Origin of the sequence: Vibrio sp. B183 (assembly GCF_000740665.1) — a bacterium.
In the GTDB taxonomy this organism is placed as follows: domain Bacteria; phylum Pseudomonadota; class Gammaproteobacteria; order Enterobacterales; family Vibrionaceae; genus Vibrio; species Vibrio coralliilyticus.
Window position 1 is genome coordinate 1 of record NZ_JPQB01000022.1, and the last position, 57671, is coordinate 57671.

Consider the following 57671-nt stretch of genomic DNA (forward strand, 5'->3'; position numbering starts at 1 on the left):
TTGAAACCTAATTTGATACCGAAGTATCTAATTGGATTATCATCAACGAGTGCCCACACAGATTGATAGGTTTATATTGTTAAAGAGCATTCGTTTTAAGCCTTGCTCAAAACGGACGGCCATTTTAGCGAGATAAAGCTTAGTGTCAACCACTTTTTTCAAACTTATTTTCAAGTGTTTCCACTTGGCTAATCGACCTTGCTAACTGAGTTTTATTGTTTCGAAACAGAAGCTTCGAAGCGTTCCCGTGTCAGCGAGGGGGCATTATAGAGATCGAAATAATCTTGGCAACCCCTTTTATGCATTTTTTTACGTTTTTTTGCCTTTCGGTTAATCTTTAAGCCCAAACGGCCAAATTCCAACCTTATTTTCACAAATTGCTAAACTTTTGGGCAAATAAGGCGACTTTTTTCCAGTTGGTATATTCAACTTCTTTACTGGTGTCGGTCTCGCCGCCAGTCATACTCATGATGAATTTAATCATCATTTTATCGAACCAGTTATAGCGAGGGTAATAAAGCGCACCAGCAAACACACCTATCAGCTCCGGCTTCCAAGGCGATTTGACTAAGAACTTGCGAATGTAAGCACTGCCTTCCGGTGTATCCTTACCTTGGTCTTCTTTTCTGGCGGTTAAATTCACGCAGAAAAAACCGACCTTACCGGACTCCAGTTTCTCTTTGTGTCGCTCAATAAATTGATATAAGCGCTTGTTCAAATGCCCGTACCGTATTGAAGCACCGATCAACACTTTGTCGTATTGCTCAAAGTCGATGTGCTCTGCGCTATGCAAATCGAGTGTTTCCACAGTCAGGTGTGAAAGCTCTTGCTCAATATATCGAAGAATCTTTTTTGTCTGCCCTTCACGAGAAGAATAGAGAAATAGTGCTTTAGTCACGAAAGCTCCTTAGCTGCGCCAAAAAGTCGGAGTTAGTAGAATCAATAAGGTGAAGATCTCAAGGCGCCCAAATAGCATAGAGACAATCAGTACCCATTTGGCCTTGTCGTTCACGTCGCCGAAATGCAACGCCACCTCTCCTAGACCTGGCCCTAGGTTGTTGAGTGTTGCTGCCACAGCAGAGAAAGCGCTGAGCTCATCCATACCTGTTGCAATCAGACCCAGCATACATACTACAAAGACCAGCGCGTAGGCGGAGAAGAAACCCCATACCGCATCGACCACACGTTGAGACAAGGCGGTCCCGCCAACTTTGATGGTATAGACAGCTCTCGGGTGTACTAAACGCTTTAACTCACGCGCACCTTGCAGGGTGAGTAATAAGATACGTATGACTTTCATACCTCCCCCCGTGGAACCAGCACAGCCGCCAATAAAAGAAGAGAATAACAACAATACAGGTAGAAACAGAGGCCACTCTGAAAAGCCAGTTGTCGTAAAACCGGCTGTGGTTGAAATAGACACAGTCTGGAACAGCGCCTGATCGAACGCATCATACACGGAATCGTAGGAATGGTGATTCAGCAAGATAAGGAAGCACACGACAAAGAGTAGTGCTTGTATAAAGATGAAGGCGCGAAACTCAGGGTCTTTCCAATAGTATTTAGGATGAACCCCACCGGATGCAAACGCAGCAAAGTGCAAAGAATAGTTACACGCCGAGATTAACAAGAACACCACGGTAATCATGTTAATTGCGTAGCTATCAAAATAGCCCATACTGGCATCATGAGTTGAAAAGCCGCCAATTGCGATGGTCGAAAAGCTATGACCAATGGCGTCAAACGGCGTCATGCCTGCTAACCAGAATGCCAAGGCACACGCGATCGTTAAACTCAGATAGATGTACCACAGCGCTTTCGCCGTTTCAGCAATTCGCGGTGTCATCTTACTGTCTTTGACTGGCCCGGGAATCTCCGCGCGGTAAAGCTGCATACCACCGATACCTAGTACAGGCAGAATTGCCACAGCAAGTACGATGATTCCCATCCCACCAAACCATTGAAGAAACTGCCGATAGAAGAGCAAGGCTTTAGGCAACTCATCGAGGCCGACAATGACGGTAGCCCCCGTCGTCGTCAGAGCGGAGAACGATTCAAAAAAGGCATCAGTCACCGATACGTTCGGGTTATCAGAGAGCAAAAAGGGAATTGAACCGGCACTGCCAATTACCGTCCAGAACAGAACCACGATCAGGAAACCATCGCGTGCTTTAAGTTCATGCTTGTGGCGACGATTGGGCCACCAGCAAATGGCACCACAGATAAACAGGACAAAGAAAGTCGTGACAAATGGCACACCCGCACCGTCACGATAAATTAACGCGACCAGCGCTGGGGCTAGCATTGAGACACTAAAAAGGGCGAGCAATAGCCCGACAATCCGAATAATTGAACGAAACTGCATGAATTGATGATTACTGAAGCTGAGCTTCCGACTTCCTGATTATCTTTATTTTCCGTCTAAAGGGGTCACCAAGGCTTTGGCACCACTTTTATTGATTATGGTTTGGGTAAAGTAACTCACATAGCGAAGCTCGATTTCCACGACCATCTTTACTTGTTCACTATAGTCAGTCTCCACTTCTTGCGCGCTAAATTGCGGCAGTAAGGCCTGAACAATAGCAATAAAGCCATAGTCTAACTCCAGTAATAGCTTTGTGGTTATTTTTTTCTCAATTGTTTGAAGCGACTTGAGCGCCTGCTGGACACCGCCGCCATACGCTTTTACTAAACCACCCGTACCAAGTTTGATTCCCCCCGAGTATCGGGTCACCACTGCCGTAATCTCGCCCACTCCAGACCCAGACAGTTGAGCTAAAATGGGTTTGCCTGCCGTCCCTGAAGGCTCGCCATCGTCACTGAATCCCCATTTCATAGAGTCTTCTGGCCGACCTGCTACGAACCCCCAGCAGTTATGCCTCGCATCTGAATGCTGAGCTTTTACCTGCTCGACAAACGCCTTGGCGGCCTCTATCGAAGGGGTATGCGCTAGCTGAGTAATAAATACACTTTTCTTAATTTCTTCTTCAAATAGAGCAAGTTGAGCAGGGATAAGATAGGGCTGGTCGTTCATATTATAGGGTCACTTTTTACTATCATGTCAGTTTATCATGCTCGCCTAATAAGAGCCCTTAAAAGATCGGCCACAGCGCACAATGTTAAACACTTGTTTAAAAAATGTATTGAATTTAATTCTGGCTGAGTCCACACTGAAATAACTGGTCTAACCAGAATAAAAATAAAGCGACATTTCTATATGCTGGCCCACAAGCCGTGTGCTTGAGGCCGGTATACGCGCAATCCCAAGATTGTATGTCATGGAGATAGATAATGATTTACCAAGCCGAAACCCTACAGGTAAAGGAATTACACGACGGTATCGCTGAGCTAAGTTTCTGCTCACCAAATTCTGTCAACAAGCTCGACCTAGCCACACTGGAATCACTCGATAAAGCTCTCGATGCACTGAATGCACATCAGGGTCTAAAAGGTCTATTACTGACTTCAGATAAAGATGCTTTCATTGTCGGCGCAGACATCACCGAATTCTTAGGCCTATTTGCCAAAGAAGAAGCCGAACTCGATAAGTGGCTGCAATTTGCTAACAGCATCTTCAATAAGCTTGAAGATTTGCCTGTACCAACCATTTCTGTGCTGAAAGGTCATACTCTTGGTGGCGGATGTGAGTGTGTACTTGCTACTGACATGCGCATTGGTGACAAAACCACCAGCATTGGCTTACCAGAAACTAAACTCGGTATCATGCCTGGTTTTGGCGGCTGTGTACGCCTACCTCGCGTCATTGGTGCTGACAGTGCAATGGAAATCATCACACAAGGTAAAGCTTGCCGCGCAGACGAAGCACTAAAAATTGGTCTACTAGACGCTGTTGTCGACAGTGAATCACTGTATGAATCCGCGCTAGCAACACTTACACAAGCAATTAATGAGAAGCTTGATTGGCAGCAGCGCCGTAAACAAAAAACCTCTGCACTTACTCTGAGTAAGTTAGAAGCGATGATGAGCTTCACGATGGCGAAAGGCCTAGTGGCACAAAAAGCAGGCCCACACTACCCTGCACCAATGAAAGCGGTCATCGCCATTGAAGAAGGTTCACGTTTTGCACGTAACGAAGCCCTAGATATTGAGCGTAAGTACTTCATCAAACTGGCTAAGTCCGAAGAAGCGAAAGCGCTGGTTGGCCTTTTCCTTAACGATCAGTACATCAAGGGTATTGCCAAGAATGCGGCAAAACACGCCAACAAACAAACTGAACGCGCAGCCGTGCTCGGCGCGGGTATTATGGGTGGCGGTATTGCTTACCAGTCTGCTCTGAAAGGCGTGCCGGTCATGATGAAGGACATTGCTCAGGCATCTTTAGACCTCGGTATGACAGAGGCATCCAAGCTGCTTAATAAGCGTTTGTCACGCGGCCGTATCGATGGATTTAAGATGGCAGGTATTCTGGCATCAATTACTCCTAGCCTGCATTACGCGGGGATTGAAAATTCGGATGTGATTGTTGAAGCCGTGGTAGAAAACCCGAAAGTAAAAGCCGCAGTATTGAGTGAAGTAGAACAACAGGTCAGCGAAGATACTGTTATCACTTCCAATACTTCAACGATCCCAATTAACTTGCTGGCTAAGTCGCTTCAGCGCCCAGAAAATTTCTGTGGTATGCACTTCTTCAACCCAGTGCATCGTATGCCTCTCGTCGAGATCATTCGTGGTGAGCACACCTCTGATGAGACCATTAATCGTGTTGTTGCTTACGCCGCTAAGATGGGTAAATCACCAATCGTGGTCAATGACTGCCCAGGCTTCTTCGTTAACCGCGTACTCTTCCCGTACTTTGGCGGTTTCAGCATGCTACTTCGTGATGGCGCGGACTTTACTAAGGTCGACAAAATCATGGAGCGCCAGTTTGGCTGGCCAATGGGCCCTGCTTACCTACTGGACGTAGTGGGTATTGATACCGCACACCACGCACAGGAAGTCATGGCGCAAGGTTTCCCTGAGCGCATGGGTAAGTCAGCTCGCGATGCGATTGATGCTCTGTTCGACGCCAATAAATACGGACAGAAGAATGGTAGCGGTTTCTACAGCTACAGCGTAGATAAGCGCGGTAAACCGAAAAAGACCTTTAGTGACGAGATTTTACCGATTTTGTCTGAGGTATGCAGCCAAGCTCAAGAGTTCGACGATCAAACCATCATTCAACGTATGATGATTCCAATGATCAACGAAGTCGTGCTGTGTTTACAGGAAGGCATTATTGCTTCTCCGCAGGAAGCTGACATGGCATTGGTATACGGTCTGGGCTTCCCTCCATTCCGCGGCGGTGTGTTCCGCTACCTAGATAGTGTGGGCATCGCTGAGTTTGTTGCGATGGCAGAGCAGCACCAAGGCCTTGGTGCTATGTATCAGGTTCCACAAATGCTGATTGATATGGCTGCCAAAGGCGAAACCTTCTATGGCACTCAGCAACACGGTTCTATCTAAGGAGATTCCCAAATGGCTTTACAAACAAGAAACGTCGTTGTCGTAGATTGTCTGCGTACACCAATGGGGCGCTCTAAAGGTGGCGCTTTCCGACACACACGTGCTGAAGATTTATCAGCACATCTGATGAAAGGGATTCTGGCTCGTAACCCTCAGGTTAATCCGAGCGAAATTGAAGACATCTACTGGGGCTGTGTTCAGCAGACTCTAGAACAAGGCTTTAACGTTGCCCGTAATGCCGCCTTGCTGGCGGGGCTACCGATTGAGATCGGTGCTGTGACCGTCAACCGCTTATGTGGTTCTTCCATGCAAGCATTGCATGACGGGACTCGCGCTATCATGACAGGTGATGCAGAAATCTGCCTGATTGGTGGTGTTGAGCACATGGGCCACGTGCCGATGAATCACGGTGTTGATTTCCACCCCGGTATGTCTAAAAACGTCGCGAAAGCAGCAGGCATGATGGGTCTGACAGCCGAAATGCTGGGTAAGCTGCACGGCATTAGCCGTGAACAGCAAGACGAGTTTGCGGCACGCTCTCATGCTCGCGCTCACGCCGCTACAGTTGAAGGTCGCTTTAAAAGTGAAATTCTGCCAACTGAAGGTCACGCAGCAGACGGCACCTTGTTCACACTAGACCACGATGAAGTGATTCGTCCAGAAACATCAGTAGAAGGGCTTTCTCAGCTTCGTCCGGTATTTGACCCTGCGAATGGTACAGTCACAGCAGGTACATCATCCGCGCTTTCAGACGGCGCGTCTGCAATGCTGATCATGAGTGAAGACAAAGCCAATGAACTCGGACTTACGATTCGAGCTCGTATCAAAGGGATGGCGATTGCGGGCTGCGATCCTTCTATCATGGGCTATGGCCCAGTACCTGCGACGCAAAAAGCACTAAAACGTGCTGGCCTGTCAATTGAAGATATGGATGTGGTTGAGCTCAACGAAGCCTTCGCAGCACAGTCACTACCATGTGCGAAAGACTTGGGTCTGCTAGATGTGATGGATGAGAAGGTCAACCTTAACGGTGGTGCCATTGCACTAGGCCACCCATTAGGTTGTTCTGGCTCACGCATCTCAACCACACTGATCAACTTGATGGAGTCAAAAGACGCCAAGTATGGTTTAGCGACCATGTGTATCGGTCTGGGTCAGGGCATTGCGACTGTGTTTGAACGCCCTTAGATGCGTTGCTTAACATAACAAAGGCCAGCAAATGCTGGCCTTTTTTTACCTGAATTTATTTACCTAAATTCTAAGCTGGATTTTCTTCCAGCTCCACGACTTCTAGACCGGGCTTCTTATGTGTCCGGTATTCGTCATAGTTTACGACCCGGCTTCGGCCTAAATCTTTCGCCATATACAGAGCCTGATCAGCCATCTTGACTAGAGACTCCATATCTGAGGACGGTTTTGGATATGTTGAGACACCAATCGACACACCAAGCTGACCCAAAGATAAGCCTTTATGTTCCAGATGCAGTGAGCGCACTGCTTCACAAAGGGTATTGGCAAACTCAGTCGCCTGCTTCATATTCGATTGCGGAAGCAACACCGCCAGCTCTTCACCACCTAAACGACAGGCAATCTCATCATCCCCGACACTACGCTTCAGCAAGGCACTGATTTCCTTAAGAACAAAGTCTCCAGCATCATGACCAAAGTTATCGTTAAAGCGTTTAAAGTGGTCTAAATCAAGCATCAGCAATGACAGCGGCTGCTCTGACGTTGCTGAGTTCATCGCATGCTCAGTCAGTTTTTGCTCGAAGAATCGACGATTAAACAGACCCGTTAATGGATCGCTCAATGCCTGAGAACGCAATTTCTCTTGGAGACTCAAATTCGCCAAGGCTAAGCCTAAATGTTCAGCCACGCTGAATGCCAGCTGTTCAGTAATCTCATCGATCTCAACCTCACTCGAACCAAAATAGAGATGCATGATACCTATGGTATTTCCGTGTGCCGTAAGTGGGATACACAGGGTTTGATTGTCTCCCACGTTTTCCATATGTTCACAAGATAAAGTGTGGAATTCATCATTAGATTGATACACCCGCCCTTTACGCAATGACCAGCACTCATCGGGAGCAAAGCTGCGGCTACCTGGCCACTCTTCCCCCCAGTCAAGCTGAGTCACAAGCTGATTACGCGACGCACGCATCAGTGACACGCTACCATTCACATTGCCAAGAATTCTCGGTAGGACATCGGAGACTATTTTCTGCGCTTCAACCATGTTGTTGCAGGCGGCAAGCATATTGGCGAGCCGATGCATCAGTTCAATCTCATTGGTACGCTGGCGAATGCGCTCATCTTGCTTGGTTTGTTCTTCTTCAACCCGTAAGTTGATTCGTCGATTGCTGAGATAGGAGGTGCCAACCAAAAAGCCGATACTGAGTATGACCATAATCGTCAGAATGGTCATCAGTTCAAAAGTCATCTGCTTTAAGTGGTACATAGGCGAAGACAAAACAATCACAAAGTCATTGCCATTGATGCTTTCTTTTTTCGAGTAGTAGATGCGATCCGTTGATGTCACGGTACTGAAGCGAACATCACTGCCTTCACCTGTTTCCAGCGCTTGCTGGAAGTCAGGACGGTTAGCATGATTCTCTACTCGCGCTAACGCGTGATCGGATAAGTCAGTATCAGCTATCACAACACCGGTAGGATCAATCACCTGAATACGCATTTGAGTATTAGCTTGGGTCAGATCGCCAATGTAATCATCGACATCTAGCTCAGGAGTGAACTTAGCGCTGTCTTCACGAATGACATAAATGACATCCGACATCAGCGAAATAAGATGTGAACGTTCGCGCTCTATGACTAAACGTTCCAAGGTGATGTAAAAGCCGTACAACCCAACCAGCATAGAAACCGACAAGGTCAAAATAGGCAGTACCTGCCATTTTTTGTCTACTATCCTCAAACTGCAGTACCTTAACAATTTACAGAATCATGTATTGGATAGTATCAAGCTGCTTGTAAATAACAATCTGCTAACATTAACAATTTGAATCTGGTTCAATTTGATGCATAACGCAGCCAGTCGTTGTGTAACTTATCCCCGCTACCAAGGTAGTCCACCATCCACTGAATCAATTTGTGATTGTCATCTTTGCGCCAAACTAGGCAGCAGCGGCTGATCGGCGTGTCATCTGGTAATAACTTCTCAACCAGCTGGCCTTCATGGATCAATGGCATCGCGATATGACGCGGCATATAGCCCACGCCGACCCCATTTTTTAAGCACTCGATGGCACTGTACCAGTTAGGCAGCAGCAAACGGCGCTGGTGAGGATAATGACCAGTGTGACGTTTGGGCAGTACATTGGAAGTATCATCAAGGCATATTGCTGGAAACTGGCTGACAAACTCTTCCGTCAGATTTTGCTGGCGTACACAAGCGTGGCTAGGTGAAGCGACAAATGCCCAATCTAGGACTCCCATATCCCGGACTTCAAAATCTCCGCCAACGGGAATCGCCGACGTCGCGCCAATGACAATATCGGCTCTGCCCTGAGAGATGGCTTCCCAAGAACCGTTGAACACTTCCATATTGATCTGCAGCTCAGCGTAAGGAAAGGTCTGATAAAAATCTTCTATCAATGGCTTGAGGCGCTCCAGTTTAACGACATTATCTAACGTCAGTTTGAGTGTTTTTTGCCAGCCGTGCGCTGCGCGCTTGGTTTGCGATTTCACTTCTTCCATCTGTCGAAGCATTGCCCTGGCCTGTTCAAGAAATACTTCACCCGCAGGCGTCAGTTCCACCTTTCTGGGTAAACGACGAAACAGCACTACATCCAATTCCTGCTCCATTTGGCGAATACTGTAGCTGATGGCAGATGGTACTTTGTGCAAGACCTCCGCTGCCGCTGTAAAGCTGCCTAGGCGAGCCACCGTATCCACCAGCTCTAACGAAGTTTGAGAAAATACACTCATAACCACCTTTCAAATTTTTTGATGAATAACCGCAAATTTTAGCGTTTCAAATTCACTATCACGAAAAATAGAATAGCAAAGTTAATAAAAAGGTTGGTGACAACTTATAACAATCAGTGAATTTTTTTGAATGGAAAGATGATGAAAATCTCTAAATTGCAACTTTTCTATTTAGCCTCGTTATCAATGCTAGGTTTTATTGCTACAGATATGTACTTACCCGCCTTCAAAGCAATGGAAGGTGACTTTGCTACTGGTCCAGAGCAAATTGCACTCTCATTAACTGTATTTCTGGTCGGTATGGCGATTGGCCAGCTTTTATGGGGACTGGCATCGGACAAATTTGGACATCGAAATACGCTAGCCGCTGGTTTAGGTTTATTTACCGTGGCCTCTTTCGGTCTCGCTTTCAGCGATCAAGTCTGGCAATTGCTGACACTGCGCTTTATTCAGGCTATTGGTGTCTGCGCTCCTGCGGTGATCTGGCAAGCCATGGTCATCAAACGTTACTCCAGCAGCAGCCAACAAATCTTCGCCACCATTATGCCGTTAGTGGCACTATCTCCCGCTCTAGCACCGCAGTTGGGTGTTGTACTGGCTGATAACTTCGGCTGGCACAGTATTTTTGTTGCCCTAACGCTAATGGGTTTGTTGCTGGTAGCCACGACGATGGCACAAAGCAATGAAAAGGAGCCAGCTAAACAGACTAGCATGAGTTCAGACATCAAAGCGCTAGTGGGCTCCAAGACTTATTTGGGCAACGTTATGATGTTTGCTACGGCGTCAGCTGCATTCTTCGCGTACCTGACCGGTATGCCGGAAATCATGGCTCAGCTTGGCTACGAAGCCAAAGATATCGGTCTAAGTTTTATTCCGCAGACGATCGCCTTTATGGCTGGTGGCTACCTAGGTAAAAAAGGGGTGGCCAAATATGGGGATGAAAAAGTACTGCGTCAGTTGATTGGTTTATTCAGTGTCGCTTCACTGCTCGTGTTTATCGCCTCACAATGGCAGCTAACATCCATCTGGCCGATTCTTGCACCCTTCTGCTTGATTGCCGTTGCTAACGGTGCGCTTTACCCGATTGTCGTCAACCGTGCATTAGCCAGCGCTAAGCAGAGCCCAGCCACTGCAGCAGGGCTGCAAAATAGCTTGCAGATCTGCGTCAGCAGTCTCGCCAGTGCGTTAGTCGCGGCGATGGCCAGCCAAGCTCAAGTAGTCACAGGTATCGCTATCGTGATTTGTATGAGTGGTCTATGGCTTGGTTACATTGTTTCTAACCGTCAATTGTCAGAACAGTTTACCGCCCCCGACAATTCTCGTGTCGTCAGTGACGAGTAACCTATTAAAAAGAGCCGCGTTGTGCGGCTCTTTTTCTACAAAGCAATTACTTGCTCTTCAATCCCCACTTCTCAGCAGTTTGTTTGAAAAAGCCTTGGGTCTTTTTCAGTTCTACCCAGTGGTTAATGTAGTTAATCCATACTTGGTCGTCCTGCGGTAGCAGCATCGCAATCGGCGTAGGTTTGCGTGGCTCTTTTACAGGCACAATAGCCAGTTGTTTAAATTTCTCGACTAACGTGGCTGCTTCAACGTTCGACGTCACAGACACATCTGCACGGCGAGCTAGTAACTCTTGGAAATCTCGAGCTGGCGCTTCAATCACAATGTGTTTTGCCGAAGGAAAGAATTCTTTCACCATCTTTTCTTGCACCGTACCCAATGTCGCTGCAACTTTTACCTCTGCTTTGTCAAAATCACTCCAGTCTGAGAATTTTTGCAGATCTTTTTTCTGTACCACAGGCACAAACGCCAGATAGAAGTACGGTTGGCTGTAGCCAGCTACCTTAGCGCGAGACATATTCAGAGAGGCACTGCCCGTAATATCATACTTATTGGCGGTAATGCCGTTGACCAGTGTTTTCCAATCCGTTGCAACATATTCAACCTTGACGCCTAAATCTTTGGCTAGCTCAGTGGTCACGTCGATATCAAAGCCTCGATAGCTATTGGTAGCTGGATCTTTCATCGTCATCGGATTCCAGTCCCCGGTCGTCCCTACTCGTAGCACCCCGCTATCTAGAATCTCATGGAGTCGGCTTGTCTCGGCCGCCGCCTGACCGATTGATAAAATACACAGTCCGAGTGCTAGGATGAACTTGTTCATTTAATCTTCCTTAAAGTTATTACGCTCTGTGATAGTTCACTGCTAACATAGCAGCAACAAAGCAGTTTTTTTAGACAATACAGGATGTAATGTGACCTATCGTTATTTCTGGCTGGCAACCATTCTCCTTCTCACCGGCTGTAGTGACTATCAATGGGGATGGTATGTACTCGATCCTTCAACGGAGCAAGGCCAGACAAACCTGAAGTTTCTGAGTGCCGGCTTTTACGACACCATCACGATTTCTCTGTTGAGCATGGCTTTGGCAATGCTAATAGGTTTGTTGGTCGCCCTACCTTCATTGTCAAACTCAAGATGGCTCTATGGTCTCAATAGAGTTTATGTTGAGGTCATCCGCTCGATTCCTGTGCTGGTACTGCTGTTGTGGGTATATTACGGCCTACCAACACTGCTGGATATCTCACTCGATCATTTTTGGGCAGGTGTCATCGCCCTGACAGTTGCAGAAAGTGCTTTCATGGCGGAAGTTTTTCGCGGTGGGATCCAATCCATTGCCAAGGGGCAGCACGAGGCTGCAGAGTCACTCGGACTGAATTACTGGCAAAAAATGCGCTTGGTCATACTTCCACAAGCATTTAGACAAATCCTGCCACCACTAGGTAACCAGTTCGTCTACATATTGAAAATGAGCTCGTTGGTCAGCGTGATTGGACTGAGTGATTTAACGCGGCGGGCAAATGAGCTGGTGGTCAATGAGTATTTGCCTCTTGAGATTTATACCTTTCTGGTACTGGAGTATCTGATTTTAATTCTGTTGGTATCGCAGGCAGTAAGGTGGCTAGAGCGACGTATTGCTATTCCAAGTAACTAGCTATAAAAAACGCCGCAATCAGCGGCGTTTTTTAATAATTGAGGTTTACTTTTGTTTCACTGGGCGCTGCCAGCCTGTGATTTTGCGCTCTTTCGCGCGAGTAATCACTAACTCTCCTTCTGCAACGTCTTTAGTTAATGTCGTGCCAGCGCCGACGGTTGAACCATCCGCGATAGTAACAGGAGCCACCAGCTGACTGTCAGAGCCAATAAACACATCGTTACCGATGATGGTCTTAAATTTATTTGCGCCATCATAGTTACAAGTGATCGTGCCTGCACCAATATTTGTGCGTTGACCAATTTCCGCATCACCCAAATAGGTCAGGTGATTTGCTTTAGAACCCTCGCCAATGCGTGCATTCTTCACTTCAACAAAGTTGCCTACATGAGAGTCATTACGCATCTCTGCACCTGGGCGTAAACGTGTGAACGGACCAACTGTACACTCTTCACCAACCGTCGCGCCTTCAATCACACTGTAAGGACGAATTACACTATTGTCATCGATTTCACAATCTTTCAGTACACTTCCAGTACCAATGATCACGTTGTCGCCCAAGGTTACTTTGCCTTCAATGATGACGTTGGTATCGATTTCACAATCCATACCACACTGCAACTCACCGCGCAGATCAAAACGTGCCGGATCACGTAACATGACGCCCTGCTCCAACAACTTTTGAGCTTGCATAGACTGAAAAGCACGCTCTAAACGAGCTAACTGAGCACGGTCGTTAACGCCTTCTACTTCAATTGGGTTTACTGGATGCACGGCTTCCACTGCACGGCCTTCATCATGAGCCGCAGCAATCACATCTGTTAAGTAATATTCGCCCTGAGCATTATTATTATTCAGGCCAGATAACCAGCGTTTAAGATCACCGCCAGTTGCGACCATCACACCAGTGTTGATCTCTTTAATCAGTTTCTGCTCTTCAGTCGCATCTTTCTGTTCAACGATCGCGACCACAGGGCCATTCTTACGTACAATGCGCCCGTAACCCATTGGGTTATCCAGTACCACCGTCAGCAGCGCGATACCGCCTGTAGGCTGTGCGTCCAATAGGCTTTCGATTGTCTCTTCTGAGATCAACGGTACATCACCATAAAGAACAAGGATCTTCTCGTCATCTTCAAACTGAGGAGAAGCCTGATCCACCGCGTGTCCTGTCCCTAGCTGATCAGCTTGCAGAACCCAGTTCACGGACTCCTCTGCCAGCTCAGCCTGCATCTGATCACCGCCGTGGCCGTAAACCAAATGAATATTCTGCGCGCCTAAACCAGAACAGGTATCAATCACGTGTTTGGCCATGGGTTTACCCGCCAAGGTATGCAGTACTTTTGGCTTGTTCGAGTACATGCGAGTTCCTTTACCCGCTGCGAGGATCACCGCGCTAAATTTCATTCAGTAACCTATATGTGCTTGTTGTAAAACTGAGGGGTATTCTAGACACTAATCAAGAATTAGTTAATTGATCTGGAAAAATTTCTGTTAAAAATTAAACAAAAAGGCGGTCATATGACCGCCTTTATCATTTTTAAAACACCGTAATAAAATTAACGGCGTTTTTTTGTCAGCTCGATAACACGTAGCTGAGCAATGGCTTTCGCCAGCTCACTGGCCGCTTGAGCGAAGTCCATATCGCCGTGCTGATTCTGGATACTCTCCTCAGCGCGACGCTTGGCTTCTTCTGCCTTCGCTGCGTCTAGTTCTTCACCACGGATAGCCGTATCAGCCAGTACAGTCGCTGTACCTGGCTGAACTTCCACCATACCACCAGAAACATAAATGATTTCTTCGTGGCCGTGCTGTTTCACAATACGCACCATACCAGGCTTGATAGCGGTCAGTAGCGGAGTGTGGCCGTGGAAAATACCCAGCTCACCTTCGCTACCGGTCACCTGAAACGTTTCAACACGACCAGAGAAGATTTTCTTCTCAGCGCTTACCACGTCTAGGTGAAAGGTTATTGGTGCCATATCGCCTCCTAGTTAGCCTTATAGCTTCTTCGCATTCTCGATAGCATCGTCAATTGCACCACAGTACATGAACGCTTGCTCTGGAATGTCGTCGTAATCACCAGCTAGTAGACCTTTGAAGCCACGTAGAGTCTCTTTAAGAGGTACGTAGATACCTGGGTCACCAGTGAATACTTCCGCTACGTGGTAAGGCTGAGTTAGGAAACGCTCAATCTTACGTGCACGAGATACAACTTGCTTATCTTCTTCAGATAGCTCGTCCATACCTAGGATCGCGATGATGTCTTTCAGCTCTTTGTAGCGCTGAAGTGTCTGCTGAACGTTACGAGCGATGTCGTAATGCTCTTGACCTACAACTAGAGGGTCAAGCTGACGAGACGTTGAATCTAGTGGGTCGATCGCTGGGTATAGACCCATCGCAGCGATGTTACGGTTAAGTACAACCGTTGCATCCAAGTGCGCGAACGTTGTTGCAGGAGACGGGTCAGTCAAGTCATCCGCAGGTACGTATACCGCCTGTACAGACGTGATAGAACCTTGCTTAGTTGACGTGATACGCTCCTGAAGTACACCCATTTCCTCTGCTAGAGTAGGCTGGTAACCTACCGCAGATGGCATACGACCTAGAAGTGCTGATACTTCTGTACCCGCTAGTGTGTAACGGTAGATATTATCAACGAACAGCAGAACGTCACGACCTTCGTCACGGAAACGTTCAGCCATTGTTAGACCAGTCAGTGCAACACGTAGACGGTTACCTGGTGGCTCGTTCATCTGACCGTAAACCATCGCTACTTTTGATTCTTCAGGTTTTTCAACGTTTACAACGCCAGCTTCCTGCATTTCAAAGTAGAAATCGTTACCTTCACGAGTACGCTCACCAACACCTGCAAATACAGATAGACCAGAGTGTTGTAGTGCGATGTTGTTGATAAGTTCCATCATGTTAACGGTCTTACCTACACCTGCACCACCGAATAGACCGATTTTACCACCCTTAGCGAATGGACAAACTAGGTCGATTACTTTCACGCCAGTTTCTAGTAGAGCTGTTTCGTTTGATTGCTCTTCGTAGCTTGGTGCTTCACGGTGAATAGAGTAAGTCTCTTCTGCACCGATTTCACCACACTCGTCAATCGCGTCACCTAGAACGTTCATGATACGACCTAGGGTCTTAGTACCTACTGGTACCGAAATTGGAGCGCCAGTGTTAACCACTTCAACTCCACGACGTAAACCATCAGAGCTACCCATTACGATACAACGAACTACGCCACCGCCTAGCTGTTGTTGAACTTCAAGAACTAGACGCTCTTTTGAGTCCGTTACGTTTAGAGCGTCATATACACTAGGTACTTCGCTCTGTGGGAACTCTACGTCGACTACCGCACCGATGATCTGTACGATCTTACCTGTAGCCATCGTTAATCCTCTAAACTATTTCGTTTTACCTAAGCTTAAACCGCTGCAGCACCTGAAACGATTTCAGACAGTTCTTGTGTAATCGCAGCCTGACGGGCTTTGTTGTACACAAGTTCTAAGTCTTCAATCAGGTTGCTGGCGTTGTCTGTTGCAGCTTTCATCGCAATCATTCGAGCCGCTTGCTCACAAGCAAGATTCTCAACCACACCTTGGTATACCTGAGACTCTACGTAACGCACTAATAGTGCATCCAGCAGAGGTTGTGGCTCAGGTTCATAGATGTAGTCCCATGAGTGCTCACGCTGCATTTCTTCGCTATCTGATTTAGGCAAAGGTAGCAATTGATCGATCGTTGGTTCTTGAACCATGGTGTTCACAAATTTGTTGAACACTACATACAGACGGTCCAGTTCACCTTCATCGTATTTCTTCAGCATTACGCTTACAGAACCGATTAGGTCTTCTAAGCTTGGGCTATCGCCCAGACCAGAAACCTGCGCAGCGACTTTAGCGCCACTGTTGTTGAAAAACGCTGTAGCTTTTGAACCGACAACCGCCAGTTCCACTTCAGCACCTTTCTCTTTCCAAGCTTGCATGTCTATAACAGCTTTCTTGAACACGTTAATGTTCAAACCACCACACAAGCCGCGGTCTGTAGAAACGATGATGTAACCAACTCGCTTCGCTTCACGCTCTTCTAGGTACGGATGACGGTACTCTAGATTTGCGTTTGCCACGTGACCGATCACTTTACGCATTGTTTCAGCGTATGGACGAGAAGCTTCCATTGCATCTTGAGAACGACGCATTTTTGAAGCTGCTACCATTTCCATCGCTTTCGTAATTTTCTGAGTGCTTTTCACACTACCGATTTTATTACGTATCTCTTTTGCGCCGGCCATCGTTACTCTCCATTAGTTGGTGGCAGAGACTGCCACCGACCTATTACCAAGTTTGGGTTGCTTTGAAGTCGTCAGTCAGTTTCTTAAGCTGAGCTTCAACTTCATCATTGTAAGCACCCGTCTTGTCGATCTCAGACGCTAGTTCAGCGTATTGACCGCGAGCATACGATAGTAGAGCCGCCTCGAAATCTAGAACTTTGTTCAGTTCTACATCATCTAGGTAACCACGCTCTGCCGCGAAGATAGTTAGCGCTTGGTCAAATACAGACATTGGAGCGTACTGCTTCTGCTTCATTAGTTCTGTTACTTTCTGACCATGGTCTAGCTGTTTCTTCGTTGCTTCATCAAGATCAGATGAGAACTGTGCGAAAGCCGCTAGTTCACGGTATGCAGCAAGTGCTGTACGGATACCACCTGATAGTTTCTTGATGATTTTCGTCTGAGCTGAACCACCTACACGAGATACTGAGATACCTGGGTCAACTGCTGGACGAACACCTGCGTTGAATAGCTCAGTCTGTAGGAAGATCTGACCATCGGTAATCGAGATTACGTTAGTCGGTACGAATGCTGAAACGTCACCAGCTTGAGTTTCGATGATAGGAAGAGCAGTCAAAGAACCAGTCTTACCTTTCACTTCACCGTTAGTGAACTTTTCTACGTATTCTGCGCTTACACGAGCAGCACGCTCTAGTAGACGAGAGTGAAGGTAGAAAACATCACCAGGGAAGGCTTCACGACCCGGTGGACGTTTTAGTAGTAGAGAGATCTGACGGTAAGCGACAGCTTGCTTAGATAGGTCATCATAAACAATCAGTGCGTCTTCGCCGCGATCACGGAAGTATTCACCCATCGCACAACCTGCGTATGGCGCTAGGTATTGTAGCGCTGCAGATTCAGAAGCCGATGCAACGACAACGATAGTGTTTGCTAGCGCGCCGTGCTCTTCTAGTTTGCGAACTACGTTAGCGATAGTCGATGCTTTCTGACCGATTGCTACGTAGATTGAGAAAATACCAGAGTCTTTCTGGTTGATGATTGCATCGATCGCCATTGCTGTTTTACCAGTCTGACGGTCACCGATAACAAGCTCACGCTGACCACGACCGATTGGGATCATTGAGTCAACAGATTTGTAACCAGTTTGAACAGGCTGATCAACCGATTGACGGTCGATTACACCTGGTGCAATCACTTCTACAGGTGAAGACAGTTTCGCTTCGATTGGACCTTTACCATCGATAGGCTCACCTAGCGTGTTTACTACGCGACCTAGTAGTTCTGGACCAACTGGTACTTCAAGAATACGACCAGTACCTGTAACTTTCATGCCTTCCTTAAGGTCAGCATATGGGCCCATTACAACTGCACCAACCGAGTCACGCTCAAGGTTAAGTGCCAGTGCATAACGGCCACCCGGTAATTCAATCATTTCACCTTGCATCACGTCCGCTAGGCCGTGAATGCGGATGATACCATCGCTTACCGAAACGATAGTACCTTCATTGCGAGCTTCACTAACAACGTCGAAAGATTCGATACGCTGTTTGATTAGATCGCTGATTTCCGTGGAATTAAGTTGCATGCTCCAATCCCCATTAAGACTGCAATGCATCGCTCAGGCGGTTCAAACGACCACGCGCTGAGTCATCGATGACTAAGTCTCCGGCTCGAATAATCACCCCACCAAGTAGGGCCTCATCTACACTGCAATTCAGCTTAACTTTGCGTTCAAGACGCTGCTCAAGTTTGCTGCTGATACCTGCAAGCTGCTCATCAGAAAGGTCTGATGCTGAAATCACTTCAACATCCACTTCTTTCTCATGCTCTTTTTTCAGAGCAAAGAACTGTTCACAAACATCAGGAAGGGCCGCTAATCGGCCATTCTGTGCCATTACCTTCAATAGGTTTTGGCCATGAGCATCAACTTGATCGCCGCAAACTGCTACAAATACTTCTGCCAGTTTATCGGCAGAAACCGAACCCGTTAGGAGTTCGTGCATCTGTTCGTTTTTAGCTACTTCAGCAGCAAAAGAAAGCATCTGACCCCATTGGTCCAACGCGCCTTTTTCCACTGCAAAGTCGAATGCTGCTTTAGCATAGGGGCGTGCGATAGTAGTCAAATCAGACATAGGCGCCCCCAGACTTAAAGTTTTGCAGTAATGTTGTCGAGAATATCTTTGTGCGCATCTTTATCGATAGAACGCTCAATGATTTTCTCAGCACCAGCTACAGCCAGAGTTGCAACTTGTTTGCGCAGCTCATCGCGTGCACGGTTGCGTTCAGCTTCAAGTTCAGCTTCCGCCTGTGAAAGAATCTTCTGGCGTTCTGCCTGAGCTTCTTCACGAGCTTCATCTAGAATTTGAGCTTTACGCTTGTTCGCTTGCTCGATGACCTCTGTTGCTGTGCGCTTCGCTTCTTTCATCTGTTCAGAAGCGTTTGCTTGCGCTAGATCCAAGTCTTTTGCAGCACGTTCAGCTGCTTGTAGACCGTCAGCAATTTTTTTCTGACGCTCTTCGATCGCTTGCATCAATGGCGGCCATACATACTTCATGCAGAACCACACAAACAGTGCAAACGAGATTGCTTGACCTAGCAGAGTTGCGTTTATATTCACAACAGCTACCCCTTCTATTCGGACTTAGTATTAATCAATAACAAGCCAAAGCTTGTCGAAAGTTAAAAGTGATTAACCTAGTTGACCAACGAATGGGTTCGCGAATGTGAATAGAAGTGCGATTACGATACCGATCATTGGAACCGCATCAAGTAGACCCGCGATGATGAACATCTTAACTTGTAGCATAGGAGCCATTTCTGGTTGACGTGCTGCACCTTCAAGGAATTTACCACCTAGAAGTGCGAAACCAATCGCAGTACCAAGAGAAGCAAGACCGACGATAAGACCTACGGCGATTGCAGAAAAGCTCAGTAAAGTTTCCATTACTATCTCCAATTTATAGTTGTTGGCTAGTTGCCCAAATAAAAAGCTTTAAAAAAATTAATGATCACTGTCTTCGTGTGCCATTGACAGGTAAACAATTGTCAACATCATAAACACGAAGGCTTGAATCGTGATAACCAAGACATGGAAGATTGCCCACGGTAGTGAACCCATCCATTGCAAGTACCATGGTAGCATTGCCGCACAAAGAATGAATACAACCTCACCCGCGAACATGTTACCGAATAGACGCATACCAAGAGACAGAGGTTTCGCCAGTAGCGAGACCACTTCAATCAGTAGGTTAAACGGAATCATCAGTGGGTGATTGAATGGATGTAGTGCTAATTCTTTAGCGAATCCACCTAGACCTTTCACTTTGATGCTGTAGTAAATCATCAGAGCGAAAACGCCTAGAGCCATAGCCATGGTGATATTCACATCAGCAGACGGTACAACCTTAAGGTAAGGAATACCAAGCCAATGCTCTGCTGGGTAAGGTAAGAAGTCGATTGGCACTAAGTCCATCAAGTTCATTAAGAATACCCAACAAAAGATAGTCAGTGCTAAAGGCGCGATCAGTGGGTTGCGTCCATGGAACGTGTCTTTGACGTTTTCCGCGACAAATTCAACGATCATTTCTACAGCACACTGAAGCTTACCTGGTACACCCGCTGTTGTTCTCTTTGCTACCTTGTAAAAGATTCCTAGGAAAATTAAACCAGTAAACCAAGAAAAAAACAGGCTATCGATATGTACGTTCCAGAAACTTGCCTCCTCCGCTACAAGACCTAACTTATAAGTAGAAAGGTTTGTAAGGTGGTGGGAAATGTATCCGGACGCAGTTAGCGCTTCACCTGGCGCAGCCATAACTCATCCTATTTTTTGTTGTTAATGAATAGCACTGGCGCACAGATATTAATACCTAGAGCCAGCAAATAGGTTAGCTTAAGGGGAACAAGTTCCACCTGTATATACATGTAAGCAACGGAAAAAAGCGCCACTGTGATAAGGATTTTCAGTGCTTCACCAGCATAGAAAGAGTTCGCGATACGCTTTGCAGCGCGAGCCCCACCATACATGAAAGCAAACAATGCGAACACCGCATTCGCGACAACAAAAATGCCGCCACCAATCAGTGCTGAAAGCCCCCATTCAGCATTCACAGCCACTGCCATTCCTGCCGCCATTAGTGTAACCGCGCCAAACTGGATCATTAACAATCGCTTTGCAAGCTCTCGTCCTGGTCTAGCTAACGCAGCTACCATGTATTCGTACCTCGAGTAAAATCCACAGCGTTACTACCTCATGCTGGGAAATTGGCGAAAATTATACGGTGAGTCCTATTGAATGCAATTAAAACACCGCAAAAAGTTACAATTTTGTTTACAAACCGACAACTTTCGCACAAAAATTCGTTTTTTTACATAATTGACCGAGATCAATTATCTCATTTAGCCTTCAAGCTTGGCAATCAGTTGCTCTAATTTGTGAGGCTCATCAAGACTAATCGTGACTTTCGACGCCCCGTTCTTGGCGCGCACGATTGCCACTTTAGCACTGAGCATTTCACTCAATTTCTGTGACATTTGTTGTGCCTCAGTGTCTTGAAGCTCATTTTTCTCTTCAGATTGCGGCTGGAGACACTTTTTCACTAACTGTTCTGTCTGACGAACCGTCATACGCTTCTTCGCGACCAGTTCAGCGACCTCAACCTGCTCTTCCCCTTCCAATGCCAGAAGCGCACGTGCGTGGCCCATTTCGAGCATTTTTTCTGAAAGGAGATACTTGACGTCCATTTCCAGCTGATTCAGTCGCAGCAAGTTACTCACAGTAGCGCGCGACTTACCGATCACCTCAGCCACTTGCTGGTGGGTGAGAGAAAATTCTTCCTGAAGACGATCGAGGGCGACCGCTTCTTCGATCACATTAAGATCTTCACGCTGAATGTTCTCGATCAACGCCATAGCGATCGCAGCGCGATCGTCGACATTTTTGATCACACACGGTACTTGCTTGAGCCCCGCTTTACGTGCCGCACGCCAGCGGCGTTCACCCGCAATGATTTCAAACTTGTCGTTTTCAACCTGGCGAACCACGATCGGCTGGATAATTCCCTGAGACTCTATCGAAGCCGCTAACTCTTCAAGCGCTTCAGGCTCCATGTCTTTACGCGGCTGATAAACACCCGGTTTAAGGCTATTGATGCTTAAATCCGTCAGTTCCCCATCAGAAGACAGCTCTTGGCTGTGCAAGGCACTTTGCTGTTTTTCACGCGCGAGCGAGCTCGTTGAAAGCAGAGCATCAAGCCCTTTACCTAAACCACGTTTAGACATGAGACAAATTCCTTTGGTTGGGTTATGCAGGGACTTCATCGCGGCGCAGCATTTCTCCGGCTAGAGCCAGATACGCTTTTGCGCCTGCGGAGTATTTGTCGTAATACATGGCCGGTTTACCATGACTTGGCGCTTCGGCCAGACGAACATTGCGCGGAATAACAGTGCGGTACACTTTGTTACCAAAGTGCTTTTTCAACTGATCGGATACTTCGTTTGATAAGCGGTTACGAGGGTCATACATGGTGCGAAGCAGACCTTCGATTTTAAGATTTTCATTTACCACCGCTGCCAGCTTACTGATGGTATCCATTAATGCTGTTAAACCTTCCAGTGCAAAATACTCACACTGCATAGGAACCAAGACCGAATCTGCTGCGGCCATGGCATTGATTGTAAGAAGGTTTAGCGATGGAGGACAATCGATAAAGATGAAATCATAGTTATCGCGAACTGACGCAAGTGCATGTTTGAGACGAACTTCGCGCGCAAACACTTCCATCAGTTTGATTTCAGCCGCAGTGACATCGCCGTTGGCAGCAATCAAATCATAGTTGCCAGAGGTCTTGCGACACACGACATCATCAAATGCGACATCTTCAACCAGCAGCTCATAAGCGGTGGCATCGACCTGATACTTATCGACGCCACTGGCCATTGTAGCGTTACCTTGCGGATCGAGATCAATCACCAATACCTTACGCTTGGTCGCAGCCATAGACGCGGCTAAGTTGATACACGTTGTTGTTTTACCAACTCCACCTTTCTGGTTGGCGATTGCTACGATTTTTCCCACGGTGAACCTCGCTTTTATTCCTTGCGGGATAAGATTACTAGATGACGCTCACCTTCCAATTCAGGAACTTGCAAAGCTTTGATGTCGGTCACATAACACCAGTCCGGAAGCTGGTCAATCTCATCCTGAGGCAGTTGGCCCTTAAGGGCCATGAAACAGCCGGTTTGGGCTTTGGGTAAGTGATGACACCACTCCACCATATCAACCATTGAGGCAAATGCTCGGCTTAAAACGCCGTCAAATTTGTCTTGCGGCTGAAACTCTTCAACACGGCTTTGAATCGGCGTGACATTGTCGATCTTTAGTTCATGCAGCACTTGTTTAATAAAACGAATGCGCTTACCAAGGCTGTCGAGCAAATAAAATTCTTTGTCTGGATTCATGATAGACAAAGGGATCCCCGGCAGGCCCGGTCCGGTGCCAACGTCAATAAAACGCTGCCCTTGTAAGTGAGAGCTGACCACAATGCTATCGAGAATGTGTTTCACCAGCATGTCACTAGGATCGCGTACCGAGGTCAGATTATAAGCTTTGTTCCATTTGTTGAGCATTTCAACATAACCAACAAGTTGATCTCGTTGGTTATCTGACACCTCAAGCGTAGTTTGTGCGATCAATGCGTCCAGTTCAGTGCGTAATGCGCTCATTATGCTTCCTCACCTTTCTTCAGCATGCCTTGCTTTTTGAGATGAACAAGCAAGATGGAAATGGCCGCTGGCGTAATTCCAGAGATGCGTGAAGCAATACCGATAGATTCTGGCTTCGATTCATTCAATTTCGCCACCACTTCATTCGACAGGCCTTTTACGTTGGCGTAATCCATATCAAGTGGCAGGTGTGTATGTTCATGGCGCAGGGATTTTTCAATCTCGTCTTCCTGACGCTTAATGTAACCCTCGTATTTGACTTGGATTTCCACTTGCTCTGCGGCCTGTTGATCCGCCAGCGCAGGTGCAAAGGCTTCTAGCTCTGTCAGCTGCTGATAGGTCATCTCAGGGCGACGCAGTAGATCTTCACCACTGGCTTCACGCACCATTGGTGTTTTTAGTAGTTGGTTAAGCGCATCAATGCCTTGTGATTTAGGGTTCATCCAAGTGTCTTTCAAACGCTGGCGCTCTTTGGTCATGTTGTCGATCTTTTCGTTGAAACGCGCCCAACGAAGATCATCGATCAAACTAAGTTCTCGCGCCTGCTCTGTCAGACGCAAATCCGCGTTATCTTCACGCAGCAACAAGCGATACTCGGCGCGTGAAGTGAACATGCGATACGGTTCTTTGGTGCCCATCGTTGACAAATCATCAATCAAAACGCCGACGTAAGCTTGATCACGACGTGGACTCCAACCGTCTTTGTCCTGACTGTACAGACTGGCGTTCAAACCCGCCATTAAACCTTGCGCAGCCGCTTCTTCATAGCCAGTGGTGCCGTTGATCTGGCCAGCAAAGAACAAACCATTAATAAATTTGGTTTCATAGGTCTGTTTTAAATCACGTGGATCGAAGAAATCGTATTCTATCGCATAGCCTGGTCGCATAATGTGGGCATTTTCAAACCCTTTCATTGAACGAACAATTTGAACTTGAACATCAAACGGCAGACTGGTTGAGATGCCATTTGGATAGAGCTCATGCGTATTCAGTCCTTCAGGCTCGATAAAGATCTGATGGCTGTTCTTGTCAGCAAAACGCATCACTTTGTCTTCAATCGATGGACAGTAACGTGGGCCAATCCCCTCGATCACGCCCGCATACATCGGGCTACGATCTAAGTTATTGCGGATCACTTCGTGGGTTTGATCGTTGGTGTGTGTGATAAAGCACGGGATCTGGCGTGGGTGCTGTGTTCTTTGACCCATAAAGGAGAACACAGGTGTTGGATTATCACCATGTTGTGCTTCCAACTGGGAGAAATCAACACTTCGCGCATCAATTCGTGGTGGAGTTCCTGTCTTAAGGCGATCAACACGGAATGGTAATTCACGTAAACGATCCGCCAGAGCTATGGAAGGAGGATCGCCCGCGCGGCCACCAGAAGAGCTTTCCATACCAATATGGATCTTACCGCCAAGGAAAGTCCCAACCGTTAATACGACTGCTTTGGCATGAAAACGTAGTCCCATCTGTGTCACAACACCGACAGCTCTGTCCTGTTCAACAATCAGATCATCAACGGATTGTTGAAATAAGGTCAGGTTAGGGGCATTTTCTAATGCTTCACGAACATAGGCTTTGTACAGAGCACGATCAGCTTGAGCACGAGTTGCTCTTACTGCTGGACCTTTAGATGCATTAAGAGTTCTGAATTGAATACCAGCATGATCGATGGCTTGGGCCATTAACCCTCCCATCGCATCCACTTCTTTGACTAGGTGACCTTTACCGATGCCACCGATGGCTGGATTACATGACATCTGACCTAAAGTGTCGATGTTATGTGTCAGTAACAGCGTTTTTTGTCCTGTGCGAGCTGATGCGAGTGCGGCTTCCGTTCCTGCGTGTCCGCCACCGACAACAATGACGTCAAATTTTTCGTGATAAAGCATGAACTGACCTCTGGTATTCAATAGAGAGATGGGCAGATAAAAAGGAGCGCTATTCTACCTGCTTTCACATTGATAGAAAATCGCTTTTCGCGTTTTTAATCTAAGCCTCTGACAAAGCTTACTAATATAGGATCTCTATATATGATCTTTTATTAGATCTATTATAAGGATCGACGATCTCTGTGGATAAGTAAAAAATGATCAACAAGATCATGGATCTTAAACAGATCAAATGATGTGATCTTACCTTGATCAGATCGAGGATTACCTGAGATCAAAATGGCTAGTTATTCACAGGTGAAAAATAAATCAAGAGTTGTTCTTTGGATAACTAAAGGTTAATCACCGGATAGTTTGCATTTTACCCACAGATAGAACGATTGAAATTTCACCAGATTGAGAAGAAGAGAGGAAGTGACAATGAGCAATCACTTCCTTGTTGGGGGGATTATAGGCTATCAATATGATCGGCTAGCCAAGCTTCAGCGGCATCTTCTGGGACATCATGATTGAGCACATCGATTGTCAGGCAGTCTGCAACCGGTGTACCACCTATGTCCGCGAGTAGTGCATGAGCATGCTGGCCCGCAGCACAGAATGTATCGTAACTCGAGTCGCCAATCGCAATCACGGCATACTTAACCCCAGACATTCTAGGTGGGGTGTCTTGCAGGGCCTGGATAAATGGCTGAATGTTATCTGGGTATTCACCAGCACCATGGGTGGAAGTGATCAGTAGCCAAGTACCTTCAGCCGGGATCTCACTCAGCTCAGGTTGGTTGTGAATGCAGGTCTCAAAGCCTTTTTCAATCAGGAGATCACTGAGATGATCGCCAACGTATTCAGCACCACCTAATGTACTGCCGGTAATTATTTGGATCATAGGGTTTCCTTTTACCTAAAAAACACGCGACTCAAAGGTCGCGCGTATGGGGATTATTTGCCAATACAGAAGGAGGAGAAGATGCGCCCGAGCAAGTCATCTGAGCTGAACTCTCCGGTGATTTCATTCAGGTGCTGTTGCGCAATTCTCAATTCTTCTGCGAGGATTTCGCCCGCCATGTAACCTTCCAGTTGCTGCTGACCTATATCAAGGTGTTCAGCAGCTTTTTCCAGCGCTTCTAGGTGACGACGACGAGCCATAAAGCCGCCTTCGTGCCCACCTGCAAAGCCCATGCACTCTTTAAGGTGCGTACGTAATGATTCGACGCCCTGACCCGTTCTGGCCGACAGACGAATCAACGTTGGATCGTTAACATGACAGATACCAAGTGTTTCATCGGTTTGATCGACTTTATTGCGGATCACAGTCATGCCGATATTGCTCGGCAATCGATCGACGAAGTCAGGCCAAATTTCTTTCGGGTCAGTGGCATCCGTGGTGGTGCCATCGACCATGAACAAGACGCGGTCGGCTTGCTCGATTTCTTCCCACGCACGTTCGATACCTATCTTTTCGACTTCATCTGACGCATCGCGCAGACCAGCCGTATCGATGATATGCAGTGGCATGCCATCAATATGGATGTGCTCTCTCAATACATCTCGGGTGGTGCCAGCAATATCGGTCACAATGGCAGACTCTTTACCCGACAGAGCGTTCAGAAGGCTGGATTTGCCCGCATTTGGTCGACCGGCGATGACTACCTTCATCCCTTCGCGCATGATAGCGCCTTGTGTCGCTTCTTTGCGTACGGCTGTGAGGTTATCAATAATTGTCTGAAGGTCTGCAGAGACTTTACCATCGGCAAGAAAATCGATTTCTTCTTCGGGGAAATCAATTGCGGCTTCGACGTAGATACGCAGGTGTATCAGAGACTCTACTAAGGTTTGGATTCGATTTGAAAACGCGCCTTGAAGCGATTTAAGGGCAGATTTTGCCGCTTGTTCTGAGCTGGCATCAATTAAGTCCGCAATGGCTTCGGCTTGAGCTAAATCGAGCTTGTCATTGAGGAAGGCTCGTTCTGAAAACTCACCCGGGCGAGCGGTGCGGATGCCGGGAATTTGCAGAATGCGCTTGATCAGCATATCCATTACGACTGGGCCGCCATGGCCTTGCAGTTCTAGGACATCTTCGCCGGTAAAGGAGTTTGGATTAGGGAAGTAGAGCGCTATACCCTGATCGAGCTGAGTGCCATCCTGAGCCGTAAATGACAGATACTCTGCGTATCTTGGACGTAATTCTTTGCCTGTTACCTCAGAAGCGACTTTGGCCGCAAGGGGACCGGATACGCGAATAATGCCGACACCGCCTCGTCCGGGCGCAGTTGCTTGAGCGACAATGGTCTCTGTAGTCATAGTGGTAGCCTGTGCGATGCATACCCTGTAAGGGTAAATAGTGAATGAGATGAATTGTAATCAGCCAAAAACAAAAAGGCGACCTTTTGGTCGCCTTTCTCGATTATTTACGCCGACTCGTTATTTTGAGTGCAAGCCTTTCTTCTCCAGCGCCTTATAAATCAGCGTCTGTTGGATCAGAGTCACGATGTTCGATACTAACCAGTAAAGAACCAGACCTGATGGGAAGAACAGGAAGAAACCAGTGAACAGAACAGGCATGAACGTCATGATCTTCTGCTGCATTGGATCTGTCACTGTAGTTGGACTCATCTTCTGGATCAGGAACATGGATGCACCCATCAGTAATGGCAAGATGTAGTAAGGGTCTTGCGCTGACAAGTCAACAATCCAGCCAAAGAATGGCGAGTGACGCAGTTCCACCGATTCCATTAATGCCCAGTAAAGTGCAATGAAAATAGGCATCTGTAGAAGCAGAGGTAGACAGCCACCTAGTGGGTTTACTTTCTCTTTCTTGTACAGTTCCATCATTTCTTGGCTCATGCGCTGGCGGTCATCGCCAATACGCTCACGCATCGCTTGCAGCTTAGGCTGTAGCATGCGCATTTTCGCCATCGAGGTGTACTGTGCTTTGGTCAGTGGGTACATCGCACCACGGATAAAGAAGGTCAATAGAATAATAGCTAGACCCCAGTTACCGACACCATATGGGAAATCAATGAAGCCAAATAGTTCACCACCGGATTGGATAAAAGACAGGAATGTGTGTAGTGGCTTGGCAATAAACCATAGCCAGCCATAATCCACAACCAAATCTAGATTTGGCGCAGTTTCTGCCATTTGTTGCTGAAGTTTAGGACCTACCCAAAGTGTCGCGTTGAATTTTGCTGAATCACCCGTTGCGATGGTTTTGTTCGGCATACGAACACCAATGTCACCCAGGTTACCAATCACACGAGTGTACAGGTTAGTGCCTGGTTCGTTGCGAGGGATCCATGCTGATGCAAAGTAGTGTTGGATCATCGCTGCCCAACCCTGGCCATCAGGTAGGTTGATAGACAGGTTACGATCCTGCATATCGTCAAAGCTGTATTTTTTGTAACGCGTTTCTTCGGTTGAGTACGCACCGCCACGGTAAGTTGGCATAGTGATGCTGCCGCCCGCGTCCATTAGGTTTTGACGCAGGTGAGCGTACATACCAAATGTCGCGTTGTTACCTGAGTTGTTGACCACATCGTATTCAACGTCAACCGCGTAGCTGCCACGCTTAACAATAAATGTTTTGGTGTACTCAAGGCCATTTGCTTGGTATGTCATTGGGATGCGAAGTTCATCCTGACCGTCTTCCAGAGTGAAGCTATCTGCATTCACTGAGTAAGCCGGACGATTTGAGCTGCTCAGATCGATACCTTGAGGACCCACTAGACCACTTTGCGCAATGAATTGGTGACCTGGTTCGTTCTTCAGTAGAACGAATGGGTCTGATGAATCCAGTTCTGCAGAGTATTGGTTCAGGTCTGCAGTGATAACATCACCACCAACCGTATCAATCGACAGAGTCAAGACGTCAGTTGTCACGGTAATCGTTTTAGCAGACGCTTGCTGCGCAGGCGCGGGATCTAAATCATCCGCAAGAGTAGGGGCAGGTAGGGTACTGCTTGATTGTGCCTGTTCAACCGGCTGTGGTGCTGGGTTCTTTGCGACTTGCCATTGTTGAAACAACAAGAAAGAAACCAGTGCTAGCGCGATTAACAGGATATTACGTTGAGAATCCATCGTTATTTATCTCTGTCTTGTTTCTGGACTGGTGGAACGGGATCAAAACCGCCCTCATTCAAAGGGTGGCATTTTAATAGACGTTTGCTTGATAACCAACACCCTTTTACAAAACCGTGAGCTTTTAGTGCTTCTATGGCGTATGTGGAGCAGGTTGGAGTAAAACGACAGCGTGGTCCGATAAGCGGACTAATGAGACCTTGATAAAGACGGACGAATCCGATTGCTACCCACGCGAAGGGCGAGACAGGCGCTGCCATAATTTATCAAACAGTTTGAACATTTCTTCATTGCTCAGATCTTGGGCGCTTTTCTTGGCAATCACAACAAAATCTTTGTGAGCAAGTTGATGTTGATTGTTACGAAAGCTTTCACGAGCAAGGCGTTTAAAACGATTACGACCAACGGCGGTTTTAATCTGTTTTTTGGGAACGGCTAAACCTAATCGAGGGTGAGATAGGTTGTTATTGCGAGCAATGATGGTGAAATGTGGTGAGCCAGCTCGATGAGCTTGCTGGAAGACATTTTGATAATGCTCGGGAGTTAACAAACGTAACTCCCGATCGAACGCGTACGTTTTCAAAATAATCGAAGATTACTTAGAAAGACGCTTACGGCCTTTTGCACGACGTGCATTGATTGTTGCACGACCGTTCTTAGTAGCCATACGTGCACGGAAACCGTGAGTACGCTTGCGCTTTAGAACTGAAGGTTGAAAAGTGCGTTTCATGATAATTACCTTTACTGATCAGTAGTTTTAGGTTCTTAGTTAACCCGGCGTGGGCCATTTGGTCTTCTTTATATATAAAGAGGACAAACCGACGCCTCTCAACAAAGAGGCGGAATTGTAATCACAGTCACACAAAGTGTCAATCATTGAGCAACTGCTAAATTCCGGCCGGGCGATTATACGTAGTGTGAGCAAAATCTCAAGGATCAAGCGATCTTCTTTGGTGATCTTTACTCAGCGCCTACTTGGCGAAGGAATCTCTGTAAACGAGGATCCTGTGGATTATTAAAGATATCCTGTGGAGAGCCTTGCTCAACGATATTGCCTTCCGCCATAAAGATCACGCGATCCGCCACTTCTCGGGCGAACTGCATTTCGTGTGTGACCACCAGCATGGTTTGGTGTTTAGTCGCTAACTCCTTCATTAACTGAAGAACTTCGCCGACCCACTCAGGATCTAGTGCTGAGGTCGGTTCGTCAAACAGCAATAATTCGGGTTGCAGTGCCATCGCACGTCCGATACCCACACGTTGCTGCTGGCCACCAGACAGCGCTGCTGGATAACTGTCTCCTTTATCGCCAAGGCCGATGTCGTCAAGAATCTGCTGAGCGCGTGCCAATGCTTGGTCTTTCTTCCAGCCGCGAACGGTGATGAGGCCTTCAGCAATATTCTGACGGGCCGTCATATGAGCAAACAAGGCATAGTTTTGGAAAACAAACCCTGTCTTACGGCGCAGAGCTAATACTTCCGCTTTGGTGTGCTTTTCAGTATCCACGCTTACGTCATCAATGGTGATGACGCCTTTGTCGGCATTTTCTAGAAAATTCACCGTGCGCAGCAAGGTGGATTTGCCCGTACCGCTAGAGCCGATAATGACAATAATCTCGCCCTGTTTGATATCGAGATCGATGCCTTTAAGGACTTCTGTCTCACCAAAGCGTTTGTGAATGTTATCTAACTTGATCATCTTACGTATGCCTTATTCAACTTGGCTTCTGCCCAGATTTGCACGCGAGTCAGTATTACTACAACGCCCCAGTAAATCAGCGCAACGGCAAGGAAAGCTTCGAAAAAGCGGAAGCTGGATGACGCTTCCATTTGCGCTTTTGCCATGATCTCCGCCACACCTAGTGTAAACGCCAATGAGGTCGACTTGATCATATCAATGAAGTAGTTCATCAATGACGGCAGGGCCACACGCGTTGCCTGCGGTAAGATCACTCGGCGCATCGCTTGTGTCGTTGTCATACCTACTGACAGGCTGGCTTCCATCTGGCTACGATCGATACCAATGATCGCGGCGCGGATACTCTCCGCCATGTAAGCGGCAAAGTGCAGGGTCAAACCAATTACCGCGGCGCTGAATGCATCCAGACCGACTAGGAACGGAAAAATCTGTGGTAAGCCGTAGTAAAGCAGAAACAGCTGAACCAGTAATGGTGTACCACGGAAGAAGCTGATATACAGCTGGCTTAACTGATCAAGCACGGGAACGCGAAATACACGGATATTCGCTAAAATGACGGCCAAAATCAGTGAAAATACTAAACCCCATGTCGCCATTTCCATGGTGGTGCCCAGATACTTAAGCAGTATCGGCATCAGGTTCAGCATGTAGTTAAAATCGAATCCCATAACGTATCCCAGTTAAAAATAAGCTTCTATACAAAAAGCAAAACCCACTGCAAAGGAAGGAAAGCAGTGGGTTAAGAGCAAATCCGATTGAGTGACTCAACCGGACGAGCAATACTCAACAGTGGTTATTTAGTGATATCAGCACCAAACCACTTCTGAGAAATTTTCTCTAGTGTACCGTCAGCACGCATTTCAGCCAGTGCTTTATTCACTTCAGCCTGAAGCTTTTTGCCGTTGTCATTGTCAACGAAAGGCCATGCGTTTTGAATCGTCTCAAACGGTTCGCCTGCAAGTTGCAGAGGTAGACCAGTTTTTTTGATCAGCTCAAGAGCCGATAGACGGTCCATAACAAACGCGTCTGCACGACCAAGTGCCACATCGTGTTCGATACCTGTATCGTAAGTCTTGATGTTGATCTTGCCGTCTTTGTCGTAGTTGCGTAGCAACTGCTCAAAGTTTGAACCTAGGTTAACTGCCACCGTTTTGCCTTCAAGATCTTTAATACCTTGGATGCTGTCGTTGCCTTTACGAACAGTGATCTGCGCACCATCAACAACGTATGGGTCAGCAAAAAGGTATTTGGCTTTACGAGCATCCGTCATTGTGATCTGGTTTGAAATCGTATCAATACGACCTGTCTCTAGCAGACCAAACAAACCAGAAAAGTTTGCTGTAACGTATTCCACTTTGTAATCGTTACGCTTACCAATTTCATCCCATAGGTCCACTTCGAAGCCTTGCAGCTTGTCTTGCTGAACGAAAGTGAATGGGAAGTAGCGGCCAGACATACCGACTTTAACTTCAGTCGCGGCTTGAACCGTCGCAGCAGAAAGCGCAATTGCTGCTACAGCAGCTTTAATCCAGTTTTTCATAGTACAACTCCATAGTTTTATGGGCACAAATACTACTGTCACTTTAGTTAATTAGATAAATAACCAAGAGCAATAACCTAGACGCCTGTGGAATAAGATAGCTTACTAAAGGTGGCCAGTCGTGTGAGTAAAGACGTAGCAAAAAATAAAAAGACGAGATTGGAATAAAATCACACCTTGCGAAAGCTTGATTCACAGACTTATCACCAGATGGCGGATCTGTGAGAAAAAGCGCAAATGTGGATCCTTATGTGAGTAAGAATAGGGCTGCTTGTGTTGATCTAGCGGATAATGACGTAAATATTGTGAATAACTTAGATCTTATTCACTGGATCGTCGATCATTTGCTGGCGATCTTGGTTATCAACAGGTAAAATTGCCAATCTTTTTCGATCATTAACTTTGAGTGGGGGCACCGTGTCATCTTCGCTTTGGTTGCAATGTATGCAGCAGCTTCAAGAAGAGCTACCAGCTACAGAATTCAGTATGTGGGTACGTCCGTTACAAGCGGAGCTCAATGACAATACTCTCACTTTATTTGCGCCTAACCGTTTTGTAATGGATTGGGTTCGCGATCGTTACCTCAACAGCATTAATCGTTTGTTGCAGGAATACTGCGGCAATGACATCCCGAGCTTACGGTTTGAAGTGGGGAGCCGCCCTGTTTCTGCACCTAAGCCAGCGCCGAAGCGAACACCGGCTGATGTGGCGGCAGAATCTTCGGCACCCGCTCAGCTCCAAGCGCGTAAGCCAGTGCATAAAACTTGGGATGATGATGAGCAGCAGGTGGCAGAGATCAACCACCGCTCAAATGTGAACATCAAGCACAAGTTCAACAACTTCGTTGAAGGTAAATCAAACCAACTCGGTTTAGCGGCCGCTCGTCAGGTGGCTGATAATCCAGGTGCAGCGTACAACCCGTTATTCCTCTACGGTGGCACGGGCTTAGGTAAAACGCACTTGTTGCATGCGGTGGGCAATGCGATTGTGGATAACAAGCCGAATGCCAAAGTAGTCTACATGCACTCTGAGCGATTTGTTCAAGACATGGTAAAAGCGCTGCAAAACAACGCGATTGAAGAGTTTAAACGTTACTACCGCAGTGTTGATGCCCTGCTGATCGATGACATCCAATTCTTCGCCAATAAAGAGCGCTCTCAGGAAGAGTTCTTCCATACCTTCAATGCGCTTTTAGAAGGCAATCAACAGATCATTTTGACTTCTGACCGTTATCCTAAAGAGATCAGTGGCGTAGAAGATCGCTTAAAATCCCGTTTTGGTTGGGGATTGACGGTGGCGATCGAGCCGCCTGAATTGGAAACCCGTGTCGCTATCTTGATGAAAAAAGCCGAAGATCACCAAATACACCTTGCTGATGAAGTGGCGTTCTTTATCGCTAAACGACTGCGATCCAACGTACGTGAACTGGAAGGCGCGTTAAACCGCGTGATTGCTAATGCCAACTTTACCGGTCGTCCAATCACCATCGATTTTGTCCGTGAAGCACTGCGTGACTTACTGGCTCTACAAGAAAAGTTGGTGACGATCGATAATATTCAAAAGACGGTGGCGGAATACTACAAGATTAAAGTCGCTGATCTGCTGTCTAAGCGTCGTTCGCGATCGGTTGCGCGTCCGCGCCAGCTAGCGATGGCTCTTGCAAAAGAGCTGACTAACCATAGCTTGCCAGAAATCGGCGATGCTTTTGGTGGTCGCGACCATACCACTGTTCTTCACGCCTGCCGTAAAATTGAACAACTGCGCGAAGAGAGTCACGACATCAAGGAAGATTATTCTAACCTGATTCGTACCCTTTCTTCTTAAATCACAGTATTCTAAGCACTAAATAGAATAATACCGTATTAAGCTAAACGAATTCTGATAAGAGCGTACTATGAAATTTTCCATTGAACGTAACCACTTACTTAAACCGCTGCAGCAAGTGTCTGGCGCGTTAGGTGGTCGTCCAACTCTTCCTATTCTGGGTAACCTGTTACTGAAAGTTGAAGACAATATGTTGTCGATGACGGCAACGGATCTGGAAGTCGAGCTTATCAGCCGTGTTGCTCTGGAAGGCGATTTTGAAGCGGGCAGTGTGACGGTTCCCTCGCGTAAGTTTTTAGATATCTGTCGTGGCTTGCCTGATGACTCAGTCATTACCTTTGTTTTAGAAGGCGATCGTGTTCAGGTTCGTTCTGGACGCAGCCGATTCTCTCTATCTACCTTACCTGCCAATGATTTCCCGAACATTGAAGATTGGCAGAGTGAAGTCGAAGTCTCGCTGACTCAAGGCGAGTTGCGTGGATTGATTGAGAAAACCCAATTCTCGATGGCAAACCAGGATGTGCGTTACTACCTGAACGGTATGTTGTTTGAGATTGATGGTATGACATTACGCAGTGTGGCCACTGATGGACACCGTATGGCGGTGTCTCAGGTTCAATTAGGTGCTGATTTTGCTCAGCAGCAAATCATTGTGCCACGTAAAGGTGTACTAGAACTGGTTAAGTTACTGGATGCACCTGAGCAGCCAGTGACATTGCAAATCGGTAGCTCCAATGTTCGTGCCGAAGTGAACAACTTTGTCTTTACCTCTAAGCTGGTGGATGGCCGTTTCCCGGATTACCGCCGCGTGATGCCACAAACGACGACCAAAACGCTTGAAGCGGAATGTGATGAGCTGCGTCAGGCGTTCTCGCGTGCCGCTATCCTGTCGAATGAAAAATTCCGTGGTGTTCGCGTCAACTTAGCGGATACGGAAATGCGTATTACCGCTAATAACCCAGAGCAAGAAGAAGCGGAAGAGATGCTGGATGTCAGCTTCGAAGGCGATCCGATTGAGATTGGCTTTAACGTCAGTTACGTCTTGGATGTGTTAAATACTCTGCGTTGTGAAAAAGTACGCGTGTCGATGTCGGACGCTAACGCCAGTGCCATGATTGAAAACGTGGATGACGACGGCGCTATGTACGTGGTAATGCCGATCCGACTCTAGCATGCCGCTTTCACGTCTTATTATTCAGCAGTTTCGCAACATTAAAGCCTGTGATATTGAACTATCAGCAGGCTTTAACTTTCTTATAGGTCCGAACGGTAGTGGCAAAACCAGTGTCCTGGAAGCCGTCTACTTGCTCGGCCACGGCCGCTCTTTTAAAAGCTCTTTGACAGGCCGAGTCATCCAAAATGACTGTGAGGAGCTGTTTGTGCACGGTCGTTTTTTGAACTCGGATCAATTTGAGCTACCAATTGGCATTAATAAGCAGCGTGATGGCTCAACAGAGGTTAAAATAGGCGGTCAATCCGGACAGAAACTGGCTCAATTGGCGCAGGTTCTGCCACTGCAATTGATCCATCCGGAAGGGTTTGATTTATTGACGGACGGCCCAAAACATCGCCGAGCATTTATCGATTGGGGTGTGTTTCACACTGAGTCGGCTTTCTATGATGCTTGGGGGCGGTTTAAACGTCTGAATAAACAGCGCAACGCGTTGTTAAAAACGGCCACCAGCTATCGTGAGCTGTCGTATTGGGATCAGGAGATGGCAAGGTTGGCTGAAAACATCAGCCAGTGGCGAGCCACATATGTTGAGCAGATGACCGAGAAAGCCACGGAAATCTGTCAGACATTTCTCCCCGAATTTGAGATCCAGCTGAAATATTACCGAGGATGGGATAAGGACACACCTTATCAGGCTATTCTTGAGAACAATTTTGAGCGGGATCAGGCACTGGGTTACACCTTTAGTGGTCCGAATAAAGCCGATTTAAAAATTAAAGTGAACGGGACTCCGGTTGAGGATGTTCTGTCACGAGGTCAGCTCAAACTCATGGTATGTGCATTGCGCGTGGCGCAAGGTCAACACCTCACTGAGATGACCGGCAAGCAATGTGTCTACTTAATTGATGACTTTGCCTCTGAATTAGATAGTCAACGTCGTAAGCGTCTAGCAGACTGCTTGAAGGAGACGGGGGCGCAAGTTTTTGTCAGTTCTATTACAGAAAGCCAAATCGCCGACATGTTGGACGAAAATGGCAGGATGTTCCATGTGGAACATGGCACAATAGAACAAAATATATAGTGGAAGATAACTCATGTCTGAAAATTACGATTCATCGAGTATTAAAGTACTAAAGGGCCTGGATGCAGTACGTAAGCGTCCAGGGATGTACATCGGCGACACGGACGATGGTACCGGTCTACACCACATGGTTTTCGAGGTGGTGGATAACTCAATTGATGAAGCGTTAGCGGGTCACTGTAAAGACATCATCGTGACGATTCATGAGGATTGTTCAGTATCGGTACGCGATGACGGTCGTGGTATCCCGACCGAAATGCACCCGGAAGAGAATGTTTCGGCAGCAGAAGTTATCATGACGGTTCTGCACGCAGGTGGTAAGTTCGATGATAACTCATACAAGGTATCGGGTGGTCTGCACGGTGTAGGTGTTTCGGTAGTAAACGCGCTGTCTAAGCAAGTGACTCTGACCATCCATCGCGGTGGCCAAATACATACGCAAACCTATCACCATGGTGAGCCGCAAGCGCCACTTGCTGTGATTGGTGAAACGGACAAAACAGGTACGGAAATCCGTTTCTGGCCTAGTGAAGAAACCTTCTCTAACACTGAATTCCATTACGATATTCTGGCTAAACGTCTACGCGAGCTTTCGTTCCTTAACTCAGGCGTCTCGATTAAGCTGGCGGATGAGCGTGAAGAAGACAAGAGCGACCACTTCATGTACGAAGGTGGTATTCAAGCTTTCGTAGAACACCTAAACACTAACAAGACGCCGATCATCGAGAAAGTCTTCCACTTCAACGCTGAGCGTGAAGATGGTATTGCCGTTGAAGTCGCGATGCAGTGGAACGATGGTTTCCAGGAAAACATCTACTGTTTCACCAACAACATCCCTCAACGCGATGGTGGTACACACTTAGCGGGCTTTCGTGCTGCGTTAACACGTACACTGAACTCGTTCATGGACAAAGAAGGTTTCTCGAAGAAAGCAAAAACAGCCACTTCAGGTGATGATGCACGTGAAGGTCTAACCGCAGTTATCTCGGTTAAGGTACCGGATCCTAAGTTCTCAAGCCAAACCAAAGATAAGCTGGTGTCCTCGGAAGTGAAATCAGCGGTTGAATCTGTGATGGGTGAAAAGCTGTCGGAGTTCCTAGTTGAACACCCAACAGAAGCTAAAACGGTTTGTAGCAAGATCATCGATGCGGCGCGTGCTCGTGAAGCAGCGCGTAAAGCACGTGAAATGACTCGTCGTAAAGGCGCACTAGATCTAGCAGGCCTGCCAGGTAAGCTGGCTGACTGTCAGGAAAAAGACCCGGCACTTTCTGAACTGTACATAGTGGAGGGTGATTCGGCAGGCGGCTCCGCAAAACAAGGCCGTAACCGTAAGAACCAAGCGATTCTTCCACTGAAAGGTAAAATCCTTAACGTTGAAAAAGCGCGTTTCGATAAGATGCTCTCTTCGCAAGAAGTTGCAACGCTTATCACCGCACTTGGCTGTGGCATCGGTCGTGACGAATACAACCCAGATAAACTGCGCTACCACAACATCATCATCATGACCGATGCGGATGTCGATGGTTCGCACATCCGTACGCTACTATTGACCTTCTTCTACCGTCAAATGCCAGAGCTTATCGAGCGCGGCTACGTGTACATCGCTCAGCCACCACTTTACAAAGTGAAGAAAGGCAAACAAGAGCAGTACATCAAAGATGAAGATGCAATGAGCCAATACCAAGTGGCATTAGCGTTAGACAATGCTTCTCTGCACGTAAATGCAGAAGCGCCAGCTCTATCGGGTGAAGCGTTAGAAAGCCTTGTTAAGCAATACAACTCAGGTATTAAGCTGGTGGATCGCATGAGCCGTCGCTACCCACATGCATTGGTTCATGAGCTTATCTACACGCCGCGTCTAACGGCAGAGCAGTGCCACGATGCAGCAGCCGTTGAAGCGTGGACTAAACAGCTGGTTGAGCAGCTTAATGCTAAAGAAGTGGGTGCGAGCCAGTACAGCTTTGAAGTTGAGCAACATGCAGAGCTAGGTTTAAACCTACCTAAGATTGTTGTGCGTACTCATGGCGTGACTCATGAGCATGCACTGAGTATTGATCTGATTAACTCGAAAGAATACGGCAAGCTGGCTGATCTGTCAGAAGCGCTTAACGGCCTGATTGAAGAAGGTGCCTACATCAAGCGTGGTGAACGTACTCAGCCTGTTTCAAGCTTCGTTGATGCATTGAACTGGTTAATCAAAGAGTCACGTCGTGGCCTAAGCCTACAGCGCTACAAAGGTCTGGGTGAGATGAACCCAGAGCAGCTTTGGGAAACCACAATGGACCCAGAAACGCGCCGTATGATGCAGGTTACGATTGAAGATGCCGTTGGTGCAGATCAGCTGTTTACGACACTAATGGGTGACCAAGTAGAGCCTCGTCGTAACTTTATCGAAGAGAATGCACTGAAGGTAGCAAACCTAGACGTTTAGAGCTTTTTCTCTTCGCTGGATGAACTGATTTCTGTGTCGAAGGTGCTCATTTATGCTTATAAACTCCGCGCCTTCTCCTTGAACTAAGCTCATCCAGCTTCAATAAAAATAATCTAAAGATTTTAAAGGACTGCCAGAAATGGTGGTCTTTTTTGTTTCTAAGTATCTGAAAAGTAGTGACTTGGAAAATTAATTTAAAATAATCCCTTGAAACTATTTTGCTCAATCCACATATCTAGTTGTGAAGAGGGAGGCTGTCTTGCTCAAGAGAGAAGAAACAGAACCTCACTAACCGCTAATAAGGTATCGCTCAGGAGAGGATGACTTTAGAGGCACACAATTGAACTGATTTATAGCTACGTCCCAGAGTTAACAGAACCCGAGGAGTAGTGAATGAATCCCTTAGTCGGCAAGGACCTGTACAAGATAGATCCGCGCAAACTCACGGCTAAGACTATTGCTTACTATGAGGATAGCATTATGAGAACTGTAGATTTCACTCCACTTTACCGCAACGCAATCGGCTTCGATCGTCTATTCAACATGATGGAAGCGAACACTTCGAAGAACACTTCTGGCGGTTACCCTCCATACAACATCGAGCAGAAAGATGAGAACAACTACCGTATTACTATGGCAGTTGCAGGCTTTGCTGAAGAGCATCTAGACCTTACTCAAAAAGAAAACATGCTGATTGTTAAGGGTGAGCGTAAATCAGAAGAAGAGAAAAAGTACGTGTATCAAGGTATCGCAGAGCGCGATTTTGAGCGTAAATTCCAGCTAGCAGACTATGTAAAAGTCGTCGGTGCAAGCATGGAAAATGGTCTGCTGCACATTGACCTAGAGCGCGAAATCCCTGAAGCGATGCAACCACGTAAGATTGCGATTGGTGGTAATAACCTAATCGAAGGTTAAAACCCGTCATATTTGAAGCCACTGGCTTTAACTAGCCAAATAGATCGGGAATAAGAGTGAAAGAGCACCATCTAGGTGCTCTTTTTTGATCTAACCGAAGCAGTTTACTTAGGCTTCCTGATACGCTTTTTCGACTTCTTCAGCAATAATCTTGATGCCTTTCTGCATCATTTCGTCTTCTTGAACGTAGTTCATGCGCAGGCATTGGTGTGCGTGCTCCCAGTCATCTTCCTGACCAATAAAGAAGTACTCGCCTGGCACGATTAACACGCCGCGTGCTTTCAGCCTTTGATATAACTCCATAGTGGTGATTGGCAGCTCATCAAACCAAAGCCATAGGAAGATCGCCCCTTCAGGTTTGTGAATGCGAAAACGTGAGTCAGTGATGGCAGCTTGCAGCAGCTCGACAGCTCGCTGAGACTTTTGCTTGTAAAACGGCTTGATAACATTAGTGCTGAGATTTAGCAGGTCATCATTCATAATCATATGATGACCCAACGCAGGGCCAAGGCTCCCAGGAGCCAAACTGATGATGCCATTCATGTTGGTCATCGCTTGAGTCACTTCTTCACTGGCAATCACAATACCGCAACGTACACCCGGAAGGCCGAGTTTAGACAGACTCATACATAGGATGGTGTTTTCGTTCCAGAACGGCTGAACATCTTCAAAGATGATATTCGGGAATGGCAGACCATAGGCATTGTCGATGATGAGCGGAATGTTATTTTCGCGCGCCAGTTTATCCAGTTTATGGATTTCTTCATCAGTGAGCACGTTACCGGTAGGGTTGGTTGGGCGTGATGCACAAATGGCGGCAACTGAGTCATCGACTTTGAGCTGTTCGAAATCAACATGGTATTTAAACAGGCCATTGTCGAGTATTTCAATTTCTGGATGGTAGGAGACAAAGATATCTTCATCAACGCCTGCATCGCCGTAGCCAATGTATTCAGGCGCTAAAGGCAGCAAGATTTTCTTATGCGAGCCATCTGGCTGCTTACCCGCCAGCAGGTTGAACAGATAAAAGAAGCCGCTCTGACTGCCGTTGGTCAGGCTGATGTTTTTTTCTGATATGTTCCAGCCATAAGTGTCTTTTAATAGCTTAGCCAGAGCTTTTACAAACGCGTCTTTGCCTTGCGGGCCATCATAGTTGGCCATGGCGGCCACGAGGTCCCCGTTGGCGAGCATCTCCTCACTGGCTTGGCGAAAGTATTCGAGCATTGCTGGAATAGCGGCTGGGTTACCACCTCCGAGCATGATCGCACCTGGCGTGCGCAGGCCGTCGTTTAAGTCATCCATTAAACGCGTGATACCGGAATACTGATTGAATTTTTCACCAAACTTAGAGAATTGCATTTGTAGTTATACCTAATTCATTGTGATTGCTTTAAGTGTAATAGTTACTAGTCGAAGCTAGTAATTCCAAGACTCACCTTGAGCATAGTGGTCTATGGATAATCGGGTAATCCCTGAACATACCTTAATGTGATTACGAGGCAAAGCACAAAATTCCGTCACTGATAAAAACAAAGCCCAACTCCGAGGAGTTGGGCTTCATAGTACCTATATTGTTCGAGATATTACTTCTGTAGAAGTGAAATATCCGCGATCTGTAGGAATAGGTTGCGCAGGTTGTTCAGTAGCGTTAGACGGTTCTTCTTCAGCGCTTCGTCATCTGCCATTACCATAACGTTGTCGAAGAATGAATCGACTGGCTCACGCAGGTCTGCAAGCTTGCTTAGAGCTTGTTGGTAGTTACCTGTTGCAAACGCTGGCTCTAGCGCTTCTGTCATTACTTCGACGCTTTCTGCTAGTGCTTTCTCTGCATCTTCTTGTAGAAGAGCAAGGTCGATCTCTGCTGCGAGCTCACCATCGAACTTAGCTAGGATGTTACCTACACGCTTGTTCGCTGCGGCTAGAGCTTCTGCCGCTTCCAGTTCACGGAAGTGAGATACCGCTTTAACACGTTGGTCAAAGTCAGCTGGCTTAGTTGGACGATTCGCCAGTACCGCTTGAATGATATCCACGCTGAAACCAGCATCTTGGTACCATGCGCGGAAACGACCTAACATAAAGTCGATTACGTCAGCTTCTACGTTGTCGTTGGTCAAACGGTCACCAAACAGAGTTTTTGCCTTAGCAATCAAATCTGTTAGGTCTAGGTTGTAGCCGTTTTCAACGATAATACGTAGCACACCTAGTGATGCACGACGAAGTGCGAATGGGTCAGAACCCTTAGGTGCTTGGCCAATACCGAAGATACCAACGATCGTATCTAGCTTGTCAGCCATTGCTACCGCAGAAGAAATGCCTGTGCTAGGCAATTCGTCACCGGCGAAACGAGGCATGTACTGCTCGTAAAGTGCCAGTGCAACTTGCTCGTCCTCACCATCGTGAGTCGCATAGTGCATGCCCATTACACCTTGAGTATCGGTAAATTCGAATACCATAGATGTCATTAGGTCACACTTAGCCAGTAGGCCTGCGCGCTTAGATTTCTCAACGTCAGCATCGATTTTCTCAGCAATGTAGCCAGCAAGTTCTGTTATGCGGTCAGTCTTGTCTTTGATAGTACCAAGCTGCTTCTGGAAGATCGCTTGCTCTAGTTCAGGCAGGCGGTCGATAAGAGGACGCTTACGGTCAGTGTTAAAGAAGAACTCAGCATCCGCTAGACGTGGACGTACTACCTTCTCGTTACCTTCGATAACGTAACGAGGCTCTTTCGATTCGATGTTAGAAACAAAGATGAAGTTTGGTAGTAGCTTCTTGTTTTCGTCATACACTGGGAAGTACTTCTGGTCACCTTTCATGGTGTAAACCAGCGCTTCAGAAGGAACCTTTAGGAACTCTTCTTCGAACTTCGCAGTCAGTACCACTGGCCATTCAACCAGAGACGTTACTTCTTCAACTAGGTCATCTTCTAGATCAGCAACACCGCCCACTGCTGCAGCGGCTTTTTGTGAATCTGCAAGGATGATCGCTTTACGTGCTTCGTAATCTGCCATCACTTTACCGCGCTCTTCTAGGATCGTTGGGTATTGCTCTGCAGATTCAATCGTGAATTCTTGCTCACCCATGAAGCGGTGACCACGGATAGTGCGATCTGATGCTACGCCTAGGATTTCACCTTCGATAAGGTCAGAGCCCATCAGCATAGTCAGTGTTTTAACTGGGCGGATAAACTGAGTAGTCTTGTTACCCCAACGCATTGGCTTAGCGATAGGCAGGTTACCCAGTGCTTTAGCTGCTAGGTCGACAACGATTTCAGACGTTGCTTGGCCTTTCACTTCTTGTTTGAAAAGAAGCCATTCGCCTTTGTCTGTTACTAGACGGTCAGCTTGCTCAACAGTGATGCCGTTACCACGCGCCCAACCTTGAGCGGCTTTTGTCGCGTTACCGTCCGCATCGAATGCGACAGAAACTGCTGGTCCACGTTTCTCAACCACTTTGTCCGCTTGGCCTTCAGCCAATGCAGTAACTTTAAGTGCTAGACGACGAGGAGCGGCGTACCATTTCACGCCTTCGTGTGCTAGGTCTGCACCTTTAAGTTCCGCTTCGAAGTTAGCCGCGAACGCTTCCGCTAGGGTGCGAAGTTGCGTTGGTGGTAGCTCTTCTGTACCCAGTTCAATTAGAAATTCTTTTGCCATGATTACTTCTCCTCGCCTTCTTTCTTACACATTGGGAAGCCAAGAGCTTCACGTGATGCGTAGTACGCTTCTGCAACCGATTTAGTCAGGTTGCGGATACGAAGGATGTAACGTTGGCGTTCTGTTACCGAGATAGCTTTGCGTGCATCAAGAATGTTGAATGCATGACCCGCTTTAAGAATGCGCTCGTAAGCTGGAAGCGGAAGTGGCTTCTCAAGCTCTAGCAGTTCTTTGGTTTCTTTTTCACATTGGTCGAAGAAGGTGAATAGGAAATCGACGTCTGCGTGCTCGAAGTTGTACGTTGACTGCTCTACTTCGTTTTGGTGGAAAATGTCACCGTAAGTGACTTTGCTGCCGTCTGGAGCGATGTTCCATACGAGATCGTAAACCGAGTCTACTTCTTGGATGTACATAGCGAGACGCTCGATACCGTAAGTGATTTCACCGGTTACTGGCTTACATTCAAGGCCGCCAACCTGCTGGAAGTACGTAAACTGAGTCACTTCCATACCGTTTAGCCACACTTCCCAGCCTAGGCCCCATGCGCCTAATGTTGGGTTTTCCCAGTTATCTTCGACGAAACGAATGTCGTGAACCAGAGGATCGACACCAAGTACTTCTAGAGAACCTAGGTACAGCTCCTGAATATTGTCTGGCGATGGTTTTAGCGCTACTTGGAATTGGTAGTAGTGCTGAAGACGGTTAGGGTTTTCACCATAACGGCCATCGGTAGGACGACGTGAAGGTTGTACGTAAGCTGTAGACATTGGCTCTGGGCCAAGCGCTCGTAGACAAGTCATTGGGTGAGAGGTACCCGCACCCACTTCCATATCTAGCGGTTGAACAATGGTACAACCATTTTGAGCCCAATAATCCTGCAGCGCGAGGATCATTCCCTGGAAGGTTTTGATATCGTATTTTTGCATAAGTCAGGTTCGCGCGATTCTTCTGTTGCTGTTATTGATCAAATGTTCGCCGTAGTCATGGCGATTTCTATCACTTTCAGCACATTAATATAATGAAAATAACAATCAAGTATACCCAGATATTGCGTAGGGGAGTAGGGCTAATCTTGATTAATTCCTAGTCAGAATTCTCCTTTAATGGATTTTTAATGGCTTATTCGTCCAAATTTTCCTAAAAGGAAGTTTTTGACCACTTTGTTACTTGAGAAATGACATAGAGCTGGATAGAATTGCGTCCATCTTTGGGGAGTAGCTTACCAACACAATCAGCCTGATTGTTTGGTTCGTTCGTCAACATAATTGGTGCACAATCACCATGGCGCTCGAGACTCATTGCCTGATGGGTTTAGCAAGACCTTAGATAAACATCGTGAATCGGGGTGGGGCACGAGGTTTGTCTTAGGTTTAAAATAATTATCCCTGCCTCAATGAGCATGTCGTGAGCGTTTTAGCTATTTCAATTACCACTGTCGCTTTAGCCGAAATTGGTGACAAAACCCAGCTATTGTCTTTACTGTTGGCCAGTCGTTATCGAAAACCGATACCGATTATCGCCGCTATTTTCTGCGCTACTATTGCCAATCACGCCCTTGCGGCTTGGTTAGGTGTGGTTGTGGCCGACTATTTATCACCAGAGGTGCTTAAGTGGGTCGTGGTGGCAAGTTTTCTCGCTATGGCGGGTTGGGTGCTGATTCCAGATAAGTTGGATGATGACGATGAAATTTCCAATCGAGGACCGTTTGTTGCCAGCTTTATCGCGTTCTTTATCGCTGAAATTGGTGATAAAACTCAGATTGCTACCTCTATCTTAGGGGCTCAGTTTGCTGATGCGTTGACGTTAGTGATTATCGGCACCACGCTGGGTATGCTGGCAGCCAATGTTCCTGTGGTTTTGATTGGTAAATTGTCGGCCGACAAAATGCCGCTCAACCTGATTCGTAAGGTGACGGCTCTGCTATTTATCGCTCTGGCGGTTGGCGCTGCGTTTTTGTAAAACGGTCGCTAACGTGCGATAAAAAGCGGATATCTGGTGGAGAAATGCGATAGATCAAACTCTATGCTAAATTCGTGTAAGGGCGTGATCGCTGACATATTCGTGTCATACTTGTCATGCTAACTTAACGGTGTGAATGATGTTACTCAAGGTGAGAAGAATTCTGTTTATTCTTCAAACACCTAGAGTATAGCGAGAGGGCAACATTATGCTTACACGTTATATGGGGATGACCCCAAAAAGTCAGAGTTATCTATTCACTTTCGGCTTGGTACTGTGTTTACTGGCAATGGTACTGACCGACATGTGGCTGCCGATTGTTGCGGGTTCATTTGTGTTGACCGCGTTGACGGTTGAAGCCTGGATTCGAGTCGCGCACATTATCCCAATGCACGAAGAAATGCGGGCAATGCAAAAACAGCTGAGAAAATTGCAATCTGAAGTCCACACCATTGAATATGACGAATAAACAAACGGCTGCCCCAGGCAGCCGTTTTTCATTTTTATTAGCTTAGCGTTAACGCTACTCCATTCCTTTCTTGATCAGGTACTGGTAAGGCAGCTCTTCGGTTTGAGCCGCAATCAGCTGGTGATCCATAAAGCGGCAGAAGCTCGGAATGTCGCGTGTGGTGGATGGATCATCGGCTTTTACCAGCAGAATCTCACCCTCTTGCATGTTACGGATTGTCTTCCTGACCATCATCACGGGCTCTGGGCAGCGCAGTCCTTCTGCCTCTAAAATTTGGGTCGCCTGTTCTGAATTGATTGTCATGGTCATATCTTTGGTTACCTCAATAGGGGGTAGATAATACTGGTGAAGAAAAAATATTCAATAACCCCTTGGCAAAGCGATCAAATTGTTTTAACTTAGTTAACAAGTTGGTAACATTTAAAACAAGGAGCGCTTATGTTGACAGCTTTAGATCGTCTAACAATCTATTCCGTGCTGTGCTTTATTTCTTTTTGCGCACTTGTTTTACGTACACCAGCAGAATCGTCGTTTATGCCTTTGCTCGGCATGGTTGCGACGGTTGTAGGGATTTGGCTCGAGATGCATCGCTGGCCGAGCGCATCTGAAGAGCAAGAAAATTGATGGTTGAACTTCCAACAACCATTCTCAATTGTAACTACGCTCAATTACATTCCGACACTATCCCCATTTTTCTTGGGCTTCCCCGCTGAAAGGCGGGATTTTTTTTATCTAAAGAGTACAATTCAATAAATATACCCTTCATTTTAAGTGGCTATTTGTGGAATTAGAAGACATCTATCGCCGTGATCTGAATTTGCTGGTGGCGTTGCGGGTTTTAATCGAAGAGTGCAGCGTCAGTAAGGCGGCACATCGGCTTAATCTCAGCCAGTCTGCGATGAGCCGAGTGTTAGGTCGGCTGCGTGACATGCTGGGTGACCCTTTGTTTACGCGTCAGGGTCAGCATCTGATTCCAACCGAAAAAGCGCTCGAGGTTGACAAAGCTCTGGGAGAGCCACTGGAATCGCTGCGTCAGGTGTTGTCTCCGATTCAAACTGAACCGCAAAGCTTTGAGAATACCTTCAATATCGCCACCACTGACTATGCGATGCAGACTATTCTGCCCTTTGCTTTGCCGCGTATTTATCAGGAAGCGCCTAATGTGTCGATTAACTTTCTACCTCTGCAACATGACCGATTAGCTGCTCAGTTGACGTATGAAGGGGCGGATTTAGCCATATGCCGACCCATTGGTCCAGTGGAGCCACTACGCAGTGAAATTCTTGGGCGTGTAGGGGTTTTATGTCTCTTATCTAAACAGCACCCGTTGGCCAACACCTCACTCAGTTTGAAGGACTACCTTACCTATCCACATGCGATGATCGCTATCAGTGATGGCGTCAAAGCCCTAATTGAACAGGCATTAGTGGACCAGCCTAAGCGAAAAATGGTGCTGCGGGCTTATCATCTGGAAGCAGCACTGGCCATTGTGGATACCATGCCGCTGATCATTACAGTGCCAGCGGATTTAGCTTATCTGGTTGCAGAGCGTTATGACTTGGCAGTTAAGCCTTTACCATTCCAGTTCACGCCGTTTGATTATTCGATGATCTGGCATGCACGTTGCGAGCACTCACCGGCGCAGGAATGGCTGCGATCTGTGGTGAGAGAAGAGTGTAGTCGTTTGATTGCCAAACGTATCGCAGACATGGGATTGGATTAACACGATTTCCATCGATACAAAAAGAGCCAGCAATGCTGGCTCTTTTATTTTGAATCTTAGAATTACAGCTTAATCACAACGCGACCTGTTACTTGGCCGTTGGTAATGTCTTCTGCGTATTTTGGTGCATCGGCAAGGGCCACCTCAGTACAGGCTTGTTCAAAGTAGCTGTCAGGTAGTAGTTCAACCAGTTTTTCCCAAGCGGCGATACGCTTCTCTGTTGGGCACATCACTGAGTCTACGCCTTGCAGGCGAACATTACGCAGAATAAAAGGCATCACGGTTGTTGGTAGGTCAAAGCCACCAGCCAAACCACAAGCAGCTACTGCGCTGTTGTAATCCATTTGCGCCAGTACTTTAGCCAGTACTTTGCTGCCCACAGTATCAACGGCGCCAGCCCAAACTTGCTTTTCTAGTGGGCGTGCGGGCTCTTCAAACTCGACACGATCAATGATACGGCTTGCGCCTAGCTTTTCTAGGAGAGGACCATTTTGTTCAATGCGGCCAGTCACCGCCGCCACTTTGTAGCCGAGCTTTGCCAATAGCGTTACCGCTACTGAACCCACACCACCACTGGCGCCTGTGACCAGAATTTCACCTGACTCAGGTTTGACACCAGCGTCGATAAGCGCTTGAACACACAGCATGGCAGTAAAGCCAGCGGTGCCAACCATCATGGCCTTTTTGCTGTCGATCCCTTTTGGCAGTGGTACCAACCAGTCTGCTTTTAGGCGCGCACGTTGAGCCATACCACCCCAGTGATTCTCACCCACACCCCAGCCAGTTAATACGACTTTATCGCCGACTTGGTAACGTTCATCATCTGAATGAGCAACGGTGCCTGCCATATCGATGCCCGGTACCATAGGGAAGTTGCGGATGATCTTACCTTTGCCAGTGATCGCCAGACCATCTTTGTAGTTGAGTGATGAGTAATCGACATCGATCAGTACGTCGCCTTGTGGCAATTGTGCTTCATCGATTTGTTCTACAGAGGCGATGGTGCGTTTTTCTTCTTGGTTTAGAATCAGTGCGTTAAACATAGATGGTCTCCACTACGCGGTAGCAAACATTTAAAAACTGATATTGAGTGTAGACTGAAAGTCACTATGACTAAAATGAAACTTTAGCATTATATACATGCATACAGTGCATTGTGGAAAGTTGCATTGGGCAGTAAAGAAAAAGCCAGTCATGTGACTGGCTTTTTGATGATTAAGAAAGGAAAAACTTATACGACGGGTTGTCGGTTTCGTCTTTGCATTGATAACCCAGCTCTCGCAAATGGGCGGAAAATCGTGATAAATCGGCTTCATCCAGTTCAAAGCCACACAATACTCGACCATAGTCGGCACCATGATTGCGATAGTTGAACAGACTGATGTTCCAATGTGTACCTAATGTGCTGAGGAATTTCAGCAATGCACCTGGGTACTCTGGGAATTCAAAGCTATATAGGCGCTCTTTCAGCTGCTTCGATGGTTTACCACCTATCATGTAACGAATGTGCAGTTTTGCCATTTCGTCGTCTGACAAGTCGACCACAGGGTAACCACCTTCACGCAGATCGTGAATGATGTGTTCCAGCTCTTCCTGCCCACCTTGTAGACGAACACCGACAAAAATGTTGGCCAGATCGTCATCGTTGTAGCGGTAGTTGAACTCAGTGACCGCTCGGCCGCCAATCAGGTTACAGAACTCAAAGAAAGCGCCTTGGCGTTCTGGAATCGTGACTGCCAGCAGGCCTTCACGTTTTTCACCCAGTTCACAACGCTCAGAGACGTAGCGCAGACCGTGGAAGTTAGTGTTCGCACCTGACAGAACAGTACCTAGGTTGCTGTTCTTAAGCTGGTTTTGCTCAGCGTACTTCTTCAACCCTGCTAACGCCAATGCGCCAGAAGGCTCTGCGATAGCGCGCGTATCTTCAAAGATGTCTTTGACTGCGGCGCAAATTTCATCGCTGGAAACGGTAATGTGCCCATCAAGGTACTTTTGACACAAGCGGAACGTCTCTTCACCGATGCGTTTTACCGCGACGCCATCAGCAAACATGCTGACCTGGTCGAGCACGACGGGCTCACCTGCATCTAAAGCAGCCTTAAGACACGCTGAGTCTTCAGGCTCAACAGCGATGACTTTGATTTCTGGCATCAGCTGTTTGACCAACACCGCCACACCCGCTGCTAAACCACCGCCACCAACTGGCACAAAGATATGATCGAGATGACCATTTTGTTGCAGCATCTCCATACCAATAGTGCCTTGACCCGCGATCACTAATGGGTGATCAAAAGGAGGCACAAACGTATAGCCATGTTGTTCAGATAAACGCTCGGCTTCGGCTTTGGCTTCATCAAAGTTATTGCCGTGCAGTACCACTTGGCCACCAAAACCACGCACCGCTTCGACCTTAATGTCAGGTGTGGTTTTTGGCATCACAATCGTGGTTTTGATACCAAGCTTAGTGCCGGAAAGCGCCATACCTTGTGCATGGTTACCCGCTGAGGCGGCAATCACGCCAGCGGCCTTCTGCGCTTCAGACAAACTGGCAACCATATTGTAGGCGCCACGTAGTTTGAACGAATGAACTGGCTGGCGATCTTCGCGTTTGATTTGCACCTTGTTGCCAATCCGTTCACTCAGGCGTGGCATCTCCTGCAGAGGCGTTACCGTTGCTGCTTCATAAACCGGAGCTCTTAAGATATGGCGCAGATAATCTGCGCCAGTCTGATGAGCTTTCCCTGAAAAGAGAGAATCAGACATAAGCTAGTCCTCTAGCTTAGATTTATCTCGTACTGCCCCTTTGTCAGCACTGGTTGCCATACTTGCGTACGCTTTGAGTGCAAAAGAAACTTCACGTTGACGATCGACTGGCTTCCATCCCAGTTCGTCTTGTTTTGCACGGCGCTCAGCAAGTTCCTGCTCTGAGACTTCTAGAGAAATAGAGCGGTTTGGAATATCAATCGCGATCATATCGCCCTGTTTTACCAGACCAATCGCGCCACCATTCGCCGCTTCAGGTGAAGCGTGACCAATGGACAGGCCAGACGTACCGCCAGAGAAGCGACCATCCGTCAGCAGAGCACACTCTTTACCAAGCCCCATTGACTTCAGGTAAGTGGTTGGGTAAAGCATTTCCTGCATACCCGGGCCCCCTTTAGGACCTTCATAGCGGATTACTACTACATCGCCTGCTTTGACTTTGCCGCCTAAGATGCCTTCAACCGCGTCTTCCTGGCTTTCAAACACTACAGCAGGACCAGTGAATTTGTGGATGCTTTCATCAACGCCAGCCGTCTTCACAATACAACCATCAAGAGCGATATTACCTGATAGAACAGCTAGGCCACCTTCTTGGCTGAAGGCGTTTTCTTTGGTGCGGATACAACCTTCTGCTCGGTCGTCATCAAGGCGATCCCAGCGACAATCTTGTGAGAACGCTTTGGTGGTACGAATACCGGCAGGACCTGCACGGAAGAACTTGAGTACTTCTTCATCTTCGGTCTGGATGATGTCGTATTGCGCTAGCTGCTCTTTCATTGAAAGGCCGAGTACGGTGCGTGCATCATTGTGCAGCAAACCTGCGCGGTCCAGCTCGCCGAGGATAGCCATCACACCACCCGCGCGGTGTACGTCTTCCATGTGATATTTCTGAGTAGATGGTGCCACTTTACATAGGTGAGGTACTTGGCGAGACAGGCGGTCGATATCTTCCATATCGAAATCCACTTCGCCTTCTTGTGCTGCCGCAAGCAGGTGGAGAATGGTGTTGGTTGAGCCGCCCATCGCGATATCCAGAGCCATTGCGTTTTCGAATGCATCAAAAGTAGCGATATTGCGTGGCAGCGCTGATTCGTCATCTTGCTCGTAGTAACGACGTGTCAGTTCAACGATACGTTTACCAGCGTTGATAAATAGTTCTTCGCGGTCAGCGTGTGTTGCTAGCATCGAACCGTTACCTGGCTGAGACAGACCTAATGCTTCAGTCAGACAGTTCATTGAGTTCGCTGTGAACATACCTGAACATGAACCACATGTCGGACAGGCGCTACGTTCAATTTGCTCGCTCTGCTCGTCAGAGACTTTCGGGTCAGCACCTTGGATCATCGCATCAACCAAGTCGAGTTTGATCAGTTGATCTGACAGCTTGGTTTTACCCGCTTCCATTGGACCGCCAGATACAAAGATCACTGGAATGTTAAGGCGCATTGACGCCATCAGCATTCCCGGAGTGATTTTGTCACAGTTGGAGATACATACCATGGCATCAGCACAGTGAGCATTCACCATGTACTCTACTGAGTCAGCGATAAGCTCACGCGATGGCAGTGAGTAGAGCATACCGCCGTGGCCCATTGCGATACCATCGTCGACCGCGATGGTGTTGAATTCTTTGGCGATACCGCCTGCTTTCTCGATTTCACCGGCGACCAGTTGGCCCATGTCTTTAAGGTGAACGTGGCCCGGTACAAACTGAGTGAATGAGTTCACGACTGCGATGATTGGCTTACCAAAATCTTCATCTTTTACGCCAGTTGCACGCCACAGTGCACGAGCACCCGCCATGTTACGACCGTGAGTGGTGGTTGCTGATCTGTATTTAGGCATCTTACTACTTCCTTTATTTTGCCGCGTCTGCTGGGTAAACGTAATCTAACCAGCCCCACTTATCTTCAGTGGTGCCGTTGAATAGTCCAAAGTAAGCTTCTTGTAGCTCTTTGGTGATAGGGCCGCGTTTACCGCTGCCTACGTCAATTTTATCTATGGTTGCAACAGGAACGACCTCTGCTGCAGTACCTGTCATAAACACTTCGTCTGCGAGGTAAAGTGCTTCGCGAGCAATGTTTGCTTCGCGTACTTGGTAACCTTTGTCACGAGCGATAGTCATGATCGAATCACGAGTGATGCCAGGTAGGATAGCGCTGGTTGCTGGTGGCGTGGTGATCACGCCATCTTTAATCACAAAGATGTTTTCACCTGCGCCTTCAGACAAATAACCATCAACACTTAATGCAATACCTTCATCGTAGCCATGACGACGTGCTTCACCGCCAACCAGCAATGAAGATAGGTAGTTACCGCCAGCTTTCGCTGCGGTTGGAATGGTGTTTGGCGCTGCGCGGTTCCAGCTGGAAATCATCGCATCGACCCCTTTCTCCAAGGCTTCTTCACCTAGGTAAGAGCCCCATGGGAAAGCGGCGATGATCAGGTCCATTTCGGTGCCCTGCGGTGGACACACACCGAGGCCAACATTGCCAACAAAACCTAGCGGACGAATATAAGCGCTATCGAGTTTGTTCTCGCGCAGTGTTTCGCGCGTCGCTTCCATGATTTCATCCACAGAGTAAGGGATAGGGAAACGGTAGATTTTGGCTGAATCCTTCAGTCGCTTCGCATGCTCACGATGGCGGAATATAATTGGTCCTTTAGGCGTGTTGTAGCAGCGCACACCTTCAAATACTGAAGTACCGTAGTGCATCGCATGAGTCAATACGTGAACATTCGCTTCTTTCCACGGTACCAGCTTGCCATTAAACCAAATGTAATCCGCTGTTGTAGTAGCCATTATTGCCTTCCTTTATGCACAAATTTTTTGTTGTAGGTTGTTATTCGGTAGCTCGTCACTGGCGATTTGTGTTACCTCAACCGTGCGCACATCCCAGAGTTTTTCAATCTGATTGGTCAGAAAGGAGATCGGACGATCGCTGTCGACGATGATCTCGACGCTGGCAATCTTGCTCTCATGGTTCTGTGTGCCTGCAACTTGTCTAACAATGAAACCACGATGGCGAACCACACGAAGAACACGCTCCAGCAGTACCGGTTTGTCGTCTGCTTTAATGTCGATTAGATATCTTTCCATCTTATGTGTTCTCCAGCATGTCATTGTTAGAAGCACCTGGTGGCACCAGTGGCCACACGTTTTCTTCTTCGTCGATTAAAACGTGCAGCAAGTACGAGGTTTCACTATCCAGCATTTCCTGAATCGCTGGCTCAACTTCTTCTTTTCTTGTGATCGTTTTTCCAGGAATATCAAAAGCTTTCGCTAAGGTGATGAAATCTGGGTTGTCATCCAGAATGGTTTCACTGTGGCGACCATCAAAGAACAGCGACTGCCATTGACGTACCATGCCTAAGCGTTGGTTGTTCAATAGAACGATTTTGACTGGAATCTGGCGACGTTTTAGCGTACCCAGTTCCTGAACGTTCATCATGAAAGAGCCGTCACCTGTAATAAGGATAGACTGATCATCCGGACGTGCGACCGCGGCACCCATAGCGGCAGGAAGGCCAAAGCCCATGGTGCCTAAGCCTGCGGATGTGATGAAGTTTTGTGGGTCACGTGGCTGAATATGTTGCGCTGCCCACATCTGGTGCTGACCTACATCGGTTGAGACCATTGAACTATCAGGCATCATGTCGGACAACTGTTTGAGCATACCCGGAGCAAAAATTAGATCACCTGGGTGGTCGTAACGCCACTTAAAGCCACTACGCAGACTTTCACTGTGCTTGACCCAAGGCGTAATGTCTTGAGTCAGTTCGAGTTGAGGAAGAAGGGAATTGATATCACCGCGCAGTGGCGCATGGGCGTGACGCAGCTTGTTGATCTCAGCAGCATCGATGTCGATATGGATAACGCGAGCGTGAGGGGCGAACGTTTCCAATTTACCTGTTACTCGGTCATCGAATCGCGCGCCAACAGCAATCAACAGGTCACATTCTTGAACGACTAGGTTCGCGGCTTTGGTGCCGTGCATACCCAGCATGCCAAGGTAATGTGGGTCGTGACGTTCGATAGTACCTAAGCCTTTCAGGGTGCTGACCGAAGGCATTGGGTTTAAACGTAAGAATTCGCGAACGGCTTTTGTGGCTTTACCCAGTTGTACACCGCCACCAACATAAAATACTGGGCGGGTACTTTGTGAAAGAAGCTCCTGAGCGGCAGAAACGGCTTCTGCTTGAGGAACGGGAAGCGCTGGTGGCGTGAATGGAGGCAAAACGTCAACCGGTGCCTGAGCCAGCTGAACATCTTTAGCGATGTCGACAATCACTGGTCCTGGTCGGCCTGCTTTAGCGACTTCAAACGCTTCGGCTAAAGTTGGTGCAAGCTCTTCAATCTCAGTCACGAGGTAACTGTGCTTGGTACAGGATAGTGACATTCCTATCACATCCATTTCCTGGAAAGCGTCTGTCCCGATGTGGGAACTGGCGACCTGACCCGTGATTGCCACCATTGGGATCGAATCCATAAACGCATCGGCCAAACCGGTTACTAGGTTAGTGGCTCCGGGACCAGATGTTGCCATACAGACTGCGACATCTTGAGTCGCGCGTGCCATACCGATAGCGGCCATCGCTGCACCTTGTTCGTGACGGCAGAGGATGTGCTCGACGCCACCGTCATACAGCGCGTCATAAATTGGCATGATGGCACCGCCTGGATAGCCGAATACGGTTTTGATGCCCTGTTGCTTTAATGCGGCTACGACTAATTCAGCACCTGTCATCGTAAGCCTCCTTGGCTACCTAAGTAGCAATGTTGTGTTGTTGTGCACGTCATGTGCGCTCCCATTCTTCCTGCCAGCTTGCGGCTGAGCTCTTTATTTTTCTGTCTGCCTGACTAAGTCAGTGTTTATTTTTTCGCTGATTTTCAGCGTTTAAGTTGAAAAAAACCCCCGGACTTTTCAGTGCGGGGGTTTTTTTGAATTTGGTGTTTTATTTTTCGCCCACCAGCCCCCGCGCGGAATCAATAATGACCACGATAATCAGGACAATCAGTGCGTTAATGCGGGCGTTGAAATTCATATTCTTTTTTAATGTTGTGCTTACGTAATATGGTACGAAATTGTTTGCGTCACTAGTGGTAACATAGAATTCCGTTACATGACAAGCAAAAAGTCATTCTTTTTTCACATTCTCTCATCATCTCACCACGCTATATAACAAGATTGTTAGAAAAGTGCGCAAGTTATCAAACAGATAAATAGATAGCAGAGAGTGTAGGAAAAATTATGGGCTTAGCCATTATTTACAGTCGGGCATCGGTGGGGGTTGAAGCGCCTCCTGTGACGGTAGAGGTGCATATCAGTAATGGAATGCCGGGGTTCACTCTGGTGGGATTACCGGAAACCACTGTTAAAGAATCACGCGACCGAGTGCGCAGTGCGATCATCAACTCTCGATTTGAGTTTCCAGCCAAGCGAATCACGGTCAATCTTGCACCCGCCGATCTGCCCAAGGAGGGAGGGCGCTTTGATTTGCCGATTGCACTTGGCATTCTCGCTGCTTCAGAGCAGATTCCAGTCAGGGGTTTGGCGGAAAAAGAATTCGTTGGTGAGCTGGCTTTGTCGGGGGAACTGCGAGGAGTGAAAGGGGTATTGCCTGCAGCGCTGGCAGCCAACAAAGCACAGCGAAGCTTGGTTGTGCCTCATTACAACGGCGATCAAGCCGCGTTAGTGGGCGAAGAACAGCATAAATCTGCCCAAAGCTTACTAGAAGTGTGCGCCGATCTTTGTGGCCAACAAAAACTTAGCCTGCATCAAACACAAAATCTGCACCGAGCGGTGGATAATGGCCGCGACTTACAAGACATCATTGGTCAGCAGCAAGGTAAACGTGCTTTGGAAATTGCTGCGGCAGGCAACCATAACTTGTTATTTTTAGGCCCGCCTGGGACGGGAAAAACCATGCTTGCCTCGCGTTTGTGCGATTTGCTGCCGGAGATGAGTGACGACGAAGCAATGGAAACGGCGTCTGTTGCGTCACTAACTCAGCAGGAAATCAATGCGCTTAACTGGAAGCGGCGCCCCTTTCGTGCACCGCACCATTCAAGCTCAATGGCAGCGCTCGTCGGCGGAGGCACAATCCCAAGACCGGGTGAAATTTCGTTGGCCCATAATGGGTTGCTGTTTCTTGATGAAATGCCAGAGTTTGAACGTAAGGTGCTTGACTCATTGCGTGAGCCGCTGGAATCCGGGGAGATTATTATCTCGCGTGCTCAGGGCAAAACTCGCTTCCCTGCACGCTTTCAGCTGGTGGGGGCTCTCAATCCCAGTCCGACGGGCTATTACGAAGGTAATCAGTCGAGAGTGAATCCACAAACCATTTTACGTTATCTGAGTCGGTTATCTGGCCCTTTACTGGATCGCTTTGATATGTCACTTGAGATCCCAGCGTTACCTAAAGGTACTTTGGCCGAAGGTGGCGATCGTGGTGAACCTACAGAAGTAGTTAAGCAAAGGGTTTTCAATGCCAGAGCCTGTATGCTGGAGCGCTCCAATAAGGTTAATGCGCTGTTGGGCAGTCGCGAAATAGAGGAGTACTGTCCATTGAAAAAAGAAGATGCGCAGTTTTTGGAGAGTGCGTTGCATCGTCTTGGGTTGTCAATTCGGGCTTATCACCGAATCATTAAGGTTGCGCGCACTATTGCTGATTTAGATGGCCAGTCGCAGATTGCTCGCAATCACCTAGCTGAAGCGTTGGGATATCGGGCAATGGACCGATTGCTTAAGCAATTGACCGCTCAGGCGGTGTAAAAAAGCCCGCACAGGGCGGGCTGTACTTCAACTTAGAATTGGTAGTTCATACCGACCGAGAGCAAATACTGGTCTTCATCGTAGAAGTCGATGTTGGAGTCGGTTTTGGAGTAGCCAGCAAACGAAATCAACGACCAGTCTTGCCAGCCCATGAACTCTTGATACTCGTAAGCTGCGAAGAAGCTCAGTTCATCTTCGTCACGCGTCTTGCCGTAAATTGGGTTAACGGCGTCGTAAGAGCGGTTAGTGTACCCAGCCGTCAG

Annotated in this window: 54 protein-coding genes (1 of these 54 running past the window's edge); 14 read left to right on the forward strand and 40 right to left on the reverse strand. The window is 47.4% G+C overall.

The window, feature by feature from the left end:
- Window positions 1-370: 370 nt before the first annotated feature.
- The 3 genes from hemG to IX95_RS21015 are packed head-to-tail and all read right to left on the reverse strand — an operon-like array spanning window position 371 to window position 3034.
- A complete protein-coding gene (gene hemG, locus IX95_RS21005) occupies window positions 371-898 on the reverse strand; it encodes a menaquinone-dependent protoporphyrinogen IX dehydrogenase (protein ID WP_019273959.1) in 528 nt (175 codons plus the stop codon).
- A 9-nt stretch (window positions 899-907) separates the two neighbouring features.
- On the reverse strand, window positions 908-2365 hold the full coding sequence (locus IX95_RS21010) for a TrkH family potassium uptake protein (protein WP_006957432.1): 1458 nt from the start codon (window positions 2363-2365) through the stop codon (window positions 908-910).
- A gap of 45 nt (window positions 2366-2410) precedes the next feature.
- Complete coding sequence (locus IX95_RS21015) at window positions 2411-3034, reverse strand: YigZ family protein (protein WP_038163781.1); 624 nt, start codon at window positions 3032-3034, stop codon at window positions 2411-2413.
- A gap of 257 nt (window positions 3035-3291) precedes the next feature.
- Here IX95_RS21015 and fadB point away from each other — a divergent pair, with 257 nt between their 5' ends.
- Window positions 3292-5463, forward strand: coding sequence for a fatty acid oxidation complex subunit alpha FadB (gene fadB, locus IX95_RS21020; RefSeq protein ID WP_038163784.1), 2172 nt, complete (start codon window positions 3292-3294; stop codon window positions 5461-5463).
- 12 nt (window positions 5464-5475) lie between these two features.
- A complete protein-coding gene (fadA, locus tag IX95_RS21025) occupies window positions 5476-6651 on the forward strand; it encodes an acetyl-CoA C-acyltransferase FadA (protein ID WP_006957435.1) in 1176 nt (391 codons plus the stop codon).
- Window positions 6652-6721: 70 nt separating this feature from the next.
- Here fadA and IX95_RS21030 read toward each other — a convergent pair whose 3' ends face one another.
- Both IX95_RS21030 and punR read right to left on the reverse strand, forming a co-directional pair.
- Window positions 6722-8341 carry a diguanylate cyclase gene (locus tag IX95_RS21030; RefSeq protein WP_051912628.1) on the reverse strand — a complete coding sequence of 540 codons (1620 nt, stop codon included), beginning with the start codon at window positions 8339-8341 and terminating at the stop codon, window positions 6722-6724.
- Between the two features lie 152 nt (window positions 8342-8493).
- Entirely contained in the window at window positions 8494-9411 is a 918-nt protein-coding gene (gene punR, locus IX95_RS21035; RefSeq protein ID WP_038163788.1) for a DNA-binding transcriptional activator PunR, read from the reverse strand.
- A 141-nt stretch (window positions 9412-9552) separates the two neighbouring features.
- Here punR and punC point away from each other — a divergent pair, with 141 nt between their 5' ends.
- On the forward strand, window positions 9553-10752 hold the full coding sequence (punC, locus tag IX95_RS21040; RefSeq protein WP_038163792.1) for a purine nucleoside transporter PunC: 1200 nt from the start codon (window positions 9553-9555) through the stop codon (window positions 10750-10752).
- Window positions 10753-10798: 46 nt separating this feature from the next.
- On the opposite strand, the gene IX95_RS21045 is transcribed toward punC, so the two are convergent.
- Window positions 10799-11575 (reverse strand): transporter substrate-binding domain-containing protein, encoded by a 777-nt coding sequence (locus IX95_RS21045; protein WP_019273965.1) that lies wholly within the window; start codon window positions 11573-11575, stop codon window positions 10799-10801.
- A gap of 91 nt (window positions 11576-11666) precedes the next feature.
- Here IX95_RS21045 and IX95_RS21050 point away from each other — a divergent pair, with 91 nt between their 5' ends.
- Window positions 11667-12407: an amino acid ABC transporter permease gene (locus IX95_RS21050; RefSeq protein ID WP_038163794.1), complete on the forward strand. Its 741-nt coding sequence runs from the start codon at window positions 11667-11669 to the stop codon at window positions 12405-12407.
- A gap of 45 nt (window positions 12408-12452) precedes the next feature.
- Here the strand turns inward: IX95_RS21050 and glmU are convergent, their stop codons facing one another.
- From glmU to IX95_RS21160, 23 genes are all read right to left on the reverse strand, one after another.
- On the reverse strand, window positions 12453-13814 hold the full coding sequence (gene glmU, locus IX95_RS21055; RefSeq protein ID WP_006957441.1) for a bifunctional UDP-N-acetylglucosamine diphosphorylase/glucosamine-1-phosphate N-acetyltransferase GlmU: 1362 nt from the start codon (window positions 13812-13814) through the stop codon (window positions 12453-12455).
- 152 nt (window positions 13815-13966) lie between these two features.
- Window positions 13967-14389, reverse strand: coding sequence for a F0F1 ATP synthase subunit epsilon (locus tag IX95_RS21060; protein WP_006957442.1), 423 nt, complete (start codon window positions 14387-14389; stop codon window positions 13967-13969).
- An 18-nt stretch (window positions 14390-14407) separates the two neighbouring features.
- Complete coding sequence (gene atpD / locus IX95_RS21065; RefSeq protein WP_006957443.1) at window positions 14408-15811, reverse strand: F0F1 ATP synthase subunit beta; 1404 nt, start codon at window positions 15809-15811, stop codon at window positions 14408-14410.
- A 35-nt stretch (window positions 15812-15846) separates the two neighbouring features.
- Window positions 15847-16713, reverse strand: a complete 867-nt coding sequence (atpG, locus tag IX95_RS21070) for a F0F1 ATP synthase subunit gamma (RefSeq protein WP_006957444.1) — start codon at window positions 16711-16713, stop codon at window positions 15847-15849.
- A 43-nt stretch (window positions 16714-16756) separates the two neighbouring features.
- Window positions 16757-18298, reverse strand: a complete 1542-nt coding sequence (gene atpA, locus IX95_RS21075; protein WP_019273968.1) for a F0F1 ATP synthase subunit alpha — start codon at window positions 18296-18298, stop codon at window positions 16757-16759.
- A gap of 13 nt (window positions 18299-18311) precedes the next feature.
- Complete coding sequence (gene atpH, locus IX95_RS21080; RefSeq protein WP_006957446.1) at window positions 18312-18845, reverse strand: F0F1 ATP synthase subunit delta; 534 nt, start codon at window positions 18843-18845, stop codon at window positions 18312-18314.
- A 14-nt stretch (window positions 18846-18859) separates the two neighbouring features.
- Window positions 18860-19330 carry a F0F1 ATP synthase subunit B gene (gene atpF, locus IX95_RS21085; protein WP_006957447.1) on the reverse strand — a complete coding sequence of 157 codons (471 nt, stop codon included), beginning with the start codon at window positions 19328-19330 and terminating at the stop codon, window positions 18860-18862.
- 72 nt (window positions 19331-19402) lie between these two features.
- Window positions 19403-19657 (reverse strand): F0F1 ATP synthase subunit C, encoded by a 255-nt coding sequence (atpE, locus tag IX95_RS21090; RefSeq protein ID WP_006957448.1) that lies wholly within the window; start codon window positions 19655-19657, stop codon window positions 19403-19405.
- Between the two features lie 57 nt (window positions 19658-19714).
- On the reverse strand, window positions 19715-20527 hold the full coding sequence (gene atpB, locus IX95_RS21095; RefSeq protein WP_006957449.1) for a F0F1 ATP synthase subunit A: 813 nt from the start codon (window positions 20525-20527) through the stop codon (window positions 19715-19717).
- Window positions 20528-20535: 8 nt separating this feature from the next.
- Window positions 20536-20925 carry a F0F1 ATP synthase subunit I gene (locus tag IX95_RS21100; protein ID WP_006957450.1) on the reverse strand — a complete coding sequence of 130 codons (390 nt, stop codon included), beginning with the start codon at window positions 20923-20925 and terminating at the stop codon, window positions 20536-20538.
- Between the two features lie 186 nt (window positions 20926-21111).
- Complete coding sequence (locus IX95_RS21105; RefSeq protein ID WP_006957451.1) at window positions 21112-21993, reverse strand: ParB/RepB/Spo0J family partition protein; 882 nt, start codon at window positions 21991-21993, stop codon at window positions 21112-21114.
- 22 nt (window positions 21994-22015) lie between these two features.
- Window positions 22016-22789 (reverse strand): ParA family protein, encoded by a 774-nt coding sequence (locus IX95_RS21110; RefSeq protein WP_006957452.1) that lies wholly within the window; start codon window positions 22787-22789, stop codon window positions 22016-22018.
- A 14-nt stretch (window positions 22790-22803) separates the two neighbouring features.
- Complete coding sequence (gene rsmG / locus IX95_RS21115; RefSeq protein ID WP_038163796.1) at window positions 22804-23436, reverse strand: 16S rRNA (guanine(527)-N(7))-methyltransferase RsmG; 633 nt, start codon at window positions 23434-23436, stop codon at window positions 22804-22806.
- Entirely contained in the window at window positions 23436-25331 is a 1896-nt protein-coding gene (gene mnmG, locus IX95_RS21120) for a tRNA uridine-5-carboxymethylaminomethyl(34) synthesis enzyme MnmG (RefSeq protein ID WP_038163799.1), read from the reverse strand. The genes rsmG and mnmG overlap by 1 nt, the downstream gene beginning before the upstream one ends.
- A gap of 448 nt (window positions 25332-25779) precedes the next feature.
- Window positions 25780-26214 (reverse strand): FMN-binding protein MioC, encoded by a 435-nt coding sequence (gene mioC / locus IX95_RS21125; protein WP_038163802.1) that lies wholly within the window; start codon window positions 26212-26214, stop codon window positions 25780-25782.
- Between the two features lie 53 nt (window positions 26215-26267).
- Complete coding sequence (mnmE, locus tag IX95_RS21130) at window positions 26268-27629, reverse strand: tRNA uridine-5-carboxymethylaminomethyl(34) synthesis GTPase MnmE (protein WP_006957456.1); 1362 nt, start codon at window positions 27627-27629, stop codon at window positions 26268-26270.
- Window positions 27630-27749: 120 nt separating this feature from the next.
- A complete protein-coding gene (gene yidC / locus IX95_RS21135) occupies window positions 27750-29405 on the reverse strand; it encodes a membrane protein insertase YidC (RefSeq protein ID WP_038163806.1) in 1656 nt (551 codons plus the stop codon).
- A gap of 2 nt (window positions 29406-29407) precedes the next feature.
- On the reverse strand, window positions 29408-29665 hold the full coding sequence (gene yidD, locus IX95_RS26075; RefSeq protein ID WP_080555897.1) for a membrane protein insertion efficiency factor YidD: 258 nt from the start codon (window positions 29663-29665) through the stop codon (window positions 29408-29410).
- Entirely contained in the window at window positions 29632-29955 is a 324-nt protein-coding gene (rnpA, locus tag IX95_RS21140) for a ribonuclease P protein component (RefSeq protein ID WP_006957457.1), read from the reverse strand. Before rnpA ends, yidD begins: the two co-directional genes overlap by 34 nt.
- A gap of 45 nt (window positions 29956-30000) precedes the next feature.
- Window positions 30001-30135, reverse strand: a complete 135-nt coding sequence (rpmH, locus tag IX95_RS21145; RefSeq protein ID WP_004411068.1) for a 50S ribosomal protein L34 — start codon at window positions 30133-30135, stop codon at window positions 30001-30003.
- Window positions 30136-30365: 230 nt separating this feature from the next.
- Window positions 30366-31103 (reverse strand): amino acid ABC transporter ATP-binding protein, encoded by a 738-nt coding sequence (locus tag IX95_RS21150; protein ID WP_006957460.1) that lies wholly within the window; start codon window positions 31101-31103, stop codon window positions 30366-30368.
- Window positions 31100-31771 carry an amino acid ABC transporter permease gene (locus tag IX95_RS21155; protein WP_006957462.1) on the reverse strand — a complete coding sequence of 224 codons (672 nt, stop codon included), beginning with the start codon at window positions 31769-31771 and terminating at the stop codon, window positions 31100-31102. Before IX95_RS21155 ends, IX95_RS21150 begins: the two co-directional genes overlap by 4 nt.
- A gap of 125 nt (window positions 31772-31896) precedes the next feature.
- Window positions 31897-32643: an amino acid ABC transporter substrate-binding protein gene (locus IX95_RS21160; protein ID WP_006957464.1), complete on the reverse strand. Its 747-nt coding sequence runs from the start codon at window positions 32641-32643 to the stop codon at window positions 31897-31899.
- Between the two features lie 417 nt (window positions 32644-33060).
- Between IX95_RS21160 and dnaA the strand changes: the two genes are divergently transcribed.
- The 5 genes from dnaA (at window position 33061) to IX95_RS21185 (ending at window position 40068) form a co-directional block, all read left to right on the forward strand.
- Window positions 33061-34467: a chromosomal replication initiator protein DnaA gene (gene dnaA, locus IX95_RS21165; protein WP_029235934.1), complete on the forward strand. Its 1407-nt coding sequence runs from the start codon at window positions 33061-33063 to the stop codon at window positions 34465-34467.
- Window positions 34468-34537: 70 nt separating this feature from the next.
- Window positions 34538-35638 (forward strand): DNA polymerase III subunit beta, encoded by a 1101-nt coding sequence (dnaN, locus tag IX95_RS21170; RefSeq protein WP_038163812.1) that lies wholly within the window; start codon window positions 34538-34540, stop codon window positions 35636-35638.
- Between the two features lies 1 nt (window position 35639).
- Window positions 35640-36722 carry a DNA replication/repair protein RecF gene (gene recF / locus IX95_RS21175; RefSeq protein WP_019273976.1) on the forward strand — a complete coding sequence of 361 codons (1083 nt, stop codon included), beginning with the start codon at window positions 35640-35642 and terminating at the stop codon, window positions 36720-36722.
- Between the two features lie 13 nt (window positions 36723-36735).
- The gene (gene gyrB, locus IX95_RS21180; RefSeq protein WP_038163815.1) at window positions 36736-39153 is read left to right on the forward strand and encodes a DNA topoisomerase (ATP-hydrolyzing) subunit B; all 2418 of its coding nucleotides are present in this window, start codon (window positions 36736-36738) and stop codon (window positions 39151-39153) included.
- Window positions 39154-39633: 480 nt separating this feature from the next.
- Window positions 39634-40068 carry an Hsp20 family protein gene (locus IX95_RS21185; protein WP_038163885.1) on the forward strand — a complete coding sequence of 145 codons (435 nt, stop codon included), beginning with the start codon at window positions 39634-39636 and terminating at the stop codon, window positions 40066-40068.
- Between the two features lie 108 nt (window positions 40069-40176).
- On the opposite strand, the gene IX95_RS21190 is transcribed toward IX95_RS21185, so the two are convergent.
- From IX95_RS21190 to glyQ, 3 genes are all read right to left on the reverse strand, one after another.
- Window positions 40177-41427 (reverse strand): valine--pyruvate transaminase, encoded by a 1251-nt coding sequence (locus IX95_RS21190; RefSeq protein WP_038163816.1) that lies wholly within the window; start codon window positions 41425-41427, stop codon window positions 40177-40179.
- Window positions 41428-41651: 224 nt separating this feature from the next.
- On the reverse strand, window positions 41652-43718 hold the full coding sequence (gene glyS, locus IX95_RS21195) for a glycine--tRNA ligase subunit beta (RefSeq protein ID WP_038163818.1): 2067 nt from the start codon (window positions 43716-43718) through the stop codon (window positions 41652-41654).
- Window positions 43719-43720: 2 nt separating this feature from the next.
- A complete protein-coding gene (gene glyQ, locus IX95_RS21200) occupies window positions 43721-44644 on the reverse strand; it encodes a glycine--tRNA ligase subunit alpha (protein ID WP_006957480.1) in 924 nt (307 codons plus the stop codon).
- Window positions 44645-45122: 478 nt separating this feature from the next.
- On the opposite strand from glyQ, the gene IX95_RS21205 reads away from it, so the two are divergent.
- Both IX95_RS21205 and IX95_RS21210 read left to right on the forward strand, forming a co-directional pair.
- Complete coding sequence (locus tag IX95_RS21205; RefSeq protein WP_038163821.1) at window positions 45123-45677, forward strand: TMEM165/GDT1 family protein; 555 nt, start codon at window positions 45123-45125, stop codon at window positions 45675-45677.
- Between the two features lie 208 nt (window positions 45678-45885).
- Window positions 45886-46146 (forward strand): hypothetical protein, encoded by a 261-nt coding sequence (locus tag IX95_RS21210; protein WP_006957484.1) that lies wholly within the window; start codon window positions 45886-45888, stop codon window positions 46144-46146.
- 54 nt (window positions 46147-46200) lie between these two features.
- Here IX95_RS21210 and tusA read toward each other — a convergent pair whose 3' ends face one another.
- Entirely contained in the window at window positions 46201-46449 is a 249-nt protein-coding gene (tusA, locus tag IX95_RS21215; protein ID WP_019273982.1) for a sulfurtransferase TusA, read from the reverse strand.
- 135 nt (window positions 46450-46584) lie between these two features.
- Here tusA and IX95_RS21220 point away from each other — a divergent pair, with 135 nt between their 5' ends.
- Together IX95_RS21220 and IX95_RS21225 are read left to right on the forward strand one after the other, a co-directional pair.
- On the forward strand, window positions 46585-46770 hold the full coding sequence (locus IX95_RS21220) for a hypothetical protein (RefSeq protein ID WP_006957487.1): 186 nt from the start codon (window positions 46585-46587) through the stop codon (window positions 46768-46770).
- A 157-nt stretch (window positions 46771-46927) separates the two neighbouring features.
- Window positions 46928-47869 (forward strand): LysR family transcriptional regulator, encoded by a 942-nt coding sequence (locus IX95_RS21225; RefSeq protein WP_038163823.1) that lies wholly within the window; start codon window positions 46928-46930, stop codon window positions 47867-47869.
- Window positions 47870-47931: 62 nt separating this feature from the next.
- Here the strand turns inward: IX95_RS21225 and acuI are convergent, their stop codons facing one another.
- The 6 genes from acuI to ilvG all read right to left on the reverse strand — a co-directional run bounded on the left by acuI (window position 47932) and on the right by ilvG (window position 55380).
- The gene (gene acuI, locus IX95_RS21230; protein ID WP_038163825.1) at window positions 47932-48912 is read right to left on the reverse strand and encodes an acrylyl-CoA reductase (NADPH); all 981 of its coding nucleotides are present in this window, start codon (window positions 48910-48912) and stop codon (window positions 47932-47934) included.
- A 172-nt stretch (window positions 48913-49084) separates the two neighbouring features.
- Entirely contained in the window at window positions 49085-50632 is a 1548-nt protein-coding gene (gene ilvA / locus IX95_RS21235) for a threonine ammonia-lyase, biosynthetic (RefSeq protein ID WP_038163828.1), read from the reverse strand.
- Window positions 50633-50635: 3 nt separating this feature from the next.
- Window positions 50636-52477, reverse strand: coding sequence for a dihydroxy-acid dehydratase (gene ilvD / locus IX95_RS21240; RefSeq protein WP_038163830.1), 1842 nt, complete (start codon window positions 52475-52477; stop codon window positions 50636-50638).
- Between the two features lie 13 nt (window positions 52478-52490).
- Window positions 52491-53435, reverse strand: coding sequence for a branched-chain-amino-acid transaminase (gene ilvE, locus IX95_RS21245; protein WP_006957494.1), 945 nt, complete (start codon window positions 53433-53435; stop codon window positions 52491-52493).
- Window positions 53436-53447: 12 nt separating this feature from the next.
- A complete protein-coding gene (gene ilvM, locus IX95_RS21250) occupies window positions 53448-53732 on the reverse strand; it encodes an acetolactate synthase 2 small subunit (RefSeq protein WP_006957495.1) in 285 nt (94 codons plus the stop codon).
- Between the two features lies 1 nt (window position 53733).
- A complete protein-coding gene (ilvG, locus tag IX95_RS21255; RefSeq protein WP_021456907.1) occupies window positions 53734-55380 on the reverse strand; it encodes an acetolactate synthase 2 catalytic subunit in 1647 nt (548 codons plus the stop codon).
- A gap of 504 nt (window positions 55381-55884) precedes the next feature.
- On the opposite strand from ilvG, the gene IX95_RS21260 reads away from it, so the two are divergent.
- Complete coding sequence (locus IX95_RS21260; protein ID WP_038163832.1) at window positions 55885-57408, forward strand: YifB family Mg chelatase-like AAA ATPase; 1524 nt, start codon at window positions 55885-55887, stop codon at window positions 57406-57408.
- A 32-nt stretch (window positions 57409-57440) separates the two neighbouring features.
- On the opposite strand, the gene IX95_RS21265 is transcribed toward IX95_RS21260, so the two are convergent.
- Window positions 57441-57671, reverse strand: partial view of a DUF2860 domain-containing protein gene (locus tag IX95_RS21265; protein ID WP_038163835.1) — the 3' end only. Its footprint extends 756 nt past the window's final position; only the last 231 of its 987 coding nucleotides appear in the window; its start codon lies beyond the right edge, outside the window; its stop codon occupies window positions 57441-57443.

Excerpts from the sequence above, each read along its gene's own strand:
- IX95_RS21060 (WP_006957442.1), bottom strand. The coding sequence starts at position 14,389 with ATGGCACCAATAACCTTTCACCTAGACGTGGTAAGCGCTGAGAAGAAA.
- ilvG (WP_021456907.1), bottom strand. The coding sequence starts at position 55,380 with ATGACAGGTGCTGAATTAGTCGTAGCCGCATTAAAGCAACAGGGCATC.
- mnmE (WP_006957456.1), bottom strand. The coding sequence starts at position 27,629 with ATGACTACAGAGACCATTGTCGCTCAAGCAACTGCGCCCGGACGAGGC.
- IX95_RS21190 (WP_038163816.1), bottom strand. The coding sequence starts at position 41,427 with ATGCAATTCTCTAAGTTTGGTGAAAAATTCAATCAGTATTCCGGTATC.
- ilvE (WP_006957494.1), bottom strand. The coding sequence starts at position 53,435 with ATGGCTACTACAACAGCGGATTACATTTGGTTTAATGGCAAGCTGGTA.
- tusA (WP_019273982.1), bottom strand. The coding sequence starts at position 46,449 with ATGACAATCAATTCAGAACAGGCGACCCAAATTTTAGAGGCAGAAGGA.
- IX95_RS21155 (WP_006957462.1), bottom strand. The coding sequence starts at position 31,771 with ATGGGATTCGATTTTAACTACATGCTGAACCTGATGCCGATACTGCTT.
- IX95_RS21185 (WP_038163885.1), top strand. The coding sequence starts at position 39,634 with ATGAGAACTGTAGATTTCACTCCACTTTACCGCAACGCAATCGGCTTC.
- IX95_RS21210 (WP_006957484.1), top strand. The coding sequence starts at position 45,886 with ATGCTTACACGTTATATGGGGATGACCCCAAAAAGTCAGAGTTATCTA.
- atpH (WP_006957446.1), bottom strand. The coding sequence starts at position 18,845 with ATGTCTGATTTGACTACTATCGCACGCCCCTATGCTAAAGCAGCATTC.
- atpG (WP_006957444.1), bottom strand. The coding sequence starts at position 16,713 with ATGGCCGGCGCAAAAGAGATACGTAATAAAATCGGTAGTGTGAAAAGC.
- IX95_RS21105 (WP_006957451.1), bottom strand. The coding sequence starts at position 21,993 with ATGTCTAAACGTGGTTTAGGTAAAGGGCTTGATGCTCTGCTTTCAACG.
- fadA (WP_006957435.1), top strand. The coding sequence starts at position 5,476 with ATGGCTTTACAAACAAGAAACGTCGTTGTCGTAGATTGTCTGCGTACA.
- atpE (WP_006957448.1), bottom strand. The coding sequence starts at position 19,657 with ATGGAAACTTTACTGAGCTTTTCTGCAATCGCCGTAGGTCTTATCGTC.
- IX95_RS21015 (WP_038163781.1), bottom strand. The coding sequence starts at position 3,034 with ATGAACGACCAGCCCTATCTTATCCCTGCTCAACTTGCTCTATTTGAA.
- glmU (WP_006957441.1), bottom strand. The coding sequence starts at position 13,814 with ATGAAATTTAGCGCGGTGATCCTCGCAGCGGGTAAAGGAACTCGCATG.
- ilvD (WP_038163830.1), bottom strand. The coding sequence starts at position 52,477 with ATGCCTAAATACAGATCAGCAACCACCACTCACGGTCGTAACATGGCG.
- ilvM (WP_006957495.1), bottom strand. The coding sequence starts at position 53,732 with ATGGAAAGATATCTAATCGACATTAAAGCAGACGACAAACCGGTACTG.
- IX95_RS21100 (WP_006957450.1), bottom strand. The coding sequence starts at position 20,925 with ATGGTAGCTGCGTTAGCTAGACCAGGACGAGAGCTTGCAAAGCGATTG.
- punC (WP_038163792.1), top strand. The coding sequence starts at position 9,553 with ATGAAAATCTCTAAATTGCAACTTTTCTATTTAGCCTCGTTATCAATG.
- punR (WP_038163788.1), bottom strand. The coding sequence starts at position 9,411 with ATGAGTGTATTTTCTCAAACTTCGTTAGAGCTGGTGGATACGGTGGCT.
- atpB (WP_006957449.1), bottom strand. The coding sequence starts at position 20,527 with ATGGCTGCGCCAGGTGAAGCGCTAACTGCGTCCGGATACATTTCCCAC.
- fadB (WP_038163784.1), top strand. The coding sequence starts at position 3,292 with ATGATTTACCAAGCCGAAACCCTACAGGTAAAGGAATTACACGACGGT.
- acuI (WP_038163825.1), bottom strand. The coding sequence starts at position 48,912 with ATGTTTAACGCACTGATTCTAAACCAAGAAGAAAAACGCACCATCGCC.
- gyrB (WP_038163815.1), top strand. The coding sequence starts at position 36,736 with ATGTCTGAAAATTACGATTCATCGAGTATTAAAGTACTAAAGGGCCTG.
- IX95_RS21260 (WP_038163832.1), top strand. The coding sequence starts at position 55,885 with ATGGGCTTAGCCATTATTTACAGTCGGGCATCGGTGGGGGTTGAAGCG.
- atpA (WP_019273968.1), bottom strand. The coding sequence starts at position 18,298 with ATGCAACTTAATTCCACGGAAATCAGCGATCTAATCAAACAGCGTATC.
- IX95_RS21220 (WP_006957487.1), top strand. The coding sequence starts at position 46,585 with ATGTTGACAGCTTTAGATCGTCTAACAATCTATTCCGTGCTGTGCTTT.
- mnmG (WP_038163799.1), bottom strand. The coding sequence starts at position 25,331 with ATGCTTTATCACGAAAAATTTGACGTCATTGTTGTCGGTGGCGGACAC.
- IX95_RS21045 (WP_019273965.1), bottom strand. The coding sequence starts at position 11,575 with ATGAACAAGTTCATCCTAGCACTCGGACTGTGTATTTTATCAATCGGT.
- recF (WP_019273976.1), top strand. The coding sequence starts at position 35,640 with ATGCCGCTTTCACGTCTTATTATTCAGCAGTTTCGCAACATTAAAGCC.
- IX95_RS21150 (WP_006957460.1), bottom strand. The coding sequence starts at position 31,103 with ATGATCAAGTTAGATAACATTCACAAACGCTTTGGTGAGACAGAAGTC.
- atpD (WP_006957443.1), bottom strand. The coding sequence starts at position 15,811 with ATGGCTACAGGTAAGATCGTACAGATCATCGGTGCGGTAGTCGACGTA.
- IX95_RS21030 (WP_051912628.1), bottom strand. The coding sequence starts at position 8,341 with ATGCTGGTTGGGTTGTACGGCTTTTACATCACCTTGGAACGTTTAGTC.
- ilvA (WP_038163828.1), bottom strand. The coding sequence starts at position 50,632 with ATGTCTGATTCTCTCTTTTCAGGGAAAGCTCATCAGACTGGCGCAGAT.
- glyQ (WP_006957480.1), bottom strand. The coding sequence starts at position 44,644 with ATGCAAAAATACGATATCAAAACCTTCCAGGGAATGATCCTCGCGCTG.
- rpmH (WP_004411068.1), bottom strand. The coding sequence starts at position 30,135 with ATGAAACGCACTTTTCAACCTTCAGTTCTAAAGCGCAAGCGTACTCAC.
- IX95_RS21010 (WP_006957432.1), bottom strand. The coding sequence starts at position 2,365 with ATGCAGTTTCGTTCAATTATTCGGATTGTCGGGCTATTGCTCGCCCTT.
- mioC (WP_038163802.1), bottom strand. The coding sequence starts at position 26,214 with ATGATCCAAATAATTACCGGCAGTACATTAGGTGGTGCTGAATACGTT.
- rsmG (WP_038163796.1), bottom strand. The coding sequence starts at position 23,436 with ATGAGCGCATTACGCACTGAACTGGACGCATTGATCGCACAAACTACG.
- glyS (WP_038163818.1), bottom strand. The coding sequence starts at position 43,718 with ATGGCAAAAGAATTTCTAATTGAACTGGGTACAGAAGAGCTACCACCA.
- yidD (WP_080555897.1), bottom strand. The coding sequence starts at position 29,665 with ATGGCAGCGCCTGTCTCGCCCTTCGCGTGGGTAGCAATCGGATTCGTC.
- IX95_RS21160 (WP_006957464.1), bottom strand. The coding sequence starts at position 32,643 with ATGAAAAACTGGATTAAAGCTGCTGTAGCAGCAATTGCGCTTTCTGCT.
- dnaN (WP_038163812.1), top strand. The coding sequence starts at position 34,538 with ATGAAATTTTCCATTGAACGTAACCACTTACTTAAACCGCTGCAGCAA.
- yidC (WP_038163806.1), bottom strand. The coding sequence starts at position 29,405 with ATGGATTCTCAACGTAATATCCTGTTAATCGCGCTAGCACTGGTTTCT.